The organism is Caviibacter abscessus (genome assembly GCF_001517835.1).
Taxonomy (GTDB): Bacteria; Fusobacteriota; Fusobacteriia; order Fusobacteriales; family Leptotrichiaceae; genus Caviibacter; species Caviibacter abscessus.
This window is the reverse complement of sequence record NZ_LOQG01000001.1, coordinates 115,344-173,014: the sequence shown is the minus strand read 5'-3', so window position 1 is coordinate 173,014 and position 57,671 is coordinate 115,344. Positions and strand designations below refer to the sequence as shown.

Sequence of the window (57,671 nt, the reverse complement as noted above, 5' to 3'; positions counted from 1 at the left end):
ATATAAGGAATCAGATCTTGTAAAAGTAGATATACTTGTTTCAGGAGAGGCTATAGATGCTTTTTCTTTTATAGCACATGTTGATAATGCATATACAAGAGGTAGAGCAATAGCAGAAAGATTAAAAGATGTAATACCTAGACAACAGTTTGAAATACCTATTCAAGCAGCATTAGGTTCAAAAATAATTGCTAGAGAAACAATAAAGGCACTTAGAAAAAATGTTTTAGCCAAATGTTATGGTGGGGATATTACTCGTAAGAAAAAGCTTCTTGAAAAACAAAAAGAAGGTAAAAAGCGTATGAAAGCAATAGGTAATGTTGAAATACCTCAAGAAGCATTTTTAGCAGTACTTAAATTAAATGATGAATAAAAAGGAAATTCAAATGGAAAGAATAAAATTAATATTTTTTGATGTTGAAACAAATGGTCTTAAAGGTTCATCTGTTTTGTCTATATCAGCAATGAAAGTTGAGTACAATGTAGAAAAGAATGAAATGTATAAAACAGGGGAATTTGACAGATTTTATTTTAGAAATTATGGTGAAGAAATAAATTATGGTGCAATTAGCGTAAATGGTCTAACTGATGAAGAGATTGAAATTAGAAGATCAAAATCAAATGTAGATTATGCTAAGACATTTAAAGAAGATGTCCAAAGTTTTGTTGATTTTTGTGATGGTGCAAATCATTTTATAGCACATAATATTAGATTTGACAGAAGTTTTATTCCTTTTATTTTACCTGTACAATTTGATACTATGATTGAAAATATTAGTATGGTAAAAATTCCCAATGAAACATATGGGGGATATAAATGGCCTAAACTTAATGAATGTGCTAAATTTTATAATGTACCACTTGAAGACAGTGAATTACATCAAAGTATGTATGATGTTTTAATAATGGCAAGAGTATTTTATAAAATGACTAAAAATAACTTTACTAAAAATAGAATACTTGAATTTGTAAAAGATAATATTGGCACAAAATTTGAGGGATAACAATGAATGAGTTTATAACAATAGCAAATTTTATAGGTGTAATTGCTTTTGCAGCATCAGGTGCATTTAAAGGATTTAAGTATAAATTAGACATATTGGGAATAATTGTATTAGCTGTTGTGACCGCTGTAGGTGGCGGAATAATAAGAGATACTATTTTAAATAGAATACCTTTTGTTTTATATCGTACACAAGATATTTATGTAGCTATTATAGTGGCAGTTGTCCTTTATTTAGTTACTAAAAAGACTGATATTGAAAATAAGTACAACGCAAAACTTTTGATACTAGATGCTGTAGGTTTATCTGTATTTACTATTATAGGTGCGAGAGTAGCAATAAGTGCAAATATGTCAATAATATCAATTGCTATTATATCAACTATAACAGGTGTTGGAGGTGGAGTATTACGTGACATGTTAAGTAATGAAATTCCAATAGTGTTAAAAGAAGATATCTATGCTATACTGTGCTTTTTTGGTTCAATATTTTATGTTTTTTTTATTAAGATAATTAATAATGAGTTTATATCATCTACTATAATATTTTGTGTAATACTTTCAATTAGAATAATAGTTATAAAATATAAGTTGAATTTACCTAAATAGAGTATATATAGAAAAAATGCAAGAAGAATATCTTGCTTTTTTTTTGAAATTATAGTAAACTTATTTTGGTTTGTTAATGGATATATTAATTAACTAATACAAAAAAAGTATAACAAATAATTTGGGAGGAAAAATGAAAAAAGTACTACTTGGAATAGTTTTAATATTATCAAATATATTATTTGCAGCAAAAGAAGATGCATTTGGAAGATGGGTTACAGAAAAATCATCATCTGGGAATAGAATTGTAGTTGAAATTTATGAAAAAAATTCAAAAATATATGGACGTATTCATAGATTGACAGATAGATTTGATTTAGAAGGTAATTTGAAAAAAGATACAAATAATCCTGATAAAGAAAAACAAAATAGAACTTTAGAAGGGATAGATTTTGTAAGTGATTTTACATATTCAGAAAAAGATAATATGTATTTAGACGGAACAATTTATGATCCTTCAAGTGGGAAAACTTATGCTTGTTATATGCAATTACAAGGAGATGGAACTTTAAAGGTAAGAGGTCATTTAAAAGGGCTAAGTTTCATAGGAAAAACTCAAATATGGAAAAGATTAAAATAAAATTGTAATGTTTTAAGGATTTGGTAATAATATCAGCCTCTTGAACCAATTTTTAACTTGATTTGTTAATCGCTATATTGTATAATAAATTATTAAAAATAGGAGGCATAATGAAAAAAATATTATTACTAATATTTACTATGTTATCATTTACTGTATTTTCAAACATTAGCGATGTTTATGGTAAATGGGTGACTGAAAAAACTAGTGATGGAAATTGGGCAGTTGTAGAATTTTACGAAAGAAATGGAAAAATCTATGGTCGTTTCATTTTTATGACTGACAAGTATGATAGTGATGGAAAATTAAAACGTGATATAAAAAATCCTGATCCTGCAAAAAGAGATAAAACATTACAAGGACTTGAATTTTTAACTGATTTTGTATATGTAGAATCAGAAAATAAATACATTAATGGAACTATATATGATCCTTCAAGTGGAAACTCTTATGGAAGTTATTTACAAGTTCAAAATAATGGGACTCTTAAGCTTAGAGGTTATTTAAAAGGATTTAAATTTTTGGGTAAAACTCAAATTTGGAAAAGATATTAATGAAAATCAGGCATATTGCCTGATTTTTTTATAGAAAATAGCATGATTATATGATACAATAATACGATAAAGTAAAGTAAAAAGGGAGAATTAATAAATGTTCACAAAATTAGATGATGTAGTAAAAAAACATAATGAAATAACAGAACTACTAATGGATCCAAATGTAGCAGCAGATCCTAAAAAGTTGATGGAATATAATAAGGCATTAAATAGCATAAATGATATAGTTGAAAAATATACAGAATATAAGAATAAAAGTAAAGAATTAGAATCTTTAAAAAATGATTTGAAATCTGAAAAAGATCATGAAATGAAAGAAATTATACAAGAAGAAATATCAATATTAGAGCAAGATATACCTGAACTTGAAAATGAATTGAAGATCTTATTATTACCTAAAGATCCTAATGATGAAAAAAATGTTATAGTTGAAATACGTGCGGCAGCAGGTGGTGATGAAGCTGCATTATTTGCTTCTGATATATTTAGAATGTTTGCAAGATATGCTGAAAGATCAAAATGGAAAGTTGAAATACTTGATAAAAATGAAACAGGTGTTGGTGGGATCAAGGAAATAACATTTTTAATAAAAGGTAACGGTGCATTTTCAAGATTAAAATATGAAAGTGGAGTACATAGAGTTCAAAGAGTTCCAGAAACTGAATCATCAGGTAGAATTCATACATCAACAATAACAGTTGCAGTTTTACCTGAAGTTGATGACATAGAACAAGTTAATATTAATCCAAGTGATTTAATAATTGATACATACAGATCATCTGGTGCAGGAGGTCAACACGTAAATACAACAGATTCAGCAGTTCGTATTACGCATAAACCTACAGGTATAGTTGTTACATCACAAGATGGAAGATCGCAAATAAAAAATAAAGAAGCTGCAATGAAAGTATTAGCTTCTAAATTATTTGAAATGGAAGCTGAAGCACAAAGAAAAGAAATAGAATCTCAAAGAAGATCACAAGTAGGAATGGGAGATAGATCTGAAAAGATAAGAACATATAATTTTCCTCAGGGTCGTATTACAGATCATAGAATAAAATTAACATTACATAGATTAGAATCATATTTAGATGGTGATTTAGATGAAATGATAGATGCATTAATTGCATATAATCAAGCGGAATTACTAAAATCAGTAGGGGATAATGAATAAATGTCAACTTTATTAGAACTTTTAAAAAAGGCAACAAATTATTATGAAAAAAAAGGTTATGATAATCCTAGAGTATCAGCAGAAAAGTTATTTGCTAAAGCTTTAAACATGGATAGGATAATGCTTTATGCTTATTTTGATAAAAATATTACTGAAAGTCAAAAGGAACAAATAAGAAAAACTATGGAACTTTCAGATGATTTTGAAGATGAAAAAGATACCTTAAAATCATTATTAGATAGTAGCATTGAGTATTTATTAAAGCATAATATTAATGAAGCGAGAATAATAGCAGAGTTAATTTTTTCAAAAGTTCTTAATATAAGTCATATGACATTATTTATGAAATATAATCATAAAATAAGTAATGATGAAAAATTAAAAATTAAAGAATATATTTTGAAAATAGCCAAAGAAAAAGTACCTTATCAATATTTATTTAATGAGCAAAATTTTTATGGTAGAAATTTTTATATTGATAAAGGTGTATTAATTCCAAGATATGATACTGAAATATTGGTTGAAAAAGTAATAGAACTTGTAAAACCTAATAATACAATATTAGATATAGGCACTGGCTCTGGAATTATAGCACTTACAATTGCTTTAGAAGTTCCTAGTACTAAAGTTTTAGCAGTTGATATATCTGACAAAGCAATAGAAATTTCAAATATAAATAAAGAAAAATTAAATGCATCTAATGTTAAAATTATTAAATCTGATATATTTTCAAATGTGAGTTACAATACATTTGATATTATAGTTTCAAATCCTCCATACATTTCTAATGATGAAATAAAATATGTAAGTACAGATACATTATTACATGAGCCGATGGAAGCACTATTTGCAGAAAATGATGGCTTGTATTTTTATTATGAAATATCAAGACAAGCTAGATATTATTTAAAATCAGGTGGGTATTTGGCATTTGAGATAGGTTTTAAACAAAGTAAGGCAGTTACTGAAATTTTAACTAAATTAGATTATAAAGATATAAAACAATATAAAGATATGAATGGAAAAGACAGAGTAATTATAGCAAGAAAGGGTTAGAATGGATATAAACGAATTTGATTTTAATCTTCCGGAAGAGCTTATAGCTCAACATGCAATAAATCCGAGAGATCATTCAAAATTATTAGCGGTTAATAGATATAATGGTAAAATAGAACATAAGTATTTTTATAACATAATTGATTATTTAAAAAAAGATGATGTAATGGTTATAAATAGAACTAAAGTAATACCTGCAAGACTAATAGGACATAAAGAAAATGGTGTTATTATAGAATGTTTGCTTCTTAAAAGAATGGATTTAAAAACTTGGGAAGTTTTATTAAAACCAGCAAAAAGACTTAAAATAGGACAAAGGGTAATAATAGTTGAAAATAAATTAAGTTTTATAGTCAAAGATATTAAAGAAGATGGAAATAGAGTAGTAGAATTTGAATTTAAAGAAACATTTGAACAAATTTTAGATGAATTGGGAGAAATGCCATTACCACCATATATTCATGAAAAATTAGCTGATAAAAATAGATATCAAACCGTTTATGCTAAAGAAGGAGAATCGGTTGCGGCTCCTACTGCTGGACTTCATTTTACAAATGAATTGCTTGATAAAATAAGAGAAAAAGGTATAAGTATTGTTGAAGTTTATCTTACTGTTGGTTTAGGAACTTTTAGACCTGTTAAATGTGATAAAGTGGAAGAACATATAATGCATAGTGAAGAGTATCAAATACCAGATGAAACAGCTAATATTATAAATCAAGCAAAATTACAAGGTAGAAGGATAGTTGCAGTGGGTACAACTTCAATTAGAGCATTAGAGTCTTCAGTTGATAATAAGGGAAAACTAATAGCTCAAAAAAGCAGTACAGATATATTTATATACGGAGACTATAATTTTAAAATTGTTGATGCTGTAATTACAAATTTTCATTTGCCAAAATCAACTCTTGTTATGTTAATTTCAGCATTTATGGGGAAAAATAATTTATTTAATGCATATTCTAATGCAATTAAAAATAAATATAGATTTTTTAGTTTTGGTGATTCAATGTATATAGGTGATAATGTATGAGAATAACTTCAGGTAAATTAAAAAATAGAGTTATATTGTCAAGAGAAGGTAAAGATACTAGACCAACACTTGAAAGAGTTAAGGAAGCGATATTTAGTATAATATATGATAAAATTGATGATGCTAATTTTCTTGATTTATATTCCGGAACTGGAAATATGAGTTTTGAAGCATTATCAAGAGGAGCATCAAAAGCAATTATGATTGAAAAAGATGTCTCTGCTCTTAAGGTTATTATTGATAATGTAACAAGACTTGGTCTTGAAAAATTGTGTAGAGCATACAAAAATGATGTTTTAAGAGCTATAGAAATCTTAAAAAATAAAAATGAAAAATTTGACATAATTTTTATGGATCCACCTTATAAAGAAAATTTAACTAAACTAACTTTAGAAAAATTACAAAAATTTGATATTTTAAACGATGACGGTATAATTATTTGTGAACATGGAAAATATGAAAAATTTGAAAATGAAGTTTGTGGATTTATAAAATATGATGAAAGAGAATATAATACCAAAATAGTAACTTTTTTTAAAAAGAAGGGGTAAATATGGCAAAAAAAGAAAGTTTTGAAGCAAAACTTACAAAAATAGAAGAAAATATGAAAAAATTGGAATCAAATGAAACAACTTTAGATGAATCAATAGCTATATATGAAAAAACACAAGAATTACTAAGAGAAGTTACAAAAATTTTAGAAGAAGCTAATGGTAAAGTAAAAAGAGTAATTGAAAATGGGAAATCACTTGAAATAGTTGATTTTTAATGTGATTAATATGAAAAAATATATTGAAGATAATTTAAAAAAAGCATTATTATACTATAAGCGAAATACTGATCTATATCATGCGATGTGTTATTCAGTGCTAAATGGAGGCAAAAGAATAAGACCTATGCTTTGCTTACATATGGCTGATATATTTAATGCTTCATATGATAGAGTGATTGATATAGCAATAGCTATTGAATTTATACATTCATATTCATTGGTACATGATGATTTACCCGGAATGGATAATGATACATATAGAAGAGGAGAGCTTACAACTCATGCAAAATATGGTCAAGCACTTGGAATATTAGCGGGAGATGCTCTTTTAACAGAAGCATTTTCTATTATTGCAAGATCAAAATTAAAGCATAAAGTTGAAATAATTGAAAAGCTTACGTATTATGCCGGAGTAAATGGAATGATATATGGTCAGGAATTAGACATTAAGTATGAAAACCATAAAATTAATTTAGATACTTTAAATATTATACATAAAAATAAGACAGGAGCATTATTAAAAGCTTGCATTGAGCTTGTTCTTATGGAACTTGAAATAGAAAATGAACAAAAATTAAAATTTATTGATATGATTAATAATTTAGGTTTAGCATATCAAATACAAGACGATATTATTGATGTTATTGGTAATTTTGAAGATAGCGGAAAAGAAAAAAGTGATGACAGAAATAATAAGTCAACATATGTTAGTATATTAGGCTTAAATAAATCTTTGGATATTTTGGATAACATTTTTGAGAGTATTAAAAATGTTTCAAAAGATTATCCAAATTTAGATAAATTTATTGATACAATTATTAAAAGAAAAGGTTAAGTATATGAAATATATAGAATTTGATATTTTGAAAAATTACGGATATATTGCAATTCAAACAACAAAAAATGCAGGAAATATGAAAAATGTGCAAAATAGAGATAATATATTACTTGAACTTAAATTAAATAATAAAAAAATTGTTAATGCAATCCAGACACATAGCACAAATATTTTATGTGTTGATAATGAAACAGATATTACAAATTTGGAAAATATTGATGGATTTATTACTGATAAAAATGATTTTGTGTTTTTAATGTATTTTGCAGATTGTTTACCTATTTTTTTACTTGATAAAACAAATAATGTTTATGGGCTTATACATAGTGGCTGGCGTGGAAGTAGTAATAAAATATTGTCTAAAGCAATTAATTTAATGAAAGAAAAATATAATTGTAAACCCGAGAATATACTTGTTGTATTTGGTGCTTCAATAAGTAGTCGAAATTATGAAATACAAACGGATACGGTTAATGAATTAGCTAAAAAACTAGATTTTAATAATATGATATTGTATAATAATGAAAAAATATACCTAGATAATAAAAAGCTAAATTATGAATTAGCTATAAGAGAAGGTATAAAAGAAGAAAATATTTATTCAAATAATTACTGTACTTATAAAAATAATTTTTATTCATACAGAAAAGATAAAACTCAAGATCGTAGTGCAGCAATATTTACAAGATGGAGTTAAAAATGAAAAATAAAAAATCTATCTTATTTGTTACATTTATACTGCTATTTTTGGCATATTCAAATAAGAACTATACATTTAATGTAAATAACTACTATGAACTTATATGTATTAATTTTTATGAAGAAAATAAAAAAAGAATATCAATAAAAGAACTAAAATTAAAGTTATTACCATTTTTTTATAAATTCTTAAATTTAGTACATAGTTTTTTGAGTTTACCAAAATATAATTATTTTAATAAAATAAACTATAATTATTTAAATGATTTAAGGTATTTATGGTAAAAATATTTTTAAATAATTACATAACAAAAAAATAAAAAAGGAGCAAAAATGTTTGAAAATATTTTAAATAAATTATTTGGAACAACAGATGAAAAAATAATAAAACAATTAAGAAAAAAAGTGGCAAAAATAAATGCCATAGAGCCTGAATATATAGCAATGTCAAATGAACAGTTGCAAGCTAAAACACAAGAGTTTAAAGAAAGATTAAAAAATGGTGAAACTTTAGATGATATACTTGTTGAAGCGTATGCTACTGTAAGAGAAGCTGCAAAAAGATTATTAAATTTAAGAGCTTATGATGTTCAATTAATAGGTGGTATGATATTACATTCAGGTCAAATTGCAGAGATGAAAACTGGGGAAGGTAAAACATTGATGTCGGCTTTTCCTGTATATCTTAATGCTTTAACTGGAAATGGAGTGCATGTTGTTACAGTAAATGACTATCTTGCAAAAAGAGATAGAGATACTATGGGAGTTATCTATTCATTTTTAGGATTAAGTTCAGGCGTAATAATTGCAAATATGGACAATTCGGTTAGAAAGCAAGCATATAATGCAGATATAACTTATGGAACAAATAATGAATTTGGTTTTGATTATTTAAGAGATAATATGGTTCATGAACCTGATGAAAAGGTTCAAAGAGGACATAATTTTGCAATAGTTGATGAAGTGGATTCAATCTTAATTGATGAAGCTAGAACACCATTAATAATTTCAGGTGCAGCAGAAGAATCAACAGAATGGTATGATACGTTTGCAACAGTTGCTACAAAACTTAAAAGAAGTTATAAAACAGAAGAAATTAAAGATAAGAAAAATACAGTAATACCTGATAGTGATTGGGAAGATTATGAAGTTGATGAGAAAGCACATACAGTAACAATAACAGATAAAGGTATAAAAAATGTAGAAAAAATATTAGGTATTGAAAACTTATATGCACCTGATTATGTTGAATTAACTCACTTCTTATCACAAGCATTAAAAGCAAAAGAATTATTTAAAAGAGATAGAGATTATATAATAAATCAAGCAGGTGAAATAATAATAGTTGATGAATTTACAGGAAGACTTATGGAAGGTCGTAGATACTCAGATGGACTTCATCAAGCTATAGAAGCAAAAGAACATGTTAAAGTTGCAGGAGAAAATCAAACATTAGCGACAATAACTTTACAAAATTATTTTAGAATGTATACAAAATTATCAGGAATGACAGGTACTGCAAAAACAGAAGAAGAGGAGTTTAAACAAATATACAATTTAAAGGTTGTTGTAGTTCCTACAAATAAACCTGTACAAAGAGAAGATTTACCTGATGTAATATATCAAACAACAAGAGCAAAATATAAAGCAGTAGTTAATAAAATAGTTGAGTTATTTGAAAAAGGACAACCTGTTTTAGTTGGGACAGCATCAATAGCTCATTCAGAAGAACTATCAAGACTTTTACACAAAGCAAAAATTCCTCATGAAGTATTAAATGCAAAATATCATGAAAGAGAAGCAGAAATTGTAGCTCAAGCAGGAAGATATAAAACAGTTACAATAGCAACTAATATGGCAGGTCGTGGAACTGATATAAAATTAGGTGGAGATCCAGATTCATTAGCAATAAAAGTAGCTGAAAGAGGTACAGAAGAATATATAGAAGCATTAAACCTTTATGAAAAGGAATGTGCTGAAAATAGAGAGAAAGTTATAAATGCCGGAGGATTATTTATACTTGGTACTGAAAGACATGAAAGTAGAAGAATTGATAACCAATTAAGAGGAAGATCAGGACGTCAAGGAGATCCTGGTAAATCAGAATTTTATTTATCACTTGAAGATGATCTTATGAGACTTTTCGGTGGAGATAAATTGAAAAGAATTATGGCAGTTTTAAAACTTGGTGAAGATGAAGAAATTAGTGCAAAATCTGTAAGTAAATCAGTTGAAGGAGCTCAAAAGAGAATAGAAAGCAGAAACTTTGGAACAAGAAAAAGCTTAATAGAGTTTGATGACGTAAATAATAAACAAAGAGAAATTATTTATAAACAAAGAGATCAAATATTATATAATCAAGATCTAAGAAATGTAATTTTAGATATGTTATATAGTCATATAGCTGATATTATTGAAGATTGTGCCGGTGACAAAGACGTGCTTTCAGAAAAATTACTGGAAGTATATGGTTATGAACCATCATTTAGTTTAGATGAAGAAAAAGATTTATTAAATAAAATATACGATGAACTTGAAGCAATATATAATTCTAAAATTGAATTATTTGGAAATGAATATTTTGAAAAAATTGAAAAATATATAATGTTGGAAGTTCTTGATGCAAAATGGAGAGATAATTTAAAAAATCTTACTGAACTTAGAGAAGGAATAAATCTTCAATCATATGGTCAAAAAAATCCAGTAAACGAGTATAAGATAGCAAGTGCGGACATATATAATGATATGATATCATCTATTCAAAGAGATACAACATCGTTCTTAGTAAAAATAAGACCTAGAGTTGAAGAAGAAAAAGTAGAAGAGCAATCTGGTGATGATGAATTTGTGACAAGAAGACAAAGAAGAAATAAATAGGCTTTTAAATAAATAACCCCTCATTTAGAGGGGTTATATAATTTATTTAGTCTATTTTTTTATTAAATTCCTATATATTCATCATAGCTTATTACTTTTTCAATTGTCTTATCTTTTTGTAAATCAATGATTTTATCTGAAACAGTTTGATTAAATTCATGGTCTTTAGTTGTGAATAAAATAGTACCATTAAATTTAATAAGAGCTTTATTAAGTGATGTAATTGATTCAAGATCAAGGTGATCTGTTGGGTTATCTAAAATTAGAACATTTGCATCAGACAACATCATCTTTGATAACATACATCTAACTTTTTCTCCACCAGATAATACTTTTGCTTCTTTTTTTGCTTCATCTCCCGAAAATAACATTCTACCTAAATATCCTCTAATATATTCTTCATGTTCATCTTTAGAATATTGTCTTAACCAATCAATTAATGACAAGTCTACACCTTCAAAATATTGAGTATTATCTTTAGGAAAGTATGATCTTGAAGTTGTAACACCCCATTCATATGAACCACTGTCAGCAGTTTCTTCTCCTATAAGTATTTTAAATAAAGTAGTTATTGCAAGGTCATTTTCGCTTATAAATACAACTTTTTCACCTGTATTAATGTTAAAACTTACATTATTTAATATTACTTCACCATTAATTGTTTTTGAAATATTTTCAACTTTAAGCATATTATTTCCAGCTTCACGCTCAGGTTTAAAATCTATCCATGGGTATTTTCTATTAGATACTTGCATATCTTCAAGTTGTAGTTTTTCAAGTTGTTTTTTTCTACTTGTTGCTTGTTTTGATTTAGAAGCATTAGCAGAAAATCTTGCAATAAATTCTTGTAATTCTTTTCTTTTTTGTTCAATTTTCTTATTTTGATTTCTTAAAAGTTCTTGCATTAATTGACTTGATTCATACCAGAAATTATAGTTTCCAACGAATATTTTAATTTTACCATAGTCTATATCTGCTATGTGAGTACATACTTTATTTAAAAAGTGTCTATCGTGTGAAACAACAAGTACTGTTGAATTTTCAAGATCCATTAAAAATGATTCCAACCAAGAACTAGCTTTAATGTCAAGTCCGTTTGTAGGCTCATCTAATAAAAGTATATCTGGATTTCCAAATAATGCTTGTGCTAGTAATACTTTTACTTTATCAGCTTCAATTAAATCACTCATTAATTTTTGGTGCATATCTGATGTTATACCAAGACCTACTAAGATTTTTTCGGCATTAGTTTCAGCATCCCAACCGTCAAGTTCTGCAAATTCGCCTTCAAGTTCAGAAGCTAAGATTCCATCTTCTTCAGTAAATTCAGCTTTTGAATAAAGTTCATTTCTTTTTTGCATAACATCATATAAAGCAGTATGACCTTTTATTACAACATCTAAAACTATTTCATTTTCATGTGCGAAGTGATCTTGTTTTAGGAATGATAATCTTTTTCCTTTTTCAATAATTACTTCTCCGGTAGTTGAATCAATTTCACCACTTAATATTTTTAAAAAAGTAGATTTACCAGCTCCATTTGCTCCTATAATACCGTAGCAATTTCCTGGTGTAAATTTTACATTTACATCATCAAATAACTTTCTGCTACCATATTGAACTGATAGATTACTTGTTTGTATCATTAATTTTCCCCCTCGTTATATATTGGTGTATTTGGATTTATATCATATATTACATCTTTTCTTTCAACAATTATTTTTATTTTTTCACATAATTTTTCATTTTGTTTTATCAAAAGAAGTAATCTTTTTGCAGGATTTATAGCATAAGGATGACCTACATTTACAAGCATTGAAAAGTCCCCGCTTGTATCTCCGTAAGAATATGAGTTTTCTAAGTCAATATTGTATTTTTCACAATATTTTTTTATTGCTGTATCTTTGCTTTCGCTATCCCACATTGGAATTTTTTCGCCTGTATATTTTCCATTTTTTACTATATATTGTGTTGCCATAAAATCAGTAATTCCTAGTTTATGTGCCATTTTTTCAACTAAAAAGTCAGGACTTCCAGAGATTATTATAATTTTATGATTCATTTTTTTATGCCATTTAATTCTATTTTTTGTAAATTTGTATACTTTATCACTTTTTAATTCTATAACTCTTTTAGCAATATAGTCTACATCATCAGGAGATATATTTTTTAATGCACTAAGATAGATGTCTGCTAATTCAAGTAAATATTCATCATAATCGCCTTCACGGTTAGCCCATTTTTCAAATTTTTCTTTAAGTGAACTAGTCCAAGCATCTGTACTTATAAATTCGTATTTTATCAATAATTTAAAATGTTCAATTAATAATGAATTTCTAAAAATGGTTCCATCAATATCAAAAAAAACAGCAATATTTTTCATATTAAAAATCCCCCTTTTTTCTACCAATTTTAACATACTAACAGAAAAAAATCAAACTAGACAGCTTTATTTAAATTGAAAAAAAACTATAAATTTATTATAATATACACAATTAGTGTAAGGAGAAATAAAATGTTAGAAAATGCTATTGGAAGACTTGAAGTAATTACTGGAAGCATGTTTTCAGGTAAAAGTGAAGAATTGATTAGAAGAATAAGAAGAGCTAAATATGCAAAACAAAGAGTAATTGTTTTTAGTCCTTCAATTGACAAAAGATACGGAGAAAATGCGATTTATTCTCATAATAAGAATAATGTAGAAGCATATTCTGTTTATACAACAGAACAAATGGAACATGTTATGTCACAAAATACAGATGCTGAAGTTATAGGGATAGATGAAATACAATTTTTTCCACCTGAAGTTGTTGAATTTTGCAAAAAATATGTTGAATTGGGGAAAAGAATAGTAGTAGCAGGTCTTGATTTAGATTTTAGGGCTAAACCTTTTGTTCCTTTACCTGAACTAATGGCAATAGCAGATGAAGTCAGTAAACTTTCTGCAATATGTATGATTTGTGGTAAACCTGGATATGCAAGTCAAAGATTAATAAATGGTGAACCTGCATATGAAGATGATCCGTTAGTTTTAGTTGGAGCTTCTGAAAACTATGAAGCAAGATGTAGAAGACATCATAAAATACGTATAAGAAATTCACAAAAAGTACCTGTTGAAATTATTATTAATACACACAAACTGGATAATAGTGAAATTTTAAAAAATTTAAATATTAGAGATTATAAAATAATAGAAGTAAAAGCAGGAACAGATGTATGTGAATTAAGAAAATTAATTGATGAATGTAACGGAAAAGTTGTACTAAACATCTTTGAGAGTATAGTTACAAAAATGGAAAGAAATTATACAATTATAAATTTCATTTCAGAATATAGAAAAAATTCAAATATTACATTAGTTTCTCAAAATAAAGATGCAATGGTATTTTATTTACAAACAATAGCCGACATTTTAATGAAAAATGATTTAAAAGTTAAGAAAATTTTTATGGATAATATAGAAATAAAAGGAGATGAGTTAAAATGAAAAAGTGTTTAATTTTATCGTTTATAGGATTAGCGTTGAATAGTTTTAGTTATAAAATAGTATCATTAAATGAAAGAACATTTATTGATAAAGTATCAGTAAGTTCAAGAGTTATGAATAAAATTGAAGATAGTTTTAATAATGAAAAAGAAATAGCAGTAATATCAAAAGAAACAAACATAAAAAAACATAACTATAAAGGATTGGCAACAGAAGATGCTTTATTAGGACTTGAAAAAACAATTTCAGATTTTGCATATTCAGAATTAATATCATATTTTAAAAAATCAAACTTAACAGGTCCTGGTTTTGATGAATTTACATTTCGTAAATTTGCCAACAATATTGCAAGAAATATTATGGATAAAAAGTTATATACAATAGCAGGAGCTTGGCAATCAGAAAATTCAGGACTATATTTCGTTTTAGTTAAAATCGATCGTAATATAGTTGTTGAAGAATCTAAAAAGACATTTAAGGAAAGATTAGAAGTAATAATTGATACATTAAGTGAATTAGAAGGAAGTATAAAATAATGAGTATAAAAGTTATAAATGAGTGTAAAAAATATGGTGATGTTATTGCAAATAATAATATAAACTTTAGTATTGATACAGGAGAATTTGTAGTAATTTTAGGACAATCAGGGGCAGGAAAAAGTACACTTTTAAATATACTTGGAGGTATAGATGTACTTACTTCAGGACAAATAATTGTAGATGATATTGATATATCAAAACTTGGAGAAAAGGAATTAATTGATTATAGAAGAAATTATGTAGGTTTTGTTTTTCAGTTCTATAATTTAATACCTAATCTCACAGCACTTGAAAATGTTGAATTAGCAAGCGAGTTAGTAAAAGATAGTATTGATTCAAAAGAAGCATTGGAATTAGTTGGTTTAAAAGATAAGTTACATAATTTTCCACAAGAACTTTCAGGTGGAGAACAACAAAGAGTTGCAATAGCAAGAGCAATAGCTAAAAAACCAAGATTATTATTATGTGATGAACCTACGGGAGCATTAGATTATAAAACAGGGAAATTAGTATTAAAATTATTATATGATATATGTAAAACGACAAATACAACTGTTTTAATAATTACGCATAATAAAGCTATATCAAAAATGGCAGATAAAGTAATAGAAATTAGTGATGCTAAGGTAAGAACTGAATATGTTAATGAAATTAAAATACCTATTGAAGAAATTGAGTGGTAATTATGAAGGCAGCAAACAAGGATATATACAAAGAAATAATAAAATCAAAAAGTAGATTTTTAATAATATTACTTATAGTATTTATTGGTACATTAACTTATATCGGTATGAATCAAACTAATTCAGTTCTTATTAATACTGCTGATAAAGTAACTAGAGAAAATAATTTATATGATATTAGAATTGATGCAGTTGCGGGATTTACAGAAGAAGACAAAAAAATACTAAGTAGTTATAAAAATATAGATACTATAAATTATTATATTGAAGAAGTTAATTCAGACACATCAACTTTACTTATTAATTCCAATAAAGTTAGTGGTAATAATGCATTAAGTTTGGTTAATACTAAAGATAAAAAAACGTTAGAAGGTTATAACGTTATAGGAGAAGCTGTTGATATAAGCTATTTACAAAATGAAATTAATAAAAATGGTATTAAAATAAAGCAAGCATTTTTAGTTAATAATTTAACAGGAACAGAAAATGTAGCGGTTATAAAATTAAAAGGAACAAAAGATTATAAAACATTTGATAAAAAATATATAGAATACGTAAGTAAATCTAAAGAAGAAATAAATACGCTTTTAAAAAATAGACCATTTGTTCGTGAAAAAGAAATTCAAGATGAAATAAGTTCAGGTATTGAGACAATAACAAAAAATCTTGATAAAATAGCTAATTCATTTGAAGATTTAAATAGTAAAAAAATTGAATTAAACAAACAAATTAAATTACTGGATGAAAAAAAGAAAGAGTTTGAAGAAGCTCCAAATAAAATTAAAGAAGGTAAGAAAAAAATCAGTGAAAATTTAAATTTAATTAATACTAAAAAAGAAGAATTAAATTCTAATTTAAAATTAGTTGAAAATGGTTTAGAACAAATTGAAAAAAATTATAGTCAAGTTGTTGCAGGACTTGAAAAAATAGCAGAAGAAGAAAAGAAATTAGCTGCTAACGAAACACGTGTTAATGGTTTAAAACCTAGTATTTTTGTTTCTCAGAAAAAAATAGACGGGTATAAAAAACAAATTGAAGAAGGTAAAAAAACTTTAAAAGAGCAAAAAGATAAACTTAATGAAGTTGTAAACCAGAAAAAACAACTTGAAGAAAATAAATTAAAAATAGAAAATGGTCTTTTAACAATAAAAGAAAATGAAAGTAAAATTTTAAAAGCTCTTGAGAATATAAATAAAGAAGAATTAAATTATAAGAAAAATTATAACGCTAACCTTAACAGCATAAAAAATGGATATAAACAAATTGAAGAAGCAAAAAATAAAATATTAGAGGGAAGCAATAAGTTATCGGACGCTAAAGAAGAGTTAAATTCTAAGAAAGACGAATTGAAAACTAAAAGTGAATTTTTAATTGCTCCAACATATACAGTAGGAACAAGATTTGATAATTTTTCATTTTCTGCACTGTATAACAATAGTGAAGCAATGAAAATTATGAGTATCTTTTTCCCGCTTTGCTTTTTCGTAATAGTTCTATTTGTTGTTACAACAACGATGATTAGATTTGCATTTGAACAAAGAAAGGCAATAGGGTTATATAGATTTTTAGGCTATGATAATAAAGCAATATATAAAAAGTTTTTAACATATGCACTTATACCAACAATAATAGGTATTATTTTAAGTTCATTAGTTGGTACATATGTGGTGCCAAGAATAATATATCCACCTTATGTTGCAGAATTTATAGCTCCATTTAATGAAATTACAATTAATTTTATTCCAAAATATACTTTTATTATATTTATAATATTTGTAGCTGCAATAATAACTGCAATAGTTGTAGTTGTAAAAGTTCAGCTTAAAGAGCCGATAGTTTCATTACTTATTGGAAAAGAAACAAATCTTGCTAAAAGAATATTAATTGAAAGATTTTCAATATGGAAGAAATTTAAGTTTTCAACGAAAATATTAATTAGAAATCTTTTGAAATATAAAGGTAGATTTATTATGACTATTGTGGGTGTTGGTGGTTGTACGGCACTTATATATTTAGGAATATCATTACAAGGATCACTTAAAAATATTACAAAATATCAATACAGTAGGGTTAGAAAGTTTGATGCAACAGTGTATTTCAAATATGATGTTACGAATGATAAAAAAGAAGAATATATTAATGAAATATCAAAATATGCAGATGTTAATAGAGTAAATACAGAAACGGTTAAAATTAAAAGTGAAAAATTTGAATATGTAAGTGAATTAACTTATTTAATTGATTATAAAAAAGAATTTTTCAATTTTGTTCCTACGTCAAATGCTACAATATCTGAAAAAACAGCATCAATATTAAAATTAAAGAAAAATGACAATATTACAGTATATAATAGTTATAATAAGCCTCTTGTTTTCAAAATTGATAATATATTTGAAAACTATATTTCTCAATATATCTATATTAAAAATGATGGAACAAAAACTGCTAACGCTGTTATAGTTAAATTTAAAAATAAAGATACAAATATTAATAAATTGTATAATAAAGATATAGTGTATAATATTATTTCAGAACAAGAAACAAAAGAAATGTTTGATAAACAAGTTGGAAATCTTACATTTGTTGTCTTATTTATGATATCTCTTGGAATAAGTCTTGCAATAGTTGTAAGTTATAATCTTGGAAATATAAATATACTTGAGAGAAAAAGAGAATTAAGTACTCTACAAGTTTTAGGATATAATTGGTTTGAAATGCGAATGTATATTTTTAGAGAAATGATAATACTTACTGTTTGTTCGATAGTTCTTGGTCTATATCTTGGTAGACAGCTACAATTATTTGTTGCAGATCAATTTAAAGTTTCTCCATTAAGATTTGTTACATCATTGGAATTTGAACCATTTATTATTTCTACTTTAATAATACTTGTGGTAATATTCTTTGTTATATCAGTATTGTCAAGTAAAATTAAAAAAATAGATATGCTTGAAGCTTTAAAGCTTGGTGAATAAAATGGCAGAATTTGCATATGACAGATTAGAATTATTAGTACAAAAAGATGGAATTAATAAATTAAAAAATACAAAATGTATAATTTTTGGTCTTGGTGGAGTTGGTTCATATGTTACTGAATCACTTGCCAGATCATTTATTGGAGAATTAACTTTAGTTGATTTTGATAAAATTTCAATTACAAATATAAATAGACAATTACATGCCAATTTTAAAAGTATTGGAAAATGGAAAACTCAAGAAATGAAAAATAGGATTTTGTCAATAAATCCTGAATGCAATGTAAAAATATACGAAACCAGACTAAATGATTCAAATATGGAAGAATTTGATTTAGCATCTTATGATTTTGTAATAGATGCAATAGATGATATTACTTCAAAAATAGCACTTATAAAATATTGTTTAAAAAATAAAATTAGAATTATTTCTTCTATGGGAGCAGCAAATAAATTAAACCCTGAAATGCTAAAAATTGGTAAGATAAAAAATACAACGGTTTGTCCTTTAGCTAGAAAAATTAGACATGAATTATTAAAAGAAGGTTATACAGATTTAACTGTTGTCTACTCAACAGAGCATATAAAAAATAAAAAAGGTAATGCGTTAGGAAGTACATCATTTGTACCTTCTGTTGCCGGTTTATACATAACATCGTATGTAGTTAGGACTATACTTGAAATTTAATAATTAATGTGATACCATTAATAAAAATTAAAAAGGAGAGCAGTGATATGAAAAAAACAATAATGTTTTTAACATTAATGATAAGTTCCTTTATATTTAGTTCAACTTTAAAAGATGGAAGATATGCTGTTAGTTCTGTATCAAAAGGGAAAACAGTAAATATGAGTATAATAGTAAAAAAATCAAAAATAATTTCAATAGATTTTGATAAGAAAACAGAAGAAGGAATTAGTTATTCATTGACACCTGCCGGTAAAGATTTTAGGGAAAAGAAAACAGCTATTTCAAGAGAAATAGTAAGACATAATTCTATTGATGGAATAGTAATTAATTTTGATTCAATTACAAATATTGAATTTAAAAAGTTATATAAATTTCTAATTGAAAAAAGTGAAAAAGGCGAAACAGGAGCTTATGAATTATAATAAAAGAGCAGTAATTGCTCTTTTTTTATTGGGTATAATATGATATAATTTAATGAACAATTGAAAGGTTATAACTATGAGAATAGATAAATTTTTAGCAAATTCTGGAGTGGGAACAAGAAGTAATGTTAGGCTTCTTATAAAATCTGGAGTTGTAAGTGTTAATGATAAGTTTATTAAATCGCCTGATTACAATGTAGTAGAAAATGAAGATAATATAAAAGTAAACGGAAAAAATATTTTATATAGACCCTTTGTATACATTATGTTAAATAAGCCAAAAGGTTATTTAAGTGCAACTAATGATAAAAAAATGAAAACGGTAGTTGATTTGTTAAATAATGATTTTTCTACTTATAAAGTTTTTCCCATTGGAAGATTAGATATTGATACAGAGGGTCTTTTAATTTTAACTAACGATGGAGATTTATCTCATAATCTTTTGAGCCCTAAAAAACATGTTAAGAAAAAGTATTATGTTGAAACTCAAAAAGAAATAACAAATTATCAAATAGAAAGCATTCAAAATGGTGTAAATATTGGTGATTATATAACAAAAGATGATGCTTATATTGAACTTATAAATAAAAATTCATGCTATTTAACTATAACAGAAGGCAAATTTCATCAAGTAAAAAAAATGTTCCAAGCAGTTTCTAATGAAGTGATTTATTTAAAAAGGGTTATGATGAATAATTTATATCTTGATGAAACTTTAAAAGTTGGTGAGTATAAAGAATTAACAAATGAAGAATTTTCACTTTTAAAAGGAGAATTATGATATATATAGTAGATGTAGATTTAACAAATAATATACAAAAATATATTTTTGATAAATTAAATATTGACTATAAGCTATATGAACCATCATATAGTGAATTAGATGATTTGATAAATTCAGATAATTATACAGGTATACTTTTTGGATTAGGATTTAGAGAATATCTTGAGAATAAATATAAACAAGAGTTTCAAAAGAATAAAGGAATAGATTTAATTTATAAAAAAAATGATAATATAACTTTTTATAATTCTTTATATGAGGGATTAAGTAGATTTTTTGATGATATGAATGTAAATTTAAATAATAAAACTACAGTTATTTTAGGTAGTTCATATACATCAAGAGTTGTATATGAAGTTATAAAAGATAAATTTTTATCAACTGTATATATAGCTTCAATAACTAAAGAAGTAAATAAAAAACTTAGACCTGGAGATATACGTATAAAAAAAGTTGAAATAATGAATTTAGAAAAAGTTGATTTTATTATTAATACAACAGAACTAGGAAATATTAATCAAGAAAATTACTGTTTACTTGATAATGAAAAAGAAGTGCCATCAAGAGAAGTTTTAGATATGGTATATTATCCAGTAAAAACAACTTTTATTAGAAAATATGAAAATAAAGGGTCAAAGATATATTCAGGGCTTAATGTAATTATATATCAAACACTTTACGCAATATGTAAAATTACAAATAAGTATGAATATTTTGAAAAATTTGATGAAGTTTATGATTATTTGTATAAGCTTTTGGATACAAATTAAAAGGAGTATACATAATGGAAAAATATGAAAAATTAGATAATGTAGCACTTTTATTAGGCGTAAATAAAGAAAAATATTTTAGTGCTAAAACAGATTTTTTTAATGACAGAAAAAGTGCAATTGTAAAGTATTTTGGATATGAAGATGAAGAAATACAAGGATTTACAGATTTTTGGTATTACTATTTAGCAGATAATACTAATTGTTTTTTTCATAATTTTAAATCAAATGGATATACAAAAAATATTCAAAACTTTCTTGAAAAAAACAATATAGAAACTTTAAACATTGATTATGAATCATTTATTAATAAAGAAAATACATACAGAGAAACTTTATTTGATATATTACTTTCTGAAATAAAATATAATTTTAAAAATATAAAATTAGAAATTTTTGGAATAAATGTAGGGTTTGAATCAAATATTTACTATATTTTACCCAATTCTATTTTAAAGGAAATCAAAAATCAAAATTCTGATTTATTTATGGTATTTGATTTTAAGAAATTAGAAGAAATATACGGAGAAATATATGTAGTAACAAAGGAAATAGAAAATATTGAATTTGTACAAGCAGGTGATTATATAGAGCTTGATAAAAATAGTGGAATTTATCAGACATTATTTAATCCACTTGTAAAGAAAAACTACAACTTACATAATGTACCTAACGAATGTATAGAATTAGTATTATAAGGAGCAAATATTATGTTTAAAATACTTTGTTTAGATGGTGGAGGAGCTAGAGGTTATTTTACTTCTTATATGATAAAAAAAATAGAAGAAGAATATAATATAAAAGCATATGAATATTTTGATTTAATTGTTGGAACAAGTACTGGGGCTTTGATTGCTGGAGCAATAGGTTTAGGGATTGATATTAATGAAATAATTGATATGTATTTAAATCAAAGTAAAATGATTTTTAAAACTAGACCTTTTCCAAATAATGGAGCAATTGGAAGTAAATTTTCAAGAGAATATATAAGTAATTTAATACATAATAAATATCAAAATAAGAGTTTTGAAGATTTAAAAACTAAGGTTATTATTACTGCAACAGATGTAACAACTGGACTTCCAATTATTATAAAATCTTGGAAAAAAAATAAATTAAATTTAATTGATTCAGTATTAAGTTCAAGTAGTGCACCTTGTTACTTTGATCCTTTTCCTGTAGAGGATACATATTTTACAGATGGATGTATATGGGCTAACAATCCTGTTCTTGTTGGATTATCACAAGCTGTATCTGAAAAAGAATTTAATAAATCCATTGATGAAATTAAAATATTATCAATAGGAACAGGTAAAAATATTTCTAAAAAAGAAATTGAACCTTTATCTATTCCATTTTCTAAAGGTGATAAAAAATGGGGTATAGTAGGTTGGGGATTTACACTTCCTAATTTATTTTTACAAAGTTCAGTAATTGCTAATGATATGATAATAAAAGACATTATTAAATCACCTAATTATGCAAGAATTGAATATTTTACAGATATAAAATTGTCTGTTGATAAAATACCTACAAAATTAATTCATGAAAAAGACAGAATTTTTAATGAACATAGACACATGCTTGATGAGTTTTTTAAAACACGAGAAGTTAAAATTGAAACAAAAAAATATAATTTTATACAAAAATTAGCAAAAAAAATATTTAAAATTTAGGGGAAAAAATGAATTTAACATTATATAGAAAATATAGACCTGAGAGTTTTGAAAATGTTTTTGGACAAGAACATATAAAAAGAGCTATAAGTAATGCTTTGAAAGAAAATAAATTATCTCATGCTTATTTATTTAATGGACCTCGTGGTGTAGGAAAGACTACTATTGCAAGACTTATTGCCAAAAGTGTTAATTGTTTAGTTAATGGAATTAGTGATAAGCCTTGTATGGAATGTGAAAACTGTATAGAAATTGCAAATGGGTCATCACTTGATGTTATAGAAATAGATGCAGCTTCTAATAGAGGTATACAAGAAATTAGACAATTAAAGGAAAATATACAGTATCAACCAGTAAAATGTAGAAAAAAAGTATATATAATTGATGAAGTTCATATGCTTACAAAAGAAGCATTTAATGCACTTTTAAAAACTTTAGAAGAACCGCCTGAGCATGTTATTTTTATACTTGCAACAACAGAAATTGATAAAATACCAGATACAATAATATCAAGATGTGGTTGTTATGATTTTAAAATATTATCAAAAACAGAAATATTGGATATGCTAAGCTATTGTGTTAGTTCTGAAAATATTAATATTAATAATGAAAGTTTGGAACTTGTTTATTTAAAATCTGGTGGAAGTGCAAGAGACAGTTTTTCAATATTGGAAAAATTGATCTCAACTTATATAGATGAAGATATAACATTAGAGAAGACACAGAATGCGTTAGGAATTATTCCTATAACTTATTTAGAAAAATTTTATAATATTCTTTTAGAAAATAACAAACAAGAAGCATTTAATTTTATTGATGTGTTATATAAAAATGCTTTTCAAATAGATGTATTTTTTAAAGATTTTTGTGATTATTTGAAGGAAAATGAACAAGATATAAATAAAAAAATTAGAGACATTGGTATAATTTATAAAAATATAAATGAATTTAAGTATGAAGATGATAAGAGGATATTAGCTTATGTACTTGTTTACGAACTATTTAATTTAAATTATACAGTTATAACCGGAAAAAATGATGAAAAAAAACAAAAAAAGACTAATGAGTCTAAAGAGGATTTTAGTTATGAAAAATTATTAGATCATTTAATAAATCAAGGTCAGATATTTTATAATAATGTGCTTAGAGAATATCGTTTTGTTAAATTTGAAGATGATACGGTATTTATAACACCAATAAGTGATTTTAAATATGCTTCTTTGATATTATCAAATGAGGAACATATTAGAATTATAGAAGAAGAAATTTTTAATTTATATAATAGAAGATTTAATTTATCTGTTACTAATAATGACAGTATAAAAAATAAAGATAAAGACATTGAATTTAATAATACAGTTGTTAATTTATTCAGTGCACAAGAAATTTAAGGAGGTATATAAAATGAAAGTAAAAGTAATCTTGCTTGATAATATTAAATCTATTGGGAAAAAAGATGAAGTAATTGAGGTAAAAGACGGATATGCTAATAACTTTTTATATCCACAAAAAAAAGCAGTGCCGGCAACTCCTGAAAATTTAAATAAACTTAAAGCCAAATCTGAAAAAACAAAAAAAACTTATGAAAAGGAAATAGATCTTGCAAAAACTTTAGCTGAAAATTTAAAAGATAAAGTTGTTATTTTACAAGTTAAAGCTGGTGAAAACGGTAAGGTATTTGGGTCAATAGGTGCAAAAGAAATTGCTGATGAAATGCTAAAACAATTAAATATATCAGTTGATAAAAAGAAATTTTCAAATGATGCACGTATTAAGTCATTGGGAATTCATAGTGTTGAACTTAAATTACATAGCGAAGTGAAGGCATTTATAAAAGTTGAAGTGAAAGGATTATAAAATGCAAGATAATTTTGAAAATATTGGTGCAGAAGAATATTTACTTGGAATGTTGCTTTGTGAAGGAAGTTTAATGGGAGAAATCAGTAGATTTTTAAAGCCTGATGATTTTAATAACAAAAATAACAGTTCAATATATTCAGCTATGTATTCAATATATAGTAGAAATGGTGATATTAATTTAATAGTACTGGAAGAAGAGTTAAAGAAATTACAGGTTTATGAAAATATTGGTGGAAGAGAAAGATTAAATGAACTTTTTGAAATGGCCCCTTTAGAAACTAGTATTGATATATTTGCAGGTATAGTTAAAGATAAATCTGTAAAAAGAAAAGTAATTGAAATTTGTCATTACTTGACTGATTTAATTAAAAGAGATTATGGAAGTTATAATGATATTTTAGATATAGCTCAATCTAAAATAATTAAATTAACTTCTGATAATAACACAAGTGATGTATTAACTCTTGAAGATTTAGGAAAGCAAAGAATAGAAAAAATTATTAAACTTAGTGAACATGATGCAAATGAACATATAGGAATACCTTCTGGATATAATGAATATGACAGAATAACGGGAGGATTTCATAAATCTGATTTATTAATACTTGCAGCAAGACCTGGTGTCGGTAAAACTGCATTTGCACTTAATTTAGCATTGAATGCCTCAAAAAATCATAAGAAGGTATTAATATTTTCTTTAGAAATGGGTAACGAACAATTATATGACAGATTACTTGCAATAGAATCAGGCTTTTCTCTTAGTAAAATTAGAAATAATGCACTTAGTGAAAATGAAACAATCATGTTAAATAAACATATAGAAAGAATGTCAAAATATGATTTATATATTACTGATGTTCCAGGTGTAAATTTATTAGATATAAAAAATATATGTAGAAAATTAAAGACAACCGATGGTATTGATTTCGTAATTGTTGATTACCTACAACTTATAACTCCAACAGCTGATGCTTCTAAAGTCAGAGAACAACAGGTTTCTGAAATATCAAGAGGTTTAAAAATTCTTGCAAAAGAACTTCAAGTTCCCATTTTAACGTTATCGCAACTTTCAAGATCTGTTGAAAATAGAACGGATAAAACACCGATGTTATCAGATTTAAGAGAATCTGGTGCGATAGAACAAGATGCCGACATAGTAATGTTTTTATCAAAAGAACCTAGAGTTGAGGGGGCAGAAGAAACGATGACTAATGTAATAATAGGAAAACATAGAAATGGTTCAATAGGAGAATTACAGTTAGCATTTAGACAAGAATGTCAAAAATTTATAAATATTCATAAAGTTCAATCAGGAGGAGAACATTGAGAAAAGTAGAACTTTTATCACCGGCAGGTAATATGGAAAAGTTGAAAGAAGCATTTCATTTTGGAGCAGATGCTTGCTATATTGGTGGTGGAGCTTTTAATTTAAGAGGAATGTCAGCTAATTTTAGAGATAAAGAGTTAGCGCAGGCAATTGAATATGCTCATAGTTTAGGAAAAAAAATATATGTAACTTTAAATATTTTTGCACATAACCAAGATATTAATTATATGCCAAGATTTATTAAATATCTTGAAAGTATAAAAGTTGATGGAGTAATTGTATCAGATTTGGGAGTTTTTCATACTGTAAAAGAAAATGCACCTAATCTTGAAATACATATAAGTACACAGGCAAACAGCATAAACTGGGCAACAGTAAAAGCTTGGAGAGACTTAGGAGCTACTAGAGTAATACTTGCCCGTGAAATGACTCTTAAAGAAATTAAAGAAATTAAAGAAAAAGTACCAAATATTGAAATAGAAGTGTTTGTACATGGAGCTATGTGTATGGCTTATTCAGGAAGATGTCTACTAAGTAACTATTTTACTAATAGAGATGCAAATAGAGGTGTATGTGCTCAAGATTGCAGATGGAATTATAAAGTGGTAGCACAAGATCATGAAAATGCTGGTGCACATGATATAATTGAAGATGCTGAAGGAACATATATATTCAATGCAAAAGATTTATGTACTATTGAATTTATAGATGAAATAATAAAAGCTGGTGTTGACTCATTAAAGATTGAAGGTAGAATGAAAAGTATTTATTATAATTCAATAGTTACAAAACAATATAGAGAAGCAATAGATAAATACTACAGCGGAAATTATAGTTTTGATGAAAAATGGTTGTATGAATTACAAACAATTAGTCATAGACTTTATTCAAAAGGTTTTTTCTTTGGTAAAACAACAGAAGAAGACCAAAACTACAATACAAGTTTATCGTATAGTCAAACATATCAGCTTGTTGCAAATGTACTTGAAAATTTAGGAAATGATGAATATCAACTATATATACGTAATAAAATAATTGCAAGTGAAGTTGAACTTGAATTAATAAGACCAAATGAAGATCCGGTTAAATTTAGAATAGATAAATTTTTTAATATAAAAACGAATGAATATACAGATGTTGTAAATCCTAATACTATAGCTGTGATTAAAACAAATATTAAGATGGATGAAATGGATCTTATAAGAGTTAAACTTCCTGTTGGTTATTCTGTTACTGATATTGATACTAAGGATATATAATTATGAAAAGTAGAATACTAGTTATTGAAGATGATATGAAAATATCAAAATTAATAGAAATGGAACTAAGATTTGAAAAATTTGATGTTGAAGTTGCATTTGACGGTAAAGATGGATTAGCAAAAGCAAGATATCAAAAGTTTGATTTAGTTTTACTTGATTTAATGTTACCAAAAATGAATGGCATAGAAGTATGCAAAAGAATTAGAGAAGAATCAAATGTACCTATAATAATTTTAACTGCAAAAGATGAAATTAGCGATAAAGTTGTTGGTTTTGATTATGGAGCAGATGATTATATTACAAAACCATTTTCAATTGAAGAACTTATTGCAAGAATAAGGGCATTATTAAGAAGAACAGAAAAAGTTGCTAATGTTTCTGAAAATCTTCAGTTTGAAGATTTAGAAATAGACTATACTGCTTATGAAGTACGTAGAAATAAAAATTTAATTGTATTATCAAAAAGAGAATTTGAATTATTAGACTATTTAGTCAGAAATCGTGGTATAGTTTTATCTAGAGATAAGATATTGGAAGAAATATGGGGATTTGAATATATAGGTAATGATAATATTCTAGACTTATATATTAAGTACTTAAGAGATAAAGTTGATAAAAATTATGACAGAAAATTTATTCAAACAATACGTGGTGTAGGCTTTGTTTTTAAATAAGGTGAAATATGAAGAAAATAAAATTAAAATTAGCTAATAAGATTTCATTCGCATATATATTAATGTTTATTATTTTTATGATTTTTTGTGAGTTTTTTGTTATATATTTTCTTAGAAAACAAAATTATGAAAATAATAGAATTTTGTATTCACAAAAAATACAAGAAATAAATGATTTTTTTGATAAATTAGAAGATTTTTCAAAAAAGTATAATAGTATAACGCTAGACTTTAATCCAAAAATAAAAAATAATATGATGATATATTCAAAGCCATTTGATAGTAATGGATTTGAATATAGATATATTGTTAGAATTAGAAATTCAAATGGTTATGATGAAATACCACTTAATACATATATTAACTCAACTATTAGCAAAGATAAACTTATAGAAAAAATTGAAACGATTAATAAAAGTATTAAAAGTTCATATATAAATAAAAATATACCTGTTAATATAAATGGGAGTGCTAATTCAATATACACTGTTATAAGAATTAGCAGACATATTGGTGGTAATACTTTTGATATCTATATTTTAAAGGATAAAACGGATGAGAATTTGATATATAAAACACTTATATTATTACTGACTTTATATACTTTAATAGGATTAGTAATTGTAGTATTTTTATCAAATAAGCTTAGTAAAAATATATTAAAACCAATTAATAATATTATACAAATTGCTGATTTAATTTCTACTGACGATTTAAGTATTAGAATCACACCAACAGATACTAATGATGAACTTGATAATTTAATTGAAATTATTAATGGAATGTTGGACAGACTTAATATTGCTTTTGATAATCAATCTAAATTTATATCAGATGTATCACATGAATTAAGAACACCACTTACAATAATTAGAGGTTATGCAGAATTAGCATTAAGACATGGTGAAAATGATTCTAAAATATCTACAGAATCACTTGAATTTATAGTCAGCGAAGTAAATAATATGAAAGATTTAGTTGATAAACTTTTATTTTTGGCTAGAGGAGATGCAAGTACAATAAAACTTAAAATGGAAACGTTTGATTCAGAAGATTTTATTAATCAGCTTCAAAGTGGTTCTTTATTTTTTATAAGAGATCATAATTTAATTATAGAAAGAAATGAAAAATATGCACTATATGCAGATAAAAGTTTATTATTACAAGCAATAAGAGCTATACTTGAGAATTGTGTAAAATATTCAGATACTGGTACAAATATATATATAAAATCATATTATGATTCATCTAGAAAGGCTGCGGTTATTTCTATAAAAGACCAAGGTATTGGAATTTCTAAAGAATATTTTGAAAAAGTATTTGAAAGATTTTATAGAATTGATGAATCAAGAACAAAACAAACAGGAGGAACAGGATTAGGACTTTCAATAGTAAAAAAAATAGTTTCATTACATAATGGTAAGATTGAATTAAAGTCTGAACTTAATAAAGGTTCTGAATTTATACTATTAATTCCATCAAAAGGCAATAATAAAATAGAAAAATGGAGCTAGTATTTAAAATTACTAGCTTTTTTAGAAAAGGATATAAATGAATAGTAAAATTTTACTTATAAATAAAGAAAGAGGAATTAGTTCATATAAAAAAATTAGAGAAGTACAAAAACAATATAGATTTAATAAAATAGGTCACGTAGGTACATTAGATCCGATGGCTGAGGGTTTAATAATGGCAATAAGCGATAATGCGACCAAGCTTTCTAATTTTTTGATGAAACAAGATAAGATATATGAGGTTGAAATGCAGTTGTATTATCAAACTGACACCTTAGATTTAGAAGGTAAAATAGTATATAGTGATGACATCAGAGAAAAATATAATATTGAAGATATAACAAATGCAATGAATGCTTTTATAGGAGAAATATTACAAAAACCTCCCATGTATTCAGCAATTAAAATAAATGGTAAAAAATTATATAATTTGGCTAGAAAAGAAATATTTCTTGACGTTCCAGAAAGACCTGTAAATATTTACTATATTGAAAATATAAAAACAAAAGATGACGATAAAATATCATTTACTACTAAAGTTTCATCAGGAACGTATATAAGATCACTTGTACGTGATATTGCAATAAAATTAGGAACTTATGCAACAATGACAGCACTTAAAAGAGTTCAAATTGGAGATTTTAAATTACCTCCTGATGTTAGTGAAATTGATGTAGATAATGCGATAAAGTTAGAAAAAATATATCTTAGTTATAAGCAGTATTTTGAATTAAAAAATGGAATGACTATAATTTGCAGTAATAAATTCAATGAAACTAGTGAATTGTTACATGCTTATTATGAAAATAATTATGTAGGAATAATAAAAATTATTGATAGAAAAAATTGTGATATTTATTTAAAAAGAACAAAATTTTTTGAGTAGATTAGGAGGTTAAATATGAAAAAAATAAGAAAAGCAGTAATCCCAGCAGCTGGATTAGGGACAAGAGTTTTACCAGCAACAAAGGCTCAACCGAAGGAAATGTTAGCTATTGTTGATAAACCAGCAATGCAGTATTTAGTAGAAGAGATAATTGCATCAGGAATTACTGAAATTTTAATAGTAACAGGTAGAAATAAAGATTCAATAGAAAATCATTTTGATTTTTCTTATGAATTAGAAACGATATTAAAAGAAAAAGGAAAAGATAATTTATTGAAGGTAGTTCAAGATATTTCAAATATGTCAAATATTTATTATGTAAGACAAAAAGAACCACTTGGTCTAGGACATGCTATATCAAGAGCAGAAAGTTTTGTAGGTGATGAGCCTTTTGTTGTACTTTTAGGTGATGACATAATGTATGCAAAAGAAAAACCAGTTACTAAACAATTGATTGAAAAATATGAAGAAATCGGTGGTGGAAACATATTAGGTGTACAAAAAGTACCCAAAAATGAAGTTCATAAATATGGTATTATAGAACCTGATTACATGGTTGATGAAAAAACATACAAAGTTAAAAACTTTATTGAAAAGCCAGATGATGATAAGGCACCAAGTCAGTATGCAGCACTTGGAAGATATGTATTAGAACCTGAAATATTTAAGTATATTAACAAAACAAATATTGATAAAACAGGTGAAATTCAATTAACGGATGCAATATTAGCTATGGCAAAAGATATGGATAATTTGTATTCATATAGTTTTGATGCTAAAAGATATGATACAGGAGATAAATTTGGAATGTTTTGTGCTAATGTTGAATTTAGCTTAAGACATGATGAACTTAAAGATAGAGTTAGAGAGTATTTAAAGAAACTTGTTGATGAATTATGATTATAATAACAGATAATAATCAATCGAAAGAAATTGATAATATTCTGATAAATGAATATGGTATACCTTTAAATATTTTAATGGAAAATGTTGCTATAAATGTTGTGAAAAATCTTGATTTAACTAAGAATAAATATATTGTTGTATGTGGTCCTGGAAATAATGGAGCTGATGGACTATGTATAGCAAGGCAACTAAAAACATTGAAAAAAGAAGTCAAGGTCATTTGTCCTGAAAATAAGAGTATTCATTATGATATTGCAAGAAAAATAAATATTGATTTTATAACTGAAGTTGAAAATTGTGATATTTTGATTGATTGTATATTTGGAACTGGAATTAATGGAAAATTGACAGGAAAATATAAGGAAATTGTAAATAATATCAATAACAATGATTTTAAATATACAATAGTTTCTGTTGATTTACCTACACCTAGTATAAAACCTGACTTAGTTATTATGCTTTCATCATATAAGGAAGAAATGTTAAATATTGATGCCCCTGTAATAGTTGAAAATATAGGTGTACCTCAATGCATGTATGAAAAAATAAGTAGTAAATATTTAGTGGATGAGGAATATATAAATTCTATAAAAATTAAAAGAGATATATTTGCAAATAAAGGTGATTTTGGAAGAACGTTAATTATTGCGAAAAATGGTGCTGCATTATTAGCGGTTTCTGGAAGTGTAAAAGTCGGAAGCGGATACACATATTTATTATCGGACTCTAAAACTTGTGCTGCTAATTTAATTAAAACTCCGGAATGTATAAACATAAAAGATATGGAAGAAATAAATAAAATTAATGTCATTGGAATAGGACCTGGACTTTCTGCTGATGAACAATTAAAAAATATAATAATGGAAAATATTGATAAAAAGCTGGTGTTAGATGCAGATGCTATAAATGTTTTGGCAAAACATAAAGAAATGATAACTTTATTAAATGAAGATTGCATTTTAACACCTCATATCTTAGAATTTGCCCGTATAAGCGATTTTTCAGTTGAAGAGATACTAAAGTATCCCTTTGAAGCGATTAAGCAGTTTAAACGCAAATTTAAAGGGGTAATTTTATTAAAAGGAAAAAATACAATTATAAGTTATGATGATAAATATTATGTTATTAATATAGGAAATAGTAAAATGGCAAATGCGGGTATGGGTGATTTATTGCTTGGTATGATAAGTTCGTATTATGCACAAGGATATAAACCACTTCACGCAGCTATATATGGAGCATATAATCACGCAAATATTGGTAGAAGACTATCAAAACATCATGAAATTGTTAATCCTACAATGATATCAAACGAAATGTAAACTATAAAATGGTTTACATTTTTTTGTTGAAAAGTGGAAAAAATGGTACGAAGTACAAAAAAAGTGTACATTGATTTTGCTTGTTCAAAACACGAAACACAGTCAGTTTTCAACATAGTTGATGAAAAATTAATAAGGAAACTGAAATGTTGTATTATAAATAAAATTTTATAAAATTCATAAAAATTTTTTTATTCATATAATAAAAAATATTTGAAGTCCGATAATGTATCTTATGTTATTTAATGATTGAATTTATAAAAAAACTTCAAATATATTTTTATACTTGAAGTTTTCTACATATTTTACTCTTTTCTTAATGCTTCTATTGGTGATAATTTAGCCGCTTGTTTTGCTGGATATATTCCAAATAATAATCCTATTGTCATTGATACAAATATTGAAATTAGTAATATATCTAATCTTAAGAATGGCACAATTTTTATAAATATTCCTATAATTGATGCTATACCAAATCCTATTAATATTCCTATCATACCACCCACAACAGTTACTATCATAGATTCTATTAAAAATTGCAATTTAATATCTTTATTTTTAGCTCCTATAGCTTTTCTTAAACCAATTTCAGTTATTCTTTCATTAACACTTACAAGCATTATATTCATAACTCCTATACCTCCAACTATTAATGATATAGCTGCTACAACTGAAATAAATCCTGAAGCTAAATTAAGTATTCTTGAAACTTGATTTAGTTCTTCACTAAGTGGTTTTATTTCATAGAAATCACTTTTTATAGGTTCTTTTTGTAAAAGGTATTGTTTAAATTTTTGAATATCATCTTGTAAAGTATCCTTGTTTTTAAAATCAAGTTGTAAAGAACTATATATATTATTGATATTTCCTGCTAATTGGTTAACATGTTGTATTGGTGCGACAAGTTCTATGTAATCATTTTTAAATATAGTTGATGCATTTTCAGAATACGATTTAAATGTACCAATTATTGTGTATTTACCTATTAGTTCATTATTATAACTATTTATATTTATTGTTTTACCAATTGGACTTTCATTTTTAAATAGTGATTTTGCAGAGAGTCTATCAATTAAAACGACATTTGAATCTTTTGTATACTCTTCAGGAAAAAAAAGTCTTCCTGATGTTAATTGTGATGATTTAATATAAAATGAATTATTACTGTAGTTTCCTGATATGTATGTAAATCTATCATTAATTTCTGCATTAACACTAACTAAAGGTAATGCAGATTTTATAAATGGTAATTTATTAATTGCTGCTATGTCTTCATCAGTAAAATAGTGTTTCTGTTTAATAGCTTCTTTGTTTGTAGTTGTATATAATTTTGAAAATTCAACACTCACACCATTTTTAACTGAATTTTTTATATCAGCTAAAAGTTTTCTTTCAAATCCTGCCCCAAGTGATGATATTAAAACAACTGAACCTATTCCCATTATTATACCTAACATAGTCAAAAATGATCTAAATTTAAAGCTTTTTAAATTACTAATTGAAAGTTGTATAATTTCTAATATATTCATATTATTTTATACCCCCAATCTTTCTGTTACTATACTATCGCTTTGTATTACACCATCTTTTAATCTTACAATTCTTTTAGTATGTCTTGCAACATCTTCTTCGTGTGTAACCATAATTATAGTTACACCTGAATCATTTAATGTTTTAAAAATTTGAAGTATCTCTTCTGTTGATTTACTGTCAAGATTTCCTGTTGCTTCATCTGCAAATATTATTCTAGGATTATTAATTAATGCTCTTGCAATTGCTATTCTTTGTTTTTGTCCTCCTGAAAGTTCATTTGGAAAATGTAACATTCTATCTTCCAGTCCGACTTTTATAAGAAGCTCTTCTGCTCTTTTATGCCTTGTTTCTTTATCCATACCTAAATATTTTGCTGGTAATTCTACATTGTCAATAGCATTTAATTTCGGTAGTAAATTGTATGCCTGAAATACAAAGCCAACTTTTTGGCATCTTATTTCAGATAACTGATCATCATTAAGTTCAGCGATATTTTTACCATCTAAAACATATGTTCCTGATGTTGCTTTGTCAAGACAACCAATTATATTAAGAAATGTACTTTTTCCACTTCCAGATGTACCCATTATTGCAACATATTCACCTTCACTTACTTCAAGGTTTACTCCTTTTAAAATTTCTATTTCATTTTTTCCGATGAAGTAAGTTTTTCTTATGTCTTTAATGCTTATCATTTTATTTTTACTCCCTCTTTGTATAAATTGTTTGTATTTTCAATGATTCTATCGTTTACTTTAAGACCTTCTAATATTTCAAAATTTATAGTATTATTTTCTCCAAGTTTAATATATCTTTTTTCAAGGACATTATCCTTATTAACAACTAATACATATGACTTGTTAGTCGCTAAATCTGTTGAAATATAGTTATATGGAATTACAATTTTATCTTTTATTTCTTTATATATAATATTTACTTCAGCAGAATCACCAGGTTTTAATGTACTATAATTATCAAGTTCTATTACTACTCTTGTTGTATTTTCAGCAGAACCATCAGTTTTTTGTGCTATTTGTGATATAGATTTAATTTTACCTGTTAAAATTTTATTACTTTCTAATGAATCAGATGTAACAGTTACCTTCTGACCTTCTGCAAGTTTTTTAGCTTTTATATTTATTGCATTTACAATAATTTGTAAATTTTCCGTATCAGCGATTTTAAATAGTGGTTTTGTAGGTTCAACTTTATAGTTTTCATCAGCGTTTAATGCTAATATAACTCCTGAAATAGGTGATTTTATATCTTTTTTAAAGTCAGAAAATTCTTTTTTTGCAATATTCATATCTATTATTGAAGTTTCTAAAGTTAATTTAGCATCATTTACTTCATTTTTAGATGCACCACCATTATTAAATAATTGTGTTATTGCATGATAATCTCTTCTATTTTTTTCAACTTGTAATGCAAGTCTTTTATATTTAAGTTTAGCATCATCTAATGAACTTGCTTTTAATGATAATAATACATCACCTTGTTTTACTGAGTCTCCAGTTCTAAAATTTACTTTTTCAACTTGTGCTAATGTTTCTGAAAAAATTGAAATTTCTTTTTGTGGTACAACAGCCCCACTAAAAGTATATGAAAGTACTAAGTTTTGATTTTTTACTGTGTATATGTTTGCAGGTGCACTTGTGCCTGTTCTCGATTTAATAAATAAAAATATTCCCCCAAATATTAAAGTTAATATTAATAATAGTATAATTTTCTTTCTTTTAATAGCCATTTTTTATATCTCCTTTTTTAAAATGAAAGCACCTAATTTGCTTTTTGCTTTTATTGTATTTAATTTAGAACTATGATATTCATTAATTGCTTTTAGTAAATCATTATATTTTATACTTCCTAATCTGTATTTTAAATTTGCTATTTCAAGTTCTTTTTTTGCTAATTGCTCTTTTGAAAGTTCAAGTTTATATGTATTTTTTAATAAAGCATATTCAGATAAATCATCATTATATTTATTATCAACAGCCTTTAACTTGTTATCATATTCTATTATTGAATGTTTTTTATTATATTTTGCTTCATCAAGATCAACGCCTGTTAAATCAAAACTTTTGAATACGTTTAGTCCAACACTGTATGATTTATTTTCAATATTATACATTGCATTAACATTTATAGTAGGAACTACTTTACTAGCAATATATTTATTGTATTGTAATTCAGCAATTCTTTTTTCAACTTTTATTTTATTTTTCAATTCATTTGTTTGATCTTTTATTTTAATTTCTTTTATTTCAAAATCTTCTAAATTATTTATATCAATACTAACATTTTTTGCTTTTAATTGATTTAAAATTTTATTAAGTTCTTCTTGTAAAATTATAATTTCATGTTTTTTTATTTCAATTTGTAGTTTAAAATTTTCATAATCAATTTTTGAAACTGAACCTGATTTATATTTAGTTTCAATTATTTTTTCATCAGAATTTAATTTATCAAGCACAGATTTTGAATTGTCATATTCCCCTTTTTTTACAAGTAAATCAGCATAAAGATCAACTAATGAAAAATATTCATTTTTGATTGCATCATAATTTTTATTATATTCAGAAATTGCAAGTTGTTTATTTAAGTCCCATTTGTTATAAAAAAAGTCATTTAAGTCTTTTGATACACCTATGCTATTACTCACTTTTCCGTTACTACTGCCATTATTTCCATTACCATTTCCATATGTAATTGTGTATGTAAATGCTCCCCATTTTAATGTATTTTTTAAATTATGTTTTGAGCTACTATCATAATTATATCCTAAATCATTTGTAACATATTTAAAATCATCTAAGACAGATGCAATGATTTTTTTATTTTTTATATTATTTAATTCATTTATTTTATTATTGTATGTATTAGACTTTAAAGCATTTATTGAAAATGAATTAAGACCAATTAATAATAAAATAAATAATTGATATTTTTTCATATTTTTTCCTCCTTCATTCACTGTCGCAGGTATATATTACACCATGCTTTTCTATTTGTCAATAAAGCTTAATCAAAAATGTTGATTTTTTTCTTATATAATGGGTATGACCATAAAATAAAATAAACAGTCGAAAATACTAATAATTTTATTATTATATTTGAAAAATATGATGACACAAATAAGCAAACAAAAGATGCAATTAACGATTTAACAATAAAAAATAAATATTTTAATATATTATAATCAACATATTTTATTTTAATTGATGTAAGTAAAATTAGATAATTTAACATTGCTGAAATTGATGTAGCTAATGTTAAACCTATATGTGTATATTTTTTATATAGTAAATAGTCAAGTAATATATTTAAACCTATTGCAACAAAAGATGCAATTACAGGTAATTTTCTATTTTTGTGAACATAATGTGTCCTTGTAAGTAAGTGATTTGTCGAAAAAAACACTAATCCTAAGGCATAACATTTAAGTATTTCTGTAGTAATTTGTATTCCTTCTTTGCCTAATTTACCACTTCCAAATATTAAAGTTATTATATCTTTTGAATAAAAAAATAATCCAATTACAGATGGAATAATTAAAAAAGTAAGTAAATTAAGTCCTCTAGTAAATAGTAATAGTTCTGCTTTTTTATTTTTTTTGACAACTGCACTTGACAATTGTGGAAATATAACGACAGATAAAGAAATTGCAAATATTCCAACAGGTAATAAATATAGTCTACTTGCATAGTTTATAGCACTTATAGTTCCAATTTTAAGTGATGATGCAAAATTTGTATCGACAATTTCATTAATTTGATACCCAAATATACCAATTAATGTAGGTATCATTAATTTAAAGAAATTTTTTACATATATATCATTAAAATCAATTTTTAATTTAACATTTTTGATTATTTTTATAAAGCTTGGAACTTGAATTACAAATTGTAATATACCTGATATTAAAAATGAAATTGCTAAGGTATATATTCCACCTTTAAATTTTGATAATATAGTACCAATTATAATAGTTAAGTTGAATACAACTCCTGTTAATGTTGAAATGAAAAATTTCTTATAATTATTTAAAAAAGAAGCTAATACTCCAGATAAAGCTATGAATATTAGATAAGATGCCATAATTTTTAATAGTATATTGGCAGTTTCCATTCTAGAATCATTATGAAAACCAATTATATATTTTAATATAGGTCTTGAAAATATTATTGTTAAAAGGGATATACAAACGGTAAAGTTGAAGACTAATGTTATAATAGAATAAACAAATTCATTAGCTTTATCTACACCCAATTTTTCTTTTTTTTCTGTATATAAAGGTATGAATACTGTTCCTAAAGAGCCTTCTCCTAATAAAGTTGTAAAAAAATTAGAAATTCTGGAACTTGCAAAATATGCATCAGTTGCTCCAGTTAGTCCATAAAGATTAGCAATTAAAATTTCACGAATTAGACCAAGTATTCTACTTAGTGTATTTATACCCATAACTATGAAACTTGACTTAAACATTCTGTTTTCTCTCCTTAGTGATATAAAAATCAGTATTATCGATTATAATTTCAATTTCGTTATTTTTATATAATTCAAGTATTGCCATGAAAAATGAAACTATTCTGGCTTTACTAAATTTTCCGTTAAGCAATGAACTGAAGCTGTATACTGTGTTCTTATCTAAAATTTGTATTTCATTTTTTGCATTCTCAACTGTATATTCTTCTTCGATGTCAATTTTTATACTATATTCATTTTTTTTATTTAATTTATTAAATATGTTATTTAAACATAATTGCAAATTTTCTATATTTAGTATTGAATTATCATGTATAATTTCATCGTCATCATTAGTATTTATATTTTTTCTTGTAAATCTAATGTACTTTTCATTTTCTGTTTTTGAAAGTTCTGCTGACAATTCTTTAAATATTTTATATTCAAGTATTCTTCTTTCCAAATCAACAAGTTTTTCCTTATTTTTTTCACTCTTTAATACAGAATATGCTTTAATTTCAAGTAATTCGGATGCCATTTGTAAAAATTCAACTTTAAATTTAAAATTATTTTTTTCATGAGTTTTTATAATTTCCAGATATTCATTGATTATATTACTGATAACAATATTTTTTATATTCATCTTTTTTATGTCAATAAGATGTAGTAATAAATCTAATGGACCTTCAAAATTGTCAATTTTAATATTTATCATTAATCATTCTCCAACCAAGTGTATCAAGATATATTTGTTCTTTTAATTGAATTAGTGAGTCAAATTTTTTCTCACATCTGAGTCTTTTATGTAAAATAACTTTAATTTTTTTTCCATAAATATTAGAATTAAAATCAAATATATTTGTTTCAATAGTTACTCTATTTTTATTATCTATAGTGGGATTTTTTCCAATATTCATTATACTTTGATAAGTTTTATCCATGCCTTCTATTCTAACTGTTGTTCCATAAGCTCCGTATGGAGGATATATTTTATTTTCTTCAGGTAATATATTTGCAGTTGGAAAACCTATTGTTCTACCAATTTGTTTTCCTTTAACAACTATGCCGCTACAATTATACGGTCTCCCTAAAAATTTAGAAGCTGTTTCCATGTAGCCAGATAAAATTAAATTTCTAATTAATGTACTAGATACGGTAATTCCTTTAAGTTTAACCTCTTCAATTATATTAGTTTCTATTAATTCTTTAAGTTTATTTGCATTTCCTGACTTATTATGACCAAATGTGTAATTAAAACCGCAAAATACTATCTTAGCATTTAATTTTTGTTTTAATATGTTATTTACAAATTCAATTTCATTTAAGTTTTTTATAACATTAAAATCATCTAAATATATTTCATCTATTCCTAAATCCTTTAAAATTGTTATTTTTTCTTCTAAAGTCGTAATCACTTTATTTTTATATGGAAAATTTTCAAATATATATATTAATGTTTTTAACTTATTCTTTTTTGCATATATGATTGCTTCGTTTATTAATTTTTTATGACCTATATGTACGCCATCAAAATTTCCTAATATAACAACATTATTATTTTCAATTACTTGCACTATATATTTCCCCGTTCTTTTTTATATAATTATACTATAATATTTTATAAAATTCTATAATAAGGGTAGATTTTATCATAATTTAGTGGTATACATAATATTATCAAATATATGAAAGGCGGTTATATATTATGCAAGATGATTGCAACAAGGAACAACATTGTTCATGCTGTTCAGGTGATTACAGTGAAATATTTTCAAATACACCTAGTGAAAAAAGAAATAATCAAAGAATGGGTATTATTTATTTCATATTTTTAATATTAGCAACTTTTAATTTATATCTTGGAATTGTTTTATTATTTTTACCTTTTATATTTATGATTTATAAGAAAAAATTTAGCTTGCAAGTATTATCTTTAGTTATTTTTGCAATAATAGGAATAGTTTGCAATAGATTATTATAATAAAAAAGGATAAAGATTTTTGATCTTTACCCTTTTAATTTATACTCTTTTCTTCAATTTCTTCATTGTCAATGTGTAAAAACGGTAAATATGTAAGTATCATTGATAAAACAAATAGTGAGATCAATATTATTACATATATCCAAAAAGGTCTAATAAAACTTACTGCTGAAATAATATAATCATTTACAAACATAAAATTTGTGCCTAAAATATTATTAATTAATAAACCTGTTATACACATACCGATATATCCCAATATTGCCCATTTTAATCCATTTTTTGTAATTCTAACATCAAGATGAATAAATCCATATATTACAGTCATTATTTCAAGAAAATGTGTACCCATAAATACATGTACATAAAATCTTGTATGGTAATATTCAATTCCTGGTAATATTACAGCTAGTATTGCTCCTGTAAACCAGAAATAAACTAAATTAAACAAATGATTACTTCGCTTAATAAAGAATAAACCTGATATAATAAGAGATATATTACATAAATTAAGTGGTATTGTATAAAACCATTTTTCTTGTTCTATAAATATTCTATACCATATATCAAAAATTTTAGCAAATAATAAAAAATAGCCTAAAAATCTTGTGTAATACCCCTTATAATCTGTTCTTATAATAAAAGGAACAGATATAATTACGATTGTTAATATAAGGTAAAATATAAATGACTGTATATGTAGTGGTTCAAAATAATTAAATTTATGAAGCATTAATTTATATTCCTCCTACATTTAATTAAGTGTATTATATCATCTGAAATTTTTTTATGCAATAAAATATTAGCATGTATAAAATAACTAAAATTAGTATACTGCTGTTTTCGAATTTTATACAAAATATTTTAAATTTTGATAAATAAGTCAATATTATTTCAATTGTAATGTAATATCTTACGGTTATAAAATTCAAAAATTGAATTGGAAAGATAATGCATATAAATATCAATTGAAGTAATATGCTGTATATAGGTATAAATATGAGATTTAATATAAATGAAAAAAGATATATACATTTGAAAAAATATAAATTTATTGGAAATAAAATTATTTGAATGTATATACTTTTAATTATAATATTTTTTTCTTTTATAAAAATAATTACAAATAAAGGTAAATAACTTAAAGCAAATGATAAGTGAAAAATTTGAAGTGGATTAATTAATAATATTAAAACCATTGATATAAAATAAGAATCTTTACTAGAAATTTTTTTATTTAGTAATTTTGATATTGAAATGCAAAAAATCATAAAATATGCTCTTAAAATAGGTATATTAAATCCTAAAATTGCTGTATATAAAGCTAAAATTAATAAGATTATTATAATTTTTATTTTTTTATTGCTAAAATATAGAAAGTTTGAAAGTAACATATATATTATTGAAATGTGTAAACCAGATATGCTTATCAAATGATTTAGCCCTAAATTTTTATATATTTTTTTATTTAAATGTGATTTTTCATTTAAAATAATTGATTTTGATATTTTATTTAATTTGAAATTTAATTTTTTATTAATTCTATTTCTTATATAGTTTCTAAAAATATTTAATTTACTTTCTTTTACATATATTAATTCTTCATTATTGAAATAGAGAGTAAAATTACCACTACTCTCTATTCCGTATTTATTTGATTCAACTAAAGGTTTAAACAAAAATTTATTATTAATTTTATTGACATATACTAGATTACTATCAATATATACACTCTTTGTATATATGACTTCTCCTTTATATGTAGTAAAGAAAATATATATTAGATATATAATCAAAAAAGTTATATATTTTTTCATTTTGACACCTTAACTATTGGGACATTTAATGCGTTAGTTGTATCAACAATTATGTTATAATACAACTTATTTTTTCTTTTTATTTGTATTGTAAATCCCTTGTCAAAATTTCCATATTTTGTAGTATATCTTGTAAAATCATTACTTTTATTTTTTGTTATATAATCAAATTTATTATCTAATGTTATCACATTATCTATATACTTTATTTTTTTATTACTTAGATTAAAGTTAATTTCATATCCTTTATTTTCATATATTGCTTTGTTTTGTATGTAGTTTATTGCATTCACAATTTTAACTCTAGTTCTAAATGCTCTTATTTCATTAAAATATTCAAGTAATCGTGTAGTAAACAAGTATGCTACAGAAACTAAAAATAAGACTATTATAATTTCTGTCAATGTAAATCCTTTGTTTTTTCTTTTCATTTTTATTCCTTTGAATAATCAAGTGATGCTAGTTTCTCGTAATAATTAAATATTTGCATAGCGGATTGCTTGTTTAATTTTAATAATCTCTCTGCTTCGTCAGGAAATTCATTTTTTAAACGTACAAATCTGTTTTCATTCATTAAAAAATCTTCATATTTATCCCAATCTGGTTTTTTAAAGTCAATTTGTAAAGGATTTTTCCCTTTTTCAATTAAATCAGGATTAAATCTGATTAAAGGCCAATATCCTACTTCAGTTGCTAATTTTTCTTCTGTTTGACTCATAAGACCACCTTTTATTCCGTGTTCTATACAAGGTGAATAAGCTATTATAAGTGATGGTCCTTTAAATTCTTGAGCTTCTTTAAATGCACGTATCGTTTGATTTTGATTTGCTCCCATTGCTACTCTTGCAATATATATATTTTGGTATGTCATCATAAGAGATGCCAAATCTTTTTTAGTTGTTCTTTTACCAGATGCTGAAAATTTTGCAATAGCTGCTGTAGGTGTAGCTTTAGATGCTTGTCCTCCAGTATTTGAATATACTTCTGTATCTAATACTAAAACATTTACATCAGCTCCTGTAGATAAAACATGATCTAGTCCTCCATACCCTATATCGTATGCCCAACCATCTCCACCAATTATCCAGACTGATTTTTTTAACATATATTGTCGCAACTCATAAATTTTATTTAAAATTATTTCCTTATCTTCTAATTTTTCAATATAAGCTACAATTTCATTTTTCAAATTTTCATCTTCATTTTCAATAAATAAGTTAAATTTTTCTTTTAAGGTTAAATCAATATTGTCATTATTAATTGCATCTTTCATTAGTGAAATAACTTTTTTTCTTAATGTTTCAGATGCTTCATATAACCCATATCCATATTCTGCATTATCTTCAAATAGTGAAGAAGACCAAGCAGGACCTTGACCACAAGAATTAGTTGTATAAACTGTTGATGGAACCGAGCCTCCATATATTGAAGAACAGCCTGTTGCATTTGCTATTATCATTCTTTCACCATATAATTGTGTAAGTAATTTAATATATGGAGTTTCACCACAACCTGCACAAGCACCTGAAAATTCAAATAGTGGTTTTGCAAATTGAGAACCTTTTACTGTTGTTTTTGGTAAGTAATTATCTTTATAGCTTACTTTTTCATATAAATATCTTGCATTTTCATCTTCTTTTCTTTCAATTTCTTCTTCAATTGGAACCATTACTAAAGCTTTATTTTTTGCAGGACATATATCAACACAAGCTGTACATCCTGTACAGTCTTCCGGAGACACTTGTATAATGTATCTCAAGTTTTCCATGCCTTTACCTATAGGTTTGATAGTCTGCAATATATTTGGAGCATTTTTATACTCTTCATCGTCAATTAAAAAAGGTCTTATTGTTGCATGTGGACATACAAAAGCACACTGATTACATTGTATACACTCTTGGGGACGCCATCTTGGAACCATAGTTGCAATACTTCTTTTTTCAAGTGCAGCTGATCCATGCTCAAAAGTACCGTCTTCATGACCTACGAATGCAGATACAGGTATATCATAACCTTTCAATGAATTGATTGGATTTGATATTTTTTGCATAAATGTACTTAACTTCATTTCTTTAAAAAATGTTTCGATATTTTCCCAATTTTTATCTACAATAACCTCTTCAATTCTATCTCCGGCATCAATGGCATTATAGTTTTTTTCAACTATATCCATACCTTTTTTTGAATATGTTTTTAACGCATACTCTTTCATGAAATTTTTAGCTTCTTTATAATCAATAATATTCGTTAATTTAAAAAAAGCTGATTGTAATATAGTATTTGTTCTATTTCCAAGTTTAAGTTCATACGATAATTTTGTTGCATTTATTATAAATAACCTTATATTTTTTTTAGCTAATTGCTTTTTAAAATTATCTGGCAATTTATTTATTATTGTTTCTTTGTCATACATAGTATTTAATAAAAAAATACCATTGTCTTTCATATTTTCGAGCATATCGTATTTAGTTAAATATGAAAATGTTGAGCAAGCAACAAAATTTGGTTTTTGTATAAGATAAGGTGACTTTATTTGATTTTTACTAATTCTAAGATAAGACCTGGTAAGTCCACCTGCTTTTTTTGAATCATATGAAAAAAAGCCTTGAATATAATTATCGGTTTTATCTCCAATTATTTTTATAGTATTTTTATTTGCACTTACTGTTCCATCAGAACCCATACCGTAAAATATACATTCTAACTCGTTTTTACTTAAGTCTAATTCAGAAGCAACAGCTAATGATTTATAAGTAACATCATCTATTATACCTATTGTAAAATCATTTTTAGGTTCTTTAAGACTTAAATTGTTAAAAACCGATAATATTTGTGCAGGTGTTGTATCTTTTGATGAAAGACCGTATCTACCTCCTACAATTATAGGTCTTAAATTTGAGTTGTAAAACGCATCACGTATATCTAAGTATAATGGTTGAGAACTTCCAGGTTCTTTTGTTCTATCTAAAACGGCAATTGCTTTTACAGTTTTTGGTACTACATTAAATAAATATTTAAAAGAAAAAGGTCTATAAAGGTGAACTGTAATAAGCCCAACTTTTTCACCTTGTTCATTTAAATAATCAACTACCTGACTTATTGTATCTGTAACACTACCCATTGCAATTATTATTTTAGTTGCATTTTCATCACCATAATATGTAAATGGTTTATATTCCCTTTTAGTTATTTTTGATATTTTTTGCATGTAGCTATTTACGATATCAGGAATTGCATCATAAAATCTATTTTGTGATTCTCTTACTTGAAAAAAGATATCTTCTGTTTGTGATGTTCCTCTTGTTACAGGATGCTCAGGGTTAAGTGCATTGTCTCTAAATTTTTTTAAAGCTTTTTTATCAATAAGTTTTTCAATATCTTTATAATCAATTTCTTCTATTTTTTGTATTTCATGTGAAGTTCTAAATCCATCAAAAAAATGTAGAAATGGAACTCTACCTTTTATTGCACTAAGATGTGCTATTGGTGCTAAATCCATTACAGCTTGCACATTATTACTGGATAAGATTGCAAAACCTGTCATTCGGGCACTATAAATATCTTGATGATCGCAAAAAATGGAAAGTGCGTGAGTTGATATACTTCTTGATGCAACATGTATTACACCTGGTAATAACTCACCTGAAATTTTAAACATATTTGGAATTTTAAGTAGCAATCCTTGCGATGCGGTAAAAGTTGTTGTCAAAGCACCAGCTTGAAGCGAACCGTGAACTGTACCTGCTGCACCAGCTTCCGATTGCATTTCAATTAGTCTAACTGTTTGACCAAAAATATTTTTTTTACCTTGCGAAGCCCATTCATCAATGTATTCAGACATTGATGATGAAGGAGTTATAGGATAAATAGCTGCTACTTCAGTCAAAGCATATGCAATATATGCCGCAGCTTGATTACCATCCATTGTTTTCAATTTAGTCCTCCGTTTTCTAGGCAATTATTTAGATTGCAATAGTTAGAAATTTGTAAGATTATTATACATTTTATTATAATTTTAGTCAATATGTGATATAATTGCTATGAGGTGTAGAGATGCTTATTAATTTAGTTGAAATATTATTTATAATTTTAAAATTAATTACAGGAATAATTATTATGTTTCAATTTAAAAGTAGCTTAAAAAAAGTTGAACTTATGGCAATACCGTTGCTTTTAATTGATTTAATTTTAATTATTATTTCTATTTTTACGGATAAAGTTAAAATATTTTTACCTTATTTTTTATTTTTATATTATAAAAATTGGAATGTATTTATAGCATATATAATAATTGACATGATTTTACTAATATTTTATGCTGGATTAAATGATAATTTTAGAAATTTTCATAGAATGTTAGTTTCAATTTATTTTATATCATCAATAATGGGTTATATAGTTTTGTTATTATAAATTAAAAAGTTGATAAGTACAAAAACCTATCAACTTTTTTTATTTACATGTTTATAGCTTTTAAATATAATTTTTCATATTCTTTTGCTGATTTTTCCCACGATAAATCTAATTTCATATTTTTCTTTATTAAATTTAACCAAGTTATTTTATCTTCTTCAAAAACTTGATTTGCATATTTAATGACATATGCCATATCATCCGCATTAAAATTTGTAAAACTAAATCCGTTACCTTCTTTTGTTATACGATTATATGCAGTAACTGTATCTTTTAGTCCACCTGTTTCTCTAACAAGTGGTATAGTTCCAAATCTCATTGCTATCATTTGAGACAAGCCGCACGGTTCATATCTTGACGGCATTAAAAATAAATCTGAACCGGCATATATTAAATTAGCTAATTTTTCATTGCAACCTATATATATTTTAAATTTTTCTGGATATTTTATGGCAAGATGATTGAAAAATTCTTCATAGTATCTTGAACCAGTTCCAAGTATTATAAATTTTACATTTATGGTTTTTATTATTTCCTCTATTCTTGATATAATTAAATCAAGACCCTTACCTTCAACAAGTCTACTTACCACAGATATAATCATTTCATTATTATCAACTAAATCAAAAAATCTTAATAATTTTTTTCTATTTTCCAATTTATATTCAATTATATTATCATTAATAGGAATAATTCCAACAGTTGATTTAGGATTGTATAAATCATAATCAATACCATTTAAAATTCCATAAATATCTATACTATTTGTTAGCCATTCAAGACCTTCTGAAAAATAAGGGTATTTAATTTCATTCGCATAAGTTGGACTTACTGTATTTACAATATCAGCATGACTCATACCAATTTCCATAAAATTAATATTATATGAGTCATATTCATAACCTAGTTTTTCAAATGAATAATTATTGAATTTTCCTTGATATTTTAAATTATGTATAGTGTATACAATTTTTATATTAGAAAAGAGACTTTCATGTTTGTATCTATTTTTTATAAAATACGCAATTGGTCCTGTTTGCCAATCATTGCAATGTATAATATCTATTTTTAAATTTAATTTTTTTATAAATCTTAAAACTATTTCACAAAAGTTAGCATATTGTACATCTTCGTCTAAGTCACCGTATATATGTCCTCTTTCATATAAAGTTCTATTTTCAATGAACAAATAAGTTATATTTTCATTATCATATCTTAATAAATTATAAATTTCACCTTGCATATCAATTGAGTCAATGTATTCCAGTTTATTTATATTCTCAAATTTTATGATATCGTATTTAGGTAATATGACAGTAATATTATGTCCTAATAGTGACATTTTTTTAGGTAATGCGTAAATAACATCACCAAGTCCACCTGTTTTTATAAAGGGCTGAGCTTCAGATGCTAAGTAAACAATGTTCATGATTGTACCTCCTATTTAATAGTTTCTCCACTTTCAATATTTGAGCCATTAAATATTCTCATATTTGAAAAAATTCTTACATTACGTCCGATAATACTGTTATCTTCTACTAATGAGCCTTTACCAATTACACTTATACCGTTATATAATAAATCAGATTTTTCTTTATTAGGTAAATAATTATTTCCGTGACCCACTAATGCAAATTTACCAATTATAACATTTTTATCTATTATGGCAGTATCAATATGAGAATTTTCTGCAATATATGTGTTTTCAAATATAATACTATTTTTTATTGTTGTTCCTACTCTAACAGTAACATTTGGACCTATAACAGAATTTTCTACCATTCCTTCAATCTTACACCCATCACATACAAGCGAATTGATGATACGACCAGTTATCCCAATTCTTACTGGAGCTGAATTTTTTGATTGTGTATATATCTTCCAGCCTTCATCATATAGATTAATTCCAATTTCTTCAGATTTTTTTATTAAATCAAGATTGGCTTCATGATATGAGTCATAAGTTCCTACGTCCATCCAATAACCATCGAATTTATTTATGAATACTTTTTCATTTTTATTAAGCATCTCAGGAATTATATGTTTACCAAAATCTAAATCACTTTGAGTTGCATTTTCAATATATTTAATTAAAGCGTCTGTATTAAAAAGATATACTCCCATTGAGGCTAAATTACTTTTTGGATTTTCAGGCTTTTCTTCAAATGAAATTATCTTGTTGTTTTCATCTATTTCAAATATACCGAATCTAGAACTTTCTTCCATATTTACAGTCTTTACTGCAACTGTAACAGATGCATTATTTTTCTTATGCTCATTTAACATCCAAGAATAGTTCATTTTATATATGTGATCACCTGATAAAATCAAAACATATTTGGGCTTTTTATTTTTTATAAATCTCATATTTTGTCTAATTGCATCAGCTGTTCCCTTATACCATGATGATTGACCGCTACTATTTTCAAATGGTTGAAGTAGAGTTACGCTGGAATCTCTTCTATCTAAATCCCAAGGTTTTCCTGCACCGATATGTTCATTTAATGAAAGTGGTAAATATTGAGTTAATAATGCGACATTATATATGCCTGAATTGGAACAATTACTAAGAGTAAAATCAATAATTCTAAATTTTCCTCCAAAAGGAACACTAGGTTTTACTCTATTTTGTGAAAGAATATCAAGCCTTGAGCCTCTTCCACCAGCTAATATCATTGCTAAAACTTCCATACATACCTCCTGCGTCTTATTATATTATAGTTTACCTCATAATTTGTGATATACAATAATAAAAATTTAAAATGTATAAAAAAAGAAGTTAAAATACATAAAATAAGTAATTTTAAATTCTTTTAGCATTAAAATATATTAATAGATAATAATTTTGTATTTACATTGTATCCTTTATATTGACTTTCAATTATATTTTTATAATTTTCAATTTGTTTTTTATATTTTTCAATATTATCTGGCTCTTTTATAGTTTTATAATCATAAATATATATATTTTTATTTTTGTGATCTATATTTATTCTATCAATTATATATTTTTCATTATTTTCATTAAATATCTCAAATTCAGTATGAACTTCATATTTTTCATTAAAAATGTCTTGATTTTGTTTTACATATTTAATACATTTTTCTTTAATGATATTTAATAACTTTTCTCCAATTAAATTTCCATATTTTTTTAATAACATTGAATAAGCATATTTTTCATATTTTTCATTTAATAAGTATTGAAAAAAATAATGAACAGCTAAACCAATTTTCCTTTTTTGTTCAATAACTATGCTATGATTTTGTTTTTTATCATATTCAATGTATTGTGTATCTAAATAAAAATTACTATTTGTAAAATGGTATTCTTCATCATTAGATTCAATAATGTCAAAATTCTCCAATTCGCCATAATTTTTATTTGTTGTTATATTTAAACTATCGTCTAATACAAATACACACATATTTGATTTTGCACGTGTAAGAGCAACATACATGTTGTTTATTTCATCATCATAAGAAATTTTATTATATAAGTTCAAATAATACTTTCCATGATTAAGATTAATAATAACATCTTTTTTCTTAATAAAAATTGCTTCAATCAAATTAAAATTTTCATCATATTCTTTTACTAAAGTAAAGTCTCTATATGTATTTGTTTTAAGTTTTACAAAAGTATAAACATTATCAAATTCAAGTCCTTTAGATTTATGAATTGTTAATAATTTAATGCCTTCATCTTCTATGGCATTTTCTTTTTTTATATTCTTTGAATTTTCATCATAATAGTCTAAAAATTCTTTTAAACTATTTTTACTATCAATAATATCTAAAAATTTATTAATATTTAATATATCTTCATTACTTGGATTTATACCATATCCAAAATATTTAATATATCGTTTTTTAAAATTTTTATGATTACTTTTTAATTTATTTATATTATCTATTACAATATCTGTAAAATTATTGTCTTCCAGAAAATCTCTAATTTTTTTCAAATTAAATCCAATTAAATCACTTCTTAGAAACTCCAAAAGTGAATATATATTTCCCGAATACAGATAATGTACCAGTTTATATATTGCCATTACAGATTTTATTTTTTCGATCGAGTTTGATGCAATTGATTGATATTTTATATTTCTAATTTCTAATTCTTTTGAAAAATTATCAATATCTTTATTATTTCTAAATAATATTGCAGTATTATTGTAATGATTATTTTTCTCAATAATATCACAAACAAATGGTTCTAGTTCAGTTGTTTTATCCAAGATTGAAGCATTTACATATCCATTAGGTTTAATAAAGTTGACATTGGTATATTCAAAATCATTTAGATTACAAAAAACATCATTAACAAATTTAATAATATTTTCTTTACTTCTATAACAAGTATTTAAATTTAATTTTTTAATTTCGATATCGGAAATATTATTTTTTAATATTGTATCAAGATTTATGAATAATCTTTTATCCCCACCTCTAAATCCATAAATACTTTGTTTTTCATCACCAACAATTAATAAATTTTTACAAGTTTTTATTATTGGAAGAAATAAATAAAATTGAATATAACTTGTATCTTGAAATTCATCTATCATCATTGTTTCAATGCTTCCACCTAATATATTTAAAAACATAGGTGTTGCAACTTTATTATTAATTAAATTTAATTCTTTATCATACAAATATTTTTTTGTAAAAAAAGTTATATCATTGAAAGTAAAACTTTTGGAACTAAATTTATTCTTTTCATCAAATTCATAACAAATTTTTGCAAACTTTCTATAAATATTGTTATATTTGATAATAACTTGTTTATAATAAAAATTACATAAAATTGGAAGTATATTATCTTTAAAGTAGTCGTTTGCGGCTTCATTTTTTTTAATAATTTTACTTTCCAGAACATTTTTGGAAATATTTGCAAATAATTGTTTTTCATTTTTACATTCAAAGAGTACATCAACTTTTGAGTATAAATCATAAGATTCTTTAAATCTATATAAAAAATCATCTAATAATTCTTTAATATATTTGAAATTATATTCTTTAATTTCACTAACTGTAAGTTCAATATTTACTAAGTCATATAAAAATGGTTTTAATTCTAGTATTGATTTTATATCATTAGTATAGTTTTCAATCTTTTTAACTTTAGGATTAATATCGTAAAAGTCTTTAAAAATTTTTAATGATCTTTTGTCTTTCATTATATTTGATAATAAATTCAACAAATATTCATTTGAATTAGTATCGACAACTTCATATTTATATAAGTTTTTATATGGGGCTATAACATTTTTAAATATTTTATTAATAAAACTATCCATAGTAGATATTCTAATATTTTCAGAATTTTGTATCATGATTTCATAAACATTTTTTAAATGTGAATAATCTACATCAATTTTTAAATTTTTAACTAATTCTTCATATCCTTCTTCTTTAAATGCAATTTGTTTTAAAAATTTTAATACTCTTTCCTTGATTTCAAATGTAGCTTTTTTAGTAAATGTAATAACTAATATTTGATCATAAGAAATGCCATTATTTAGTGATTTAATAAATTCAAGAGCCATGGTGTATGTTTTTCCAGTTCCAGCACTGGCACTAATTATTTTAGCTTTCATAATCATCACCTCTTATTACATTTTTTAAATTATAATCTTTAATTTTTTTTGCAACTTCATAATATTTTAAATTTTTAAAATTTAATATTGCATTATCAAATTCGATTAAATCAAATTTAGATTTTACTTCAGTTATTTTTTTTGTATCAAATAAATAAAATAGAATAAGTTTATCAATTGATATATTTAACTGATTCTCTGTAAAAATTTTATAACCGCTAAGTTGATATTCTTGTTCTTCATTGGAAGAGCCTGTTTTAAAATCTAATATTATTTTATTATTATCTTTTTCAAGAAAAGCATCCATTATATATTTTATTTTTATTCCTTTATACTCTAATTCAATTTTCTTTTCAGATTCGATATTATAGTCTTTATAATAATTCATAAAATAATATACTTCATCAATTATTGAATCAAAAATTAAAAAATCATATATTTCATAATATTCACGTTTTATATACTCTTTATGACTTAATAAAAGCTTATTTTTTTCAATTTTAATTTCTTCATATGTGTAAAATTTATTATTTATACATGTTTCAAATAATTTGTGTATTATATTCCCTATAAATCTTGCATCAATACTGACATCTTTATAGTCAATATTACTAAATTTTTTAGTTAATATGTTTAACATATATACTATAGGAAATTCATAAAAATTATAAAAAGAATATCCGTTTAAAGATAAATTATACAGATCATCTTCTTTTTTTGGGAGTACATCTGTATATGTTAAAAAGTTTGGACTTTTATCAATTATATTTGGATTATATACAAATTTTGAACCCGTTACCATATATTTAGCACCATAATTTTTAGAGATTGGTACAATATTAAATATATAGAACAAGTTTTGAAATATTGATGATGCATCTATTTCTTCTTCTTGATTTAAAATATAATATAATTTTACATTATCAGCTAAATAAATTTGCCTAATATAATCATAATAAGTAACATATTTTAAATCATTTTCAACTAATAAACCTAGTTCTTTTCTTTGATTATTATTTAAAATATAATTCGTCTGCTTTTTGCTTGCAAAACTATGAATATTTAATAGTATTAATTCATTTACATAGGCATCACTTATATTTTTAGATATTTTAAATACTGAACTTTTAAGTTTTTGTTTTATTTTTTTTGCATCTAAATATTTTAATAACAATTTAATTTTATCAGCATTCTCATTAATAATATTAGGAAAAAATTCATCTGTTGACAATATTTCTGTTACAGCTTCTAAAAATATATCAGCTTCATCTATATATGTTTTCGCCAGTTTTGAATATAAATTCTCTAAATTATAGGTACTTTCTAAAATATTTTGTATGTATTCATTTTCAATATATTTTTTTGACATGTTTACCATATTTTTTATGATATCAATTTGTTTTAGATTTATATTAAAAAATTTTACAAAATCATTATCTAAAATTGAATTATAAATATTAACTAATAAGCTATTTTTATTATTTGTAGTTCTTAAAATTTTTTCAAGATGGTTAAGTATTTTATAGCTTTTCGTTATTTCAAATGTTTCAAGTGTTCCATAATCGAATAAATTTCTATTTATTTCTCTGTAAATTGATTTATCATCACAGATATCATTAATTACAATTTCTTTTTCTGTATTTTCACTTAAATATTGTGTAAACGCTAATAACATAGTTTTTTCATTTGTAAAATTATATGCTTTTATATTTTTATTATTATCATATTTTAAAGTAAATGACGTTAGCATAAGTTTTTTTTCAGAAAAATCATCTTTATTTGAGTAAATATGGTATTCAATAGGTATATTAATTTTACTTAATATTTCTTTTTCTTTCATTGAAGTATACATTTTATTTATAAATATAATTTTTTTATATTTTTTTAGATATAAATTATTAATTTCATATTTATGATATTTTAAATAACGGGGAACAAATATACCTTCATGTACTTTATCAATCATTTTATTATGAATATTATATACGTTTTCTAAATGTGATTTTTGCCACTTTTCATATTTTATATCTGCTAAACTTATATTGTTTTCATATAAATCGGCTATTAAACGATAATAATTATATGCTAAATCAATGCAATCAAAGTATTTATTTATACCAAAAAATTTTTTTTGATTATCATCAAGGCAAGTAAAAAAGAACATTACTTCTTTTTCTTCTTTTAATATTATTTTATCCGTTAATGTAACATTTTCAAAAAAATCATTAAAATCACTATTATTTTTTAAATATAATATATTTTCTTCTGTACTTTTTTGAATCGGATTTGATATATCAAAATATTTAAATGTTATGTTCATTTTTTACCTCTCTTTTAAAATAAAGTACCTTGGTCTGTTTCATTTAATCCATTAATACAATCATTATTTTTTAGTGTTTGATATACAGATTTATTTATCTTTGTTCTGTTAAGTAAATCTTCTATTGATGAAAAATCTTTTATATTTCTTTCTTCAACAATTTTACGTGCTACTACATCACCAAGTTTATCAACTCCTACAAACGGGATTCTTATCTTATTGTCATCAATAATAAATGTAGTTGCTTCTGACTTATATAAATCAACTGGAGCTAATTTTACATTTCTATAATCCATTTCAATCAATATTTCTATCATATTTATTTCAGCTTTATCATTTACAGTTTTATTAGAAATTGAATTTAATTCGTTAAGTCTAATTTTAAGTTCATCAACAGATTTATTCATCTTGCTTAATGTAAAATCTGAAACTTTTCTATTAAGATATGCAGTATAAAATTCAAGTGGATAATAAACCTTAAAATATGCAATTCTCATTGCCATCATAACATAGGCAACAGCGTGTCCTTTAGGAAACATATATTTTATTTTTTCACAAGATTCAATATACCAATCTTTTATTCCAGAACTTTTCATCATTTCTTTATATTTTTGCCATTCATCTTTTTTCTTAGAAGGAAGCCCTTTTCTTACAAATTCCATTATTTTAAATGCTACTGATTTTTCCATTCCTTGGAGTATTAAATAGTTCATTATGTCATCTCTTACAGAAATAATGTCATTTAATGTTGCTATTCCACTATTAACATAATCTTTTGCATTGTTTAACCAAACATCTGTTCCGTGCGATAATCCTGATATTCTAACTAATTCTGTAAACGTTTTAGGTCTTGTGTCCTTTAACATTTCTTTAACAAAGTTAGTCCCGAATTCAGGTATACCATTTGTACCTAGTTCAGTTCCAATTTGTTCACTTGTAACTCCCAAAGCATCTGTTGATGAAAAGATACTTAGTACTTTTTCATCTGTAAGTGGTATGGTATATATATCAAGATTAGTTAAATCTTGTAGATTTCTTAATGTTGTTGGGTCGTCATGTCCAAGTATATCAAGTTTTACAAGTTGTTCGTCCATAACGTGATAATCAAAATGTGTAGTTGTTGAATCTGAATTTAAATCATTTGCAGGTTTTTGATATGGTGTAAAATCAAATATTGATTTATTTGATGGTATTACAACCATTCCTCCAGGATGTTGTCCGGTTGTTTTTCTTGCACCTTCCAACATACGTGCAACTCTAAGTATTTCAGCTTGCTGTCTTTTTAATTCATTTTCTAATAATTGTTCTCTATAAATATTTTGCTCATCTAAATTTTTATCATAAACATTAAATCTTTCAATTGTTTTATCCTTTATTATATTTTTAGTAATTTCTTCAAAATATTTTTTTACATATCCAATGGCATTGTTTTCTGCAAGAGTTGAAATTGTACCAGCTCTAAATACATTATCTGCTCCGAATAATTCCTCAGTATATTTATGTATTTCAGCTTGAAATTCTCCAGAAAAGTTAAGGTCAATGTCAGGAACTTTTTCTCCGTTAAATCCCATAAATACTTCAAATGGTATTGCATGACCATCTCTTATGTATAAAGTATTACACTTAGGACAATTTTTTACAGGCAAATCTACTCCAGATTTAGCTAAATCAAAAATTTCAATGTTTTTACAGTCTTTATTAGGACATCTATAATGAGGTGATAATCCATTAACTTCTGTTATCCCCATTAAATATGCAACTATAGAAGATCCTACAGAACCTCTGGATCCAACAAGATAACCATTTTCAATAGATTTTTTTACTAATTTTTGAGCTATAAGATACAAAACAGCAAAACCATTACCTATTATTGAATTAAGTTCTTTATTTATTCTTTCTTTAATGATTTCAGGCATGTTTTTACCATATAATTCATATGCTTTATCATAAGTCATTTTTTCTACTTTTTCATTAGCACCTTCTATTATGGGTGGATAAAATCCTTCAGGTATAGGTCTTACTCTATCTATCATATCTGCAATATCATTAGTATTTTTTATTACAATTTCTTCACGTATTTCTTCATCAAAATATGAAAAATCATCAAGCATCATTTTTGTTGTTCTAAAATAGTTGTTTGTAGGAAACCTAAACGCTTTAAATTCTTTATTTGCAAGTTGTAGTACGCTTTTTACAATTCTTTCATATTCGTACATGTACATTACATTACCTACAGCAACTACTTTTTGATTTAATTTCTTACCTAACTCATAAAAATATTTATTCATTTCAATCACATAATTTTCATCTGTAATCTCTTGTTGCTTAATTTCAGTTTCATAGCAATTAGCTGGCATAATTTGTATATAATCGTAAAATTTTGCACTTTCTTCTATTTCTTCTTTATCTATACCTCTTATATACATCGAAACTAATTCACCACTATCATTAAATCCTAGTGTGGGAGCTGCTGATATTAAAAGATTTTTTTTCTTTTTTTCAAGTAAACTTTTAGGTATTCTAGGCTTACCTTTACCAAAATACTCAACTAATGATTTACT

Annotated in this window: 53 protein-coding genes (2 of these 53 cut by a window edge); 35 read left to right on the top strand and 18 right to left on the bottom strand. The window is 24.9% G+C overall.

Annotation, left to right across the window (positions count from 1 at the left end; translation table 11 throughout):
• The 14 genes from lepA to secA all read left to right on the top strand — a co-directional run.
• A protein-coding gene (gene lepA, locus AWT63_RS00895) for a translation elongation factor 4 (RefSeq protein WP_068267733.1) crosses the window boundary here: on the top strand, nucleotides 1–373 show its end. Its footprint begins 1,427 nt before the window's first position; the window shows 373 of its 1,800 coding nt (coding positions 1,428–1,800); its start codon lies off the left edge, out of view; it ends in the stop codon at nucleotides 371–373.
• A 13-nt stretch (nucleotides 374–386) separates the two neighbouring features.
• On the top strand, nucleotides 387–1,004 hold the full coding sequence (locus AWT63_RS00890; RefSeq protein WP_231723205.1) for a 3'-5' exonuclease: 618 nt from the start codon (nucleotides 387–389) through the stop codon (nucleotides 1,002–1,004).
• Nucleotides 1,005–1,006: 2 nt separating this feature from the next.
• Nucleotides 1,007–1,612, top strand: coding sequence for a trimeric intracellular cation channel family protein (locus AWT63_RS00885; RefSeq protein ID WP_068267731.1), 606 nt, complete (start codon nucleotides 1,007–1,009; stop codon nucleotides 1,610–1,612).
• Nucleotides 1,613–1,745: 133 nt separating this feature from the next.
• The gene (locus AWT63_RS00880) at nucleotides 1,746–2,192 is read left to right on the top strand and encodes a DUF2147 domain-containing protein (protein WP_068267729.1); all 447 of its coding nucleotides are present in this window, start codon (nucleotides 1,746–1,748) and stop codon (nucleotides 2,190–2,192) included.
• A gap of 110 nt (nucleotides 2,193–2,302) precedes the next feature.
• Entirely contained in the window at nucleotides 2,303–2,746 is a 444-nt protein-coding gene (locus tag AWT63_RS00875) for a DUF2147 domain-containing protein (RefSeq protein WP_068267727.1), read from the top strand.
• Between the two features lie 97 nt (nucleotides 2,747–2,843).
• Complete coding sequence (prfA, locus tag AWT63_RS00870; protein ID WP_068267726.1) at nucleotides 2,844–3,923, top strand: peptide chain release factor 1; 1,080 nt, start codon at nucleotides 2,844–2,846, stop codon at nucleotides 3,921–3,923.
• Nucleotides 3,924–4,979 carry a peptide chain release factor N(5)-glutamine methyltransferase gene (gene prmC, locus AWT63_RS00865; RefSeq protein ID WP_068267724.1) on the top strand — a complete coding sequence of 352 codons (1,056 nt, stop codon included), beginning with the start codon at nucleotides 3,924–3,926 and terminating at the stop codon, nucleotides 4,977–4,979.
• A 1-nt stretch (nucleotide 4,980) separates the two neighbouring features.
• The gene (gene queA / locus AWT63_RS00860) at nucleotides 4,981–6,012 is read left to right on the top strand and encodes a tRNA preQ1(34) S-adenosylmethionine ribosyltransferase-isomerase QueA (RefSeq protein WP_068267717.1); all 1,032 of its coding nucleotides are present in this window, start codon (nucleotides 4,981–4,983) and stop codon (nucleotides 6,010–6,012) included.
• Nucleotides 6,009–6,563 (top strand): 16S rRNA (guanine(966)-N(2))-methyltransferase RsmD, encoded by a 555-nt coding sequence (gene rsmD, locus AWT63_RS00855; RefSeq protein ID WP_068267715.1) that lies wholly within the window; start codon nucleotides 6,009–6,011, stop codon nucleotides 6,561–6,563. The genes queA and rsmD overlap by 4 nt, the downstream gene beginning before the upstream one ends.
• A gap of 2 nt (nucleotides 6,564–6,565) precedes the next feature.
• Nucleotides 6,566–6,781, top strand: coding sequence for an exodeoxyribonuclease VII small subunit (gene xseB / locus AWT63_RS00850; protein ID WP_068267713.1), 216 nt, complete (start codon nucleotides 6,566–6,568; stop codon nucleotides 6,779–6,781).
• 10 nt (nucleotides 6,782–6,791) lie between these two features.
• On the top strand, nucleotides 6,792–7,619 hold the full coding sequence (locus tag AWT63_RS00845; RefSeq protein ID WP_068267712.1) for a polyprenyl synthetase family protein: 828 nt from the start codon (nucleotides 6,792–6,794) through the stop codon (nucleotides 7,617–7,619).
• A 4-nt stretch (nucleotides 7,620–7,623) separates the two neighbouring features.
• On the top strand, nucleotides 7,624–8,319 hold the full coding sequence (gene pgeF, locus AWT63_RS00840; protein ID WP_156414471.1) for a peptidoglycan editing factor PgeF: 696 nt from the start codon (nucleotides 7,624–7,626) through the stop codon (nucleotides 8,317–8,319).
• Nucleotides 8,320–8,321: 2 nt separating this feature from the next.
• Entirely contained in the window at nucleotides 8,322–8,606 is a 285-nt protein-coding gene (locus AWT63_RS00835) for a hypothetical protein (RefSeq protein WP_068267709.1), read from the top strand.
• Nucleotides 8,607–8,654: 48 nt separating this feature from the next.
• On the top strand, nucleotides 8,655–11,198 hold the full coding sequence (secA, locus tag AWT63_RS00830; protein WP_068267707.1) for a preprotein translocase subunit SecA: 2,544 nt from the start codon (nucleotides 8,655–8,657) through the stop codon (nucleotides 11,196–11,198).
• Nucleotides 11,199–11,260: 62 nt separating this feature from the next.
• On the opposite strand, the gene AWT63_RS00825 is transcribed toward secA, so the two are convergent.
• Nucleotides 11,261–12,844: an ABC-F family ATP-binding cassette domain-containing protein gene (locus AWT63_RS00825; protein WP_068267705.1), complete on the bottom strand. Its 1,584-nt coding sequence runs from the start codon at nucleotides 12,842–12,844 to the stop codon at nucleotides 11,261–11,263.
• Complete coding sequence (locus AWT63_RS00820; protein ID WP_068267703.1) at nucleotides 12,844–13,581, bottom strand: HAD family hydrolase; 738 nt, start codon at nucleotides 13,579–13,581, stop codon at nucleotides 12,844–12,846. The genes AWT63_RS00825 and AWT63_RS00820 overlap by 1 nt, the downstream gene beginning before the upstream one ends.
• Nucleotides 13,582–13,713: 132 nt before the next feature.
• Here AWT63_RS00820 and AWT63_RS06475 point away from each other — a divergent pair, with 132 nt between their 5' ends.
• From AWT63_RS06475 to AWT63_RS00725, 19 genes are all read left to right on the top strand, one after another.
• A complete protein-coding gene (locus AWT63_RS06475) occupies nucleotides 13,714–14,685 on the top strand; it encodes a thymidine kinase (RefSeq protein WP_068267701.1) in 972 nt (323 codons plus the stop codon).
• Entirely contained in the window at nucleotides 14,682–15,221 is a 540-nt protein-coding gene (locus AWT63_RS00810) for a hypothetical protein (protein ID WP_068267699.1), read from the top strand. The genes AWT63_RS06475 and AWT63_RS00810 overlap by 4 nt, the downstream gene beginning before the upstream one ends.
• Nucleotides 15,221–15,907, top strand: coding sequence for an ABC transporter ATP-binding protein (locus tag AWT63_RS00805; protein WP_068267697.1), 687 nt, complete (start codon nucleotides 15,221–15,223; stop codon nucleotides 15,905–15,907). The genes AWT63_RS00810 and AWT63_RS00805 overlap by 1 nt, the downstream gene beginning before the upstream one ends.
• Nucleotides 15,908–15,909: 2 nt before the next feature.
• Nucleotides 15,910–18,882, top strand: coding sequence for an FtsX-like permease family protein (locus AWT63_RS00800; protein WP_068267696.1), 2,973 nt, complete (start codon nucleotides 15,910–15,912; stop codon nucleotides 18,880–18,882).
• A 1-nt stretch (nucleotide 18,883) separates the two neighbouring features.
• A complete protein-coding gene (locus AWT63_RS00795) occupies nucleotides 18,884–19,570 on the top strand; it encodes a tRNA threonylcarbamoyladenosine dehydratase (RefSeq protein ID WP_068267694.1) in 687 nt (228 codons plus the stop codon).
• Between the two features lie 47 nt (nucleotides 19,571–19,617).
• Nucleotides 19,618–19,995: a hypothetical protein gene (locus AWT63_RS00790; RefSeq protein WP_068267692.1), complete on the top strand. Its 378-nt coding sequence runs from the start codon at nucleotides 19,618–19,620 to the stop codon at nucleotides 19,993–19,995.
• 76 nt (nucleotides 19,996–20,071) lie between these two features.
• A complete protein-coding gene (locus AWT63_RS00785) occupies nucleotides 20,072–20,776 on the top strand; it encodes a pseudouridine synthase (protein WP_068267691.1) in 705 nt (234 codons plus the stop codon).
• On the top strand, nucleotides 20,773–21,549 hold the full coding sequence (locus AWT63_RS00780; protein WP_068267690.1) for a Rossmann-fold NAD(P)-binding domain-containing protein: 777 nt from the start codon (nucleotides 20,773–20,775) through the stop codon (nucleotides 21,547–21,549). The genes AWT63_RS00785 and AWT63_RS00780 overlap by 4 nt, the downstream gene beginning before the upstream one ends.
• Before the next feature lie 14 nt (nucleotides 21,550–21,563).
• On the top strand, nucleotides 21,564–22,247 hold the full coding sequence (locus AWT63_RS00775) for a hypothetical protein (RefSeq protein WP_068267689.1): 684 nt from the start codon (nucleotides 21,564–21,566) through the stop codon (nucleotides 22,245–22,247).
• A gap of 12 nt (nucleotides 22,248–22,259) precedes the next feature.
• Nucleotides 22,260–23,225 (top strand): patatin-like phospholipase family protein, encoded by a 966-nt coding sequence (locus AWT63_RS00770; protein ID WP_068267688.1) that lies wholly within the window; start codon nucleotides 22,260–22,262, stop codon nucleotides 23,223–23,225.
• Nucleotides 23,226–23,233: 8 nt separating this feature from the next.
• Entirely contained in the window at nucleotides 23,234–24,616 is a 1,383-nt protein-coding gene (dnaX, locus tag AWT63_RS00765) for a DNA polymerase III subunit gamma/tau (RefSeq protein ID WP_068267684.1), read from the top strand.
• A 13-nt stretch (nucleotides 24,617–24,629) separates the two neighbouring features.
• Nucleotides 24,630–25,082: a 50S ribosomal protein L9 gene (rplI, locus tag AWT63_RS00760; protein ID WP_068267683.1), complete on the top strand. Its 453-nt coding sequence runs from the start codon at nucleotides 24,630–24,632 to the stop codon at nucleotides 25,080–25,082.
• Between the two features lies 1 nt (nucleotide 25,083).
• Nucleotides 25,084–26,412 carry a replicative DNA helicase gene (gene dnaB / locus AWT63_RS00755; RefSeq protein ID WP_068267681.1) on the top strand — a complete coding sequence of 443 codons (1,329 nt, stop codon included), beginning with the start codon at nucleotides 25,084–25,086 and terminating at the stop codon, nucleotides 26,410–26,412.
• Nucleotides 26,409–27,671: a peptidase U32 family protein gene (locus AWT63_RS00750; protein WP_068267679.1), complete on the top strand. Its 1,263-nt coding sequence runs from the start codon at nucleotides 26,409–26,411 to the stop codon at nucleotides 27,669–27,671. Before dnaB ends, AWT63_RS00750 begins: the two co-directional genes overlap by 4 nt.
• 2 nt (nucleotides 27,672–27,673) lie before the next feature.
• Complete coding sequence (locus tag AWT63_RS00745; RefSeq protein WP_068267675.1) at nucleotides 27,674–28,348, top strand: response regulator transcription factor; 675 nt, start codon at nucleotides 27,674–27,676, stop codon at nucleotides 28,346–28,348.
• An 8-nt stretch (nucleotides 28,349–28,356) separates the two neighbouring features.
• The gene (locus tag AWT63_RS00740) at nucleotides 28,357–29,862 is read left to right on the top strand and encodes a sensor histidine kinase (protein ID WP_068267674.1); all 1,506 of its coding nucleotides are present in this window, start codon (nucleotides 28,357–28,359) and stop codon (nucleotides 29,860–29,862) included.
• A 37-nt stretch (nucleotides 29,863–29,899) separates the two neighbouring features.
• Nucleotides 29,900–30,748, top strand: a complete 849-nt coding sequence (gene truB / locus AWT63_RS00735; RefSeq protein ID WP_068267673.1) for a tRNA pseudouridine(55) synthase TruB — start codon at nucleotides 29,900–29,902, stop codon at nucleotides 30,746–30,748.
• 15 nt (nucleotides 30,749–30,763) lie between these two features.
• Nucleotides 30,764–31,648, top strand: a complete 885-nt coding sequence (gene galU / locus AWT63_RS00730; protein WP_068267671.1) for a UTP--glucose-1-phosphate uridylyltransferase GalU — start codon at nucleotides 30,764–30,766, stop codon at nucleotides 31,646–31,648.
• Nucleotides 31,645–32,976: a bifunctional ADP-dependent NAD(P)H-hydrate dehydratase/NAD(P)H-hydrate epimerase gene (locus AWT63_RS00725; RefSeq protein WP_068267670.1), complete on the top strand. Its 1,332-nt coding sequence runs from the start codon at nucleotides 31,645–31,647 to the stop codon at nucleotides 32,974–32,976. Before galU ends, AWT63_RS00725 begins: the two co-directional genes overlap by 4 nt.
• Before the next feature lie 305 nt (nucleotides 32,977–33,281).
• Here the strand turns inward: AWT63_RS00725 and AWT63_RS00720 are convergent, their stop codons facing one another.
• The 7 genes from AWT63_RS00720 to AWT63_RS00690 all read right to left on the bottom strand — a co-directional run bounded on the left by AWT63_RS00720 (nucleotide 33,282) and on the right by AWT63_RS00690 (nucleotide 40,547).
• Nucleotides 33,282–34,505 (bottom strand): ABC transporter permease, encoded by a 1,224-nt coding sequence (locus tag AWT63_RS00720; protein ID WP_068267669.1) that lies wholly within the window; start codon nucleotides 34,503–34,505, stop codon nucleotides 33,282–33,284.
• A gap of 6 nt (nucleotides 34,506–34,511) precedes the next feature.
• Nucleotides 34,512–35,204: an ABC transporter ATP-binding protein gene (locus tag AWT63_RS00715; RefSeq protein ID WP_068267668.1), complete on the bottom strand. Its 693-nt coding sequence runs from the start codon at nucleotides 35,202–35,204 to the stop codon at nucleotides 34,512–34,514.
• On the bottom strand, nucleotides 35,201–36,256 hold the full coding sequence (locus AWT63_RS00710) for an efflux RND transporter periplasmic adaptor subunit (protein WP_068267666.1): 1,056 nt from the start codon (nucleotides 36,254–36,256) through the stop codon (nucleotides 35,201–35,203). Before AWT63_RS00710 ends, AWT63_RS00715 begins: the two co-directional genes overlap by 4 nt.
• A gap of 3 nt (nucleotides 36,257–36,259) precedes the next feature.
• Complete coding sequence (locus AWT63_RS00705; protein WP_068267664.1) at nucleotides 36,260–37,462, bottom strand: TolC family protein; 1,203 nt, start codon at nucleotides 37,460–37,462, stop codon at nucleotides 36,260–36,262.
• A 68-nt stretch (nucleotides 37,463–37,530) separates the two neighbouring features.
• Nucleotides 37,531–38,994 (bottom strand): murein biosynthesis integral membrane protein MurJ, encoded by a 1,464-nt coding sequence (gene murJ, locus AWT63_RS00700; protein ID WP_068267663.1) that lies wholly within the window; start codon nucleotides 38,992–38,994, stop codon nucleotides 37,531–37,533.
• Entirely contained in the window at nucleotides 38,987–39,688 is a 702-nt protein-coding gene (locus tag AWT63_RS00695) for a segregation and condensation protein A (RefSeq protein WP_068267662.1), read from the bottom strand. The genes murJ and AWT63_RS00695 overlap by 8 nt, the downstream gene beginning before the upstream one ends.
• The gene (locus AWT63_RS00690) at nucleotides 39,675–40,547 is read right to left on the bottom strand and encodes a bifunctional riboflavin kinase/FAD synthetase (RefSeq protein WP_197407525.1); all 873 of its coding nucleotides are present in this window, start codon (nucleotides 40,545–40,547) and stop codon (nucleotides 39,675–39,677) included. Before AWT63_RS00690 ends, AWT63_RS00695 begins: the two co-directional genes overlap by 14 nt.
• A gap of 131 nt (nucleotides 40,548–40,678) precedes the next feature.
• On the opposite strand from AWT63_RS00690, the gene AWT63_RS00685 reads away from it, so the two are divergent.
• The gene (locus tag AWT63_RS00685; RefSeq protein WP_068267657.1) at nucleotides 40,679–40,954 is read left to right on the top strand and encodes a hypothetical protein; all 276 of its coding nucleotides are present in this window, start codon (nucleotides 40,679–40,681) and stop codon (nucleotides 40,952–40,954) included.
• A 34-nt stretch (nucleotides 40,955–40,988) separates the two neighbouring features.
• Here the strand turns inward: AWT63_RS00685 and AWT63_RS00680 are convergent, their stop codons facing one another.
• Genes AWT63_RS00680 through nifJ form a run of 4 tightly spaced genes read right to left on the bottom strand, consistent with a single transcriptional unit; the run spans nucleotide 40,989 to nucleotide 46,696 of the window.
• Nucleotides 40,989–41,687, bottom strand: a complete 699-nt coding sequence (locus AWT63_RS00680; RefSeq protein WP_068267655.1) for a TMEM164-related integral membrane acyltransferase — start codon at nucleotides 41,685–41,687, stop codon at nucleotides 40,989–40,991.
• A gap of 34 nt (nucleotides 41,688–41,721) precedes the next feature.
• Nucleotides 41,722–42,771, bottom strand: coding sequence for a ComEC/Rec2 family competence protein (locus AWT63_RS00675; protein WP_068267653.1), 1,050 nt, complete (start codon nucleotides 42,769–42,771; stop codon nucleotides 41,722–41,724).
• Entirely contained in the window at nucleotides 42,768–43,202 is a 435-nt protein-coding gene (locus tag AWT63_RS00670) for a pilus assembly FimT family protein (protein ID WP_068267650.1), read from the bottom strand. Before AWT63_RS00670 ends, AWT63_RS00675 begins: the two co-directional genes overlap by 4 nt.
• Before the next feature lie 2 nt (nucleotides 43,203–43,204).
• Nucleotides 43,205–46,696, bottom strand: coding sequence for a pyruvate:ferredoxin (flavodoxin) oxidoreductase (gene nifJ, locus AWT63_RS00665; RefSeq protein ID WP_068267901.1), 3,492 nt, complete (start codon nucleotides 46,694–46,696; stop codon nucleotides 43,205–43,207).
• A 128-nt stretch (nucleotides 46,697–46,824) separates the two neighbouring features.
• On the opposite strand from nifJ, the gene AWT63_RS00660 reads away from it, so the two are divergent.
• Entirely contained in the window at nucleotides 46,825–47,184 is a 360-nt protein-coding gene (locus AWT63_RS00660; RefSeq protein ID WP_068267648.1) for a hypothetical protein, read from the top strand.
• Between the two features lie 43 nt (nucleotides 47,185–47,227).
• Here the strand turns inward: AWT63_RS00660 and AWT63_RS00655 are convergent, their stop codons facing one another.
• The 5 genes from AWT63_RS00655 to AWT63_RS00635 all read right to left on the bottom strand — a co-directional run.
• Entirely contained in the window at nucleotides 47,228–48,613 is a 1,386-nt protein-coding gene (locus tag AWT63_RS00655; RefSeq protein WP_068267646.1) for a glycogen synthase, read from the bottom strand.
• Nucleotides 48,614–48,624: 11 nt separating this feature from the next.
• Complete coding sequence (locus tag AWT63_RS00650) at nucleotides 48,625–49,875, bottom strand: glucose-1-phosphate adenylyltransferase (RefSeq protein ID WP_068267644.1); 1,251 nt, start codon at nucleotides 49,873–49,875, stop codon at nucleotides 48,625–48,627.
• A 128-nt stretch (nucleotides 49,876–50,003) separates the two neighbouring features.
• Complete coding sequence (locus AWT63_RS00645) at nucleotides 50,004–52,790, bottom strand: UvrD-helicase domain-containing protein (RefSeq protein WP_068267643.1); 2,787 nt, start codon at nucleotides 52,788–52,790, stop codon at nucleotides 50,004–50,006.
• Nucleotides 52,780–55,110 carry a PD-(D/E)XK nuclease family protein gene (locus AWT63_RS00640; protein WP_068267642.1) on the bottom strand — a complete coding sequence of 777 codons (2,331 nt, stop codon included), beginning with the start codon at nucleotides 55,108–55,110 and terminating at the stop codon, nucleotides 52,780–52,782. The genes AWT63_RS00645 and AWT63_RS00640 overlap by 11 nt, the downstream gene beginning before the upstream one ends.
• A 14-nt stretch (nucleotides 55,111–55,124) precedes the next feature.
• A protein-coding gene (locus AWT63_RS00635) for a PolC-type DNA polymerase III (protein ID WP_068267638.1) crosses the window boundary here: on the bottom strand, nucleotides 55,125–57,671 show its 3' portion. The gene runs 1,767 nt beyond the window's last position; 2,547 of the gene's 4,314 nt are visible here — the last part of the coding sequence; the start codon falls outside the window, past its right edge; it ends in the stop codon at nucleotides 55,125–55,127.

What these genes read in the sequence shown, in the direction of transcription:
- AWT63_RS00845 (WP_068267712.1), top strand. Translation starts at nt 6,792, where the DNA reads ATGAAAAAATATATTGAAGATAATTTAAAAAAAGCATTATTATACTAT.
- AWT63_RS00685 (WP_068267657.1), top strand. Translation starts at nt 40,679, where the DNA reads ATGCAAGATGATTGCAACAAGGAACAACATTGTTCATGCTGTTCAGGT.
- AWT63_RS00885 (WP_068267731.1), top strand. Translation starts at nt 1,007, where the DNA reads ATGAATGAGTTTATAACAATAGCAAATTTTATAGGTGTAATTGCTTTT.
- AWT63_RS00805 (WP_068267697.1), top strand. Translation starts at nt 15,221, where the DNA reads ATGAGTATAAAAGTTATAAATGAGTGTAAAAAATATGGTGATGTTATT.
- pgeF (WP_156414471.1), top strand. Translation starts at nt 7,624, where the DNA reads ATGAAATATATAGAATTTGATATTTTGAAAAATTACGGATATATTGCA.
- AWT63_RS00645 (WP_068267643.1), bottom strand. Translation starts at nt 52,790, where the DNA reads ATGAAAGCTAAAATAATTAGTGCCAGTGCTGGAACTGGAAAAACATAC.
- AWT63_RS00825 (WP_068267705.1), bottom strand. Translation starts at nt 12,844, where the DNA reads ATGATACAAACAAGTAATCTATCAGTTCAATATGGTAGCAGAAAGTTA.
- AWT63_RS00725 (WP_068267670.1), top strand. Translation starts at nt 31,645, where the DNA reads ATGATTATAATAACAGATAATAATCAATCGAAAGAAATTGATAATATT.
- AWT63_RS00775 (WP_068267689.1), top strand. Translation starts at nt 21,564, where the DNA reads ATGGAAAAATATGAAAAATTAGATAATGTAGCACTTTTATTAGGCGTA.
- AWT63_RS00810 (WP_068267699.1), top strand. Translation starts at nt 14,682, where the DNA reads ATGAAAAAGTGTTTAATTTTATCGTTTATAGGATTAGCGTTGAATAGT.
- AWT63_RS00715 (WP_068267668.1), bottom strand. Translation starts at nt 35,204, where the DNA reads ATGATAAGCATTAAAGACATAAGAAAAACTTACTTCATCGGAAAAAAT.
- AWT63_RS00785 (WP_068267691.1), top strand. Translation starts at nt 20,072, where the DNA reads ATGAGAATAGATAAATTTTTAGCAAATTCTGGAGTGGGAACAAGAAGT.
- AWT63_RS00835 (WP_068267709.1), top strand. Translation starts at nt 8,322, where the DNA reads ATGAAAAATAAAAAATCTATCTTATTTGTTACATTTATACTGCTATTT.
- AWT63_RS00650 (WP_068267644.1), bottom strand. Translation starts at nt 49,875, where the DNA reads ATGGAAGTTTTAGCAATGATATTAGCTGGTGGAAGAGGCTCAAGGCTT.
- AWT63_RS00655 (WP_068267646.1), bottom strand. Translation starts at nt 48,613, where the DNA reads ATGAACATTGTTTACTTAGCATCTGAAGCTCAGCCCTTTATAAAAACA.
- AWT63_RS00740 (WP_068267674.1), top strand. Translation starts at nt 28,357, where the DNA reads ATGAAGAAAATAAAATTAAAATTAGCTAATAAGATTTCATTCGCATAT.
- dnaX (WP_068267684.1), top strand. Translation starts at nt 23,234, where the DNA reads ATGAATTTAACATTATATAGAAAATATAGACCTGAGAGTTTTGAAAAT.
- rplI (WP_068267683.1), top strand. Translation starts at nt 24,630, where the DNA reads ATGAAAGTAAAAGTAATCTTGCTTGATAATATTAAATCTATTGGGAAA.
- AWT63_RS00800 (WP_068267696.1), top strand. Translation starts at nt 15,910, where the DNA reads ATGAAGGCAGCAAACAAGGATATATACAAAGAAATAATAAAATCAAAA.
- AWT63_RS00880 (WP_068267729.1), top strand. Translation starts at nt 1,746, where the DNA reads ATGAAAAAAGTACTACTTGGAATAGTTTTAATATTATCAAATATATTA.
- AWT63_RS00780 (WP_068267690.1), top strand. Translation starts at nt 20,773, where the DNA reads ATGATATATATAGTAGATGTAGATTTAACAAATAATATACAAAAATAT.
- AWT63_RS00675 (WP_068267653.1), bottom strand. Translation starts at nt 42,771, where the DNA reads ATGAAAAAATATATAACTTTTTTGATTATATATCTAATATATATTTTC.
- xseB (WP_068267713.1), top strand. Translation starts at nt 6,566, where the DNA reads ATGGCAAAAAAAGAAAGTTTTGAAGCAAAACTTACAAAAATAGAAGAA.
- prfA (WP_068267726.1), top strand. Translation starts at nt 2,844, where the DNA reads ATGTTCACAAAATTAGATGATGTAGTAAAAAAACATAATGAAATAACA.
- rsmD (WP_068267715.1), top strand. Translation starts at nt 6,009, where the DNA reads ATGAGAATAACTTCAGGTAAATTAAAAAATAGAGTTATATTGTCAAGA.
- AWT63_RS00790 (WP_068267692.1), top strand. Translation starts at nt 19,618, where the DNA reads ATGAAAAAAACAATAATGTTTTTAACATTAATGATAAGTTCCTTTATA.
- AWT63_RS00705 (WP_068267664.1), bottom strand. Translation starts at nt 37,462, where the DNA reads ATGAAAAAATATCAATTATTTATTTTATTATTAATTGGTCTTAATTCA.
- murJ (WP_068267663.1), bottom strand. Translation starts at nt 38,994, where the DNA reads ATGTTTAAGTCAAGTTTCATAGTTATGGGTATAAATACACTAAGTAGA.
- prmC (WP_068267724.1), top strand. Translation starts at nt 3,924, where the DNA reads ATGTCAACTTTATTAGAACTTTTAAAAAAGGCAACAAATTATTATGAA.
- AWT63_RS00710 (WP_068267666.1), bottom strand. Translation starts at nt 36,256, where the DNA reads ATGGCTATTAAAAGAAAGAAAATTATACTATTATTAATATTAACTTTA.
- galU (WP_068267671.1), top strand. Translation starts at nt 30,764, where the DNA reads ATGAAAAAAATAAGAAAAGCAGTAATCCCAGCAGCTGGATTAGGGACA.
- truB (WP_068267673.1), top strand. Translation starts at nt 29,900, where the DNA reads ATGAATAGTAAAATTTTACTTATAAATAAAGAAAGAGGAATTAGTTCA.
- AWT63_RS00820 (WP_068267703.1), bottom strand. Translation starts at nt 13,581, where the DNA reads ATGAAAAATATTGCTGTTTTTTTTGATATTGATGGAACCATTTTTAGA.
- queA (WP_068267717.1), top strand. Translation starts at nt 4,981, where the DNA reads ATGGATATAAACGAATTTGATTTTAATCTTCCGGAAGAGCTTATAGCT.
- AWT63_RS06475 (WP_068267701.1), top strand. Translation starts at nt 13,714, where the DNA reads ATGTTAGAAAATGCTATTGGAAGACTTGAAGTAATTACTGGAAGCATG.
- secA (WP_068267707.1), top strand. Translation starts at nt 8,655, where the DNA reads ATGTTTGAAAATATTTTAAATAAATTATTTGGAACAACAGATGAAAAA.
- AWT63_RS00795 (WP_068267694.1), top strand. Translation starts at nt 18,884, where the DNA reads ATGGCAGAATTTGCATATGACAGATTAGAATTATTAGTACAAAAAGAT.
- dnaB (WP_068267681.1), top strand. Translation starts at nt 25,084, where the DNA reads ATGCAAGATAATTTTGAAAATATTGGTGCAGAAGAATATTTACTTGGA.
- AWT63_RS00640 (WP_068267642.1), bottom strand. Translation starts at nt 55,110, where the DNA reads ATGAACATAACATTTAAATATTTTGATATATCAAATCCGATTCAAAAA.
- AWT63_RS00695 (WP_068267662.1), bottom strand. Translation starts at nt 39,688, where the DNA reads ATGATAAATATTAAAATTGACAATTTTGAAGGTCCATTAGATTTATTA.
- AWT63_RS00660 (WP_068267648.1), top strand. Translation starts at nt 46,825, where the DNA reads ATGCTTATTAATTTAGTTGAAATATTATTTATAATTTTAAAATTAATT.
- nifJ (WP_068267901.1), bottom strand. Translation starts at nt 46,696, where the DNA reads ATGGATGGTAATCAAGCTGCGGCATATATTGCATATGCTTTGACTGAA.
- AWT63_RS00680 (WP_068267655.1), bottom strand. Translation starts at nt 41,687, where the DNA reads ATGCTTCATAAATTTAATTATTTTGAACCACTACATATACAGTCATTT.
- AWT63_RS00770 (WP_068267688.1), top strand. Translation starts at nt 22,260, where the DNA reads ATGTTTAAAATACTTTGTTTAGATGGTGGAGGAGCTAGAGGTTATTTT.
- AWT63_RS00875 (WP_068267727.1), top strand. Translation starts at nt 2,303, where the DNA reads ATGAAAAAAATATTATTACTAATATTTACTATGTTATCATTTACTGTA.
- AWT63_RS00890 (WP_231723205.1), top strand. Translation starts at nt 387, where the DNA reads ATGGAAAGAATAAAATTAATATTTTTTGATGTTGAAACAAATGGTCTT.
- AWT63_RS00670 (WP_068267650.1), bottom strand. Translation starts at nt 43,202, where the DNA reads ATGAAAAGAAAAAACAAAGGATTTACATTGACAGAAATTATAATAGTC.
- AWT63_RS00720 (WP_068267669.1), bottom strand. Translation starts at nt 34,505, where the DNA reads ATGAATATATTAGAAATTATACAACTTTCAATTAGTAATTTAAAAAGC.
- AWT63_RS00745 (WP_068267675.1), top strand. Translation starts at nt 27,674, where the DNA reads ATGAAAAGTAGAATACTAGTTATTGAAGATGATATGAAAATATCAAAA.